General features: G+C 46.3%; 54 protein-coding genes, 1 pseudogene and 1 riboswitch (1 of these 56 cut by a window edge). Of the genes and pseudogenes, 19 read left to right on the top strand and 36 right to left on the bottom strand.

Annotated elements, in window-relative coordinates; translation table 11 throughout:
* The 3 genes in view from C7460_RS10050 to C7460_RS10040 are tightly spaced (at most 54 nt apart) and all read right to left on the bottom strand, a layout consistent with a single transcriptional unit that may run on beyond the window.
* Nucleotides 1–260, bottom strand: partial view of an SCP2 sterol-binding domain-containing protein gene (locus C7460_RS10050; protein ID WP_115867975.1) — the 5' portion only. 37 nt of this gene lie to the left of the window's left edge; only the first 260 of its 297 coding nucleotides appear in the window; its start codon is at nt 258–260; the stop codon falls past the left edge of the window.
* A 12-nt stretch (nt 261–272) separates the two neighbouring features.
* The gene (locus C7460_RS10045) at nt 273–1,337 is read right to left on the bottom strand and encodes a glutaminyl-peptide cyclotransferase (RefSeq protein WP_115867974.1); all 1,065 of its coding nucleotides are present in this window, start codon (nt 1,335–1,337) and stop codon (nt 273–275) included.
* Between the two features lie 54 nt (nt 1,338–1,391).
* On the bottom strand, nt 1,392–2,639 hold the full coding sequence (locus C7460_RS10040) for a cation:proton antiporter (protein ID WP_115867973.1): 1,248 nt from the start codon (nt 2,637–2,639) through the stop codon (nt 1,392–1,394).
* Between the two features lie 249 nt (nt 2,640–2,888).
* Here C7460_RS10040 and C7460_RS10035 point away from each other — a divergent pair, with 249 nt between their 5' ends.
* From C7460_RS10035 to C7460_RS10015, 5 genes are all read left to right on the top strand, one after another.
* Entirely contained in the window at nt 2,889–3,428 is a 540-nt protein-coding gene (locus C7460_RS10035; RefSeq protein WP_115867972.1) for a DinB family protein, read from the top strand.
* Between the two features lie 175 nt (nt 3,429–3,603).
* A complete protein-coding gene (locus C7460_RS10030; protein WP_115867971.1) occupies nt 3,604–4,224 on the top strand; it encodes an ABC transporter ATP-binding protein in 621 nt (206 codons plus the stop codon).
* Nucleotides 4,221–5,456, top strand: a complete 1,236-nt coding sequence (locus tag C7460_RS10025) for an ABC transporter permease (RefSeq protein ID WP_115867970.1) — start codon at nt 4,221–4,223, stop codon at nt 5,454–5,456. The genes C7460_RS10030 and C7460_RS10025 overlap by 4 nt, the downstream gene beginning before the upstream one ends.
* A 1-nt stretch (nt 5,457) precedes the next feature.
* Nucleotides 5,458–5,895 carry a hypothetical protein gene (locus C7460_RS10020; RefSeq protein ID WP_115867969.1) on the top strand — a complete coding sequence of 146 codons (438 nt, stop codon included), beginning with the start codon at nt 5,458–5,460 and terminating at the stop codon, nt 5,893–5,895.
* Nucleotides 5,896–5,899: 4 nt separating this feature from the next.
* On the top strand, nt 5,900–6,310 hold the full coding sequence (locus C7460_RS10015) for a hypothetical protein (protein ID WP_115867968.1): 411 nt from the start codon (nt 5,900–5,902) through the stop codon (nt 6,308–6,310).
* Nucleotides 6,311–6,374: 64 nt separating this feature from the next.
* On the opposite strand, the gene C7460_RS10010 is transcribed toward C7460_RS10015, so the two are convergent.
* From C7460_RS10010 to C7460_RS10000, 3 genes are read right to left on the bottom strand one after another with little or no spacing between them, the layout of a single operon-like run.
* The gene (locus C7460_RS10010; protein WP_115867967.1) at nt 6,375–6,824 is read right to left on the bottom strand and encodes a c-type cytochrome; all 450 of its coding nucleotides are present in this window, start codon (nt 6,822–6,824) and stop codon (nt 6,375–6,377) included.
* Entirely contained in the window at nt 6,811–7,470 is a 660-nt protein-coding gene (locus tag C7460_RS10005) for an SCO family protein (RefSeq protein ID WP_115867966.1), read from the bottom strand. Before C7460_RS10005 ends, C7460_RS10010 begins: the two co-directional genes overlap by 14 nt.
* Nucleotides 7,467–8,009 (bottom strand): CopD family protein, encoded by a 543-nt coding sequence (locus C7460_RS10000; RefSeq protein WP_115867965.1) that lies wholly within the window; start codon nt 8,007–8,009, stop codon nt 7,467–7,469. Before C7460_RS10000 ends, C7460_RS10005 begins: the two co-directional genes overlap by 4 nt.
* A gap of 128 nt (nt 8,010–8,137) precedes the next feature.
* Here C7460_RS10000 and C7460_RS09995 point away from each other — a divergent pair, with 128 nt between their 5' ends.
* Both C7460_RS09995 and C7460_RS09990 read left to right on the top strand, forming a co-directional pair.
* A complete protein-coding gene (locus C7460_RS09995) occupies nt 8,138–8,818 on the top strand; it encodes a Crp/Fnr family transcriptional regulator (protein ID WP_115867964.1) in 681 nt (226 codons plus the stop codon).
* A gap of 55 nt (nt 8,819–8,873) precedes the next feature.
* Entirely contained in the window at nt 8,874–9,695 is an 822-nt protein-coding gene (locus tag C7460_RS09990; RefSeq protein WP_115867963.1) for a hypothetical protein, read from the top strand.
* 55 nt (nt 9,696–9,750) lie between these two features.
* Here the strand turns inward: C7460_RS09990 and C7460_RS09985 are convergent, their stop codons facing one another.
* From C7460_RS09985 to C7460_RS09960, 6 genes are read right to left on the bottom strand one after another with little or no spacing between them, the layout of a single operon-like run.
* The gene (locus C7460_RS09985; protein ID WP_115867962.1) at nt 9,751–10,614 is read right to left on the bottom strand and encodes a hypothetical protein; all 864 of its coding nucleotides are present in this window, start codon (nt 10,612–10,614) and stop codon (nt 9,751–9,753) included.
* Complete coding sequence (locus tag C7460_RS09980) at nt 10,601–11,236, bottom strand: TIGR04282 family arsenosugar biosynthesis glycosyltransferase (protein ID WP_115867961.1); 636 nt, start codon at nt 11,234–11,236, stop codon at nt 10,601–10,603. The genes C7460_RS09985 and C7460_RS09980 overlap by 14 nt, the downstream gene beginning before the upstream one ends.
* The gene (locus C7460_RS09975; protein ID WP_115868114.1) at nt 11,229–11,723 is read right to left on the bottom strand and encodes a rhodanese-like domain-containing protein; all 495 of its coding nucleotides are present in this window, start codon (nt 11,721–11,723) and stop codon (nt 11,229–11,231) included. Before C7460_RS09975 ends, C7460_RS09980 begins: the two co-directional genes overlap by 8 nt.
* Nucleotides 11,716–13,023 carry a glycosyltransferase family 87 protein gene (locus C7460_RS09970; RefSeq protein WP_115867960.1) on the bottom strand — a complete coding sequence of 436 codons (1,308 nt, stop codon included), beginning with the start codon at nt 13,021–13,023 and terminating at the stop codon, nt 11,716–11,718. The genes C7460_RS09975 and C7460_RS09970 overlap by 8 nt, the downstream gene beginning before the upstream one ends.
* 1 nt (nt 13,024) lies before the next feature.
* Nucleotides 13,025–14,479: a cellulose synthase family protein gene (locus tag C7460_RS09965; RefSeq protein ID WP_115867959.1), complete on the bottom strand. Its 1,455-nt coding sequence runs from the start codon at nt 14,477–14,479 to the stop codon at nt 13,025–13,027.
* Between the two features lie 3 nt (nt 14,480–14,482).
* Nucleotides 14,483–15,217: a glycosyltransferase family 2 protein gene (locus C7460_RS09960; protein ID WP_245986293.1), complete on the bottom strand. Its 735-nt coding sequence runs from the start codon at nt 15,215–15,217 to the stop codon at nt 14,483–14,485.
* A 113-nt stretch (nt 15,218–15,330) separates the two neighbouring features.
* Here C7460_RS09960 and C7460_RS09955 point away from each other — a divergent pair, with 113 nt between their 5' ends.
* On the top strand, nt 15,331–16,419 hold the full coding sequence (locus C7460_RS09955) for a PQQ-dependent sugar dehydrogenase (protein WP_115867958.1): 1,089 nt from the start codon (nt 15,331–15,333) through the stop codon (nt 16,417–16,419).
* Between the two features lie 33 nt (nt 16,420–16,452).
* Nucleotides 16,453–16,806 (top strand): arsenate reductase family protein, encoded by a 354-nt coding sequence (locus C7460_RS09950; RefSeq protein ID WP_115867957.1) that lies wholly within the window; start codon nt 16,453–16,455, stop codon nt 16,804–16,806.
* On the opposite strand, the gene C7460_RS09945 is transcribed toward C7460_RS09950, so the two are convergent.
* The 3 genes from C7460_RS09945 to C7460_RS09935 form a co-directional block, all read right to left on the bottom strand.
* A complete protein-coding gene (locus tag C7460_RS09945; RefSeq protein ID WP_170147957.1) occupies nt 16,803–19,478 on the bottom strand; it encodes a sensor histidine kinase in 2,676 nt (891 codons plus the stop codon). The two genes, C7460_RS09950 and C7460_RS09945, sit on opposite strands and share 4 nt — an antisense overlap.
* A gap of 194 nt (nt 19,479–19,672) precedes the next feature.
* Nucleotides 19,673–20,419, bottom strand: a complete 747-nt coding sequence (locus C7460_RS09940; RefSeq protein ID WP_170147956.1) for a VOC family protein — start codon at nt 20,417–20,419, stop codon at nt 19,673–19,675.
* 30 nt (nt 20,420–20,449) lie between these two features.
* On the bottom strand, nt 20,450–20,959 hold the full coding sequence (locus C7460_RS09935) for an SRPBCC family protein (protein WP_115867954.1): 510 nt from the start codon (nt 20,957–20,959) through the stop codon (nt 20,450–20,452).
* 118 nt (nt 20,960–21,077) lie between these two features.
* Here C7460_RS09935 and mltB point away from each other — a divergent pair, with 118 nt between their 5' ends.
* Nucleotides 21,078–22,049, top strand: a complete 972-nt coding sequence (gene mltB, locus C7460_RS09930) for a lytic murein transglycosylase B (RefSeq protein ID WP_115867953.1) — start codon at nt 21,078–21,080, stop codon at nt 22,047–22,049.
* A 3-nt stretch (nt 22,050–22,052) separates the two neighbouring features.
* Here mltB and C7460_RS09925 read toward each other — a convergent pair whose 3' ends face one another.
* The 6 genes from C7460_RS09925 to C7460_RS09900 form a co-directional block, all read right to left on the bottom strand.
* Complete coding sequence (locus C7460_RS09925) at nt 22,053–22,436, bottom strand: lipocalin family protein (RefSeq protein WP_115867952.1); 384 nt, start codon at nt 22,434–22,436, stop codon at nt 22,053–22,055.
* Between the two features lie 13 nt (nt 22,437–22,449).
* Nucleotides 22,450–25,011 carry an ABC transporter permease gene (locus tag C7460_RS09920; RefSeq protein ID WP_115867951.1) on the bottom strand — a complete coding sequence of 854 codons (2,562 nt, stop codon included), beginning with the start codon at nt 25,009–25,011 and terminating at the stop codon, nt 22,450–22,452.
* Complete coding sequence (locus C7460_RS09915) at nt 25,001–25,336, bottom strand: PadR family transcriptional regulator (RefSeq protein ID WP_115867950.1); 336 nt, start codon at nt 25,334–25,336, stop codon at nt 25,001–25,003. The genes C7460_RS09920 and C7460_RS09915 overlap by 11 nt, the downstream gene beginning before the upstream one ends.
* A gap of 101 nt (nt 25,337–25,437) precedes the next feature.
* Nucleotides 25,438–27,906 (bottom strand): tetratricopeptide repeat-containing serine/threonine-protein kinase, encoded by a 2,469-nt coding sequence (locus tag C7460_RS09910; RefSeq protein ID WP_115867949.1) that lies wholly within the window; start codon nt 27,904–27,906, stop codon nt 25,438–25,440.
* Nucleotides 27,907–27,909: 3 nt separating this feature from the next.
* Complete coding sequence (locus C7460_RS09905) at nt 27,910–28,491, bottom strand: ECF-type sigma factor (protein WP_115867948.1); 582 nt, start codon at nt 28,489–28,491, stop codon at nt 27,910–27,912.
* 153 nt (nt 28,492–28,644) lie between these two features.
* On the bottom strand, nt 28,645–31,278 hold the full coding sequence (locus C7460_RS09900; protein ID WP_147302907.1) for a PKD domain-containing protein: 2,634 nt from the start codon (nt 31,276–31,278) through the stop codon (nt 28,645–28,647).
* A gap of 121 nt (nt 31,279–31,399) precedes the next feature.
* Between C7460_RS09900 and C7460_RS09895 the strand changes: the two genes are divergently transcribed.
* The gene (locus C7460_RS09895) at nt 31,400–32,713 is read left to right on the top strand and encodes an MFS transporter (protein WP_115867946.1); all 1,314 of its coding nucleotides are present in this window, start codon (nt 31,400–31,402) and stop codon (nt 32,711–32,713) included.
* Here C7460_RS09895 and C7460_RS09890 read toward each other — a convergent pair.
* Nucleotides 32,710–33,105: a TerB family tellurite resistance protein gene (locus C7460_RS09890; protein WP_115867945.1), complete on the bottom strand. Its 396-nt coding sequence runs from the start codon at nt 33,103–33,105 to the stop codon at nt 32,710–32,712. The genes C7460_RS09895 and C7460_RS09890 overlap by 4 nt on opposite strands.
* Before the next feature lie 157 nt (nt 33,106–33,262).
* On the opposite strand from C7460_RS09890, the gene C7460_RS09885 reads away from it, so the two are divergent.
* Nucleotides 33,263–33,769, top strand: coding sequence for a D-glycero-alpha-D-manno-heptose-1,7-bisphosphate 7-phosphatase (locus C7460_RS09885; RefSeq protein ID WP_115867944.1), 507 nt, complete (start codon nt 33,263–33,265; stop codon nt 33,767–33,769).
* 46 nt (nt 33,770–33,815) lie between these two features.
* Here C7460_RS09885 and C7460_RS09880 read toward each other — a convergent pair whose 3' ends face one another.
* Genes C7460_RS09880 through C7460_RS09860 form a run of 5 tightly spaced genes read right to left on the bottom strand, consistent with a single transcriptional unit; the run spans nt 33,816 to nt 38,210 of the window.
* On the bottom strand, nt 33,816–34,376 hold the full coding sequence (locus C7460_RS09880) for a tetratricopeptide repeat protein (RefSeq protein WP_170147955.1): 561 nt from the start codon (nt 34,374–34,376) through the stop codon (nt 33,816–33,818).
* Between the two features lie 43 nt (nt 34,377–34,419).
* A complete protein-coding gene (locus C7460_RS09875; RefSeq protein WP_115867942.1) occupies nt 34,420–34,899 on the bottom strand; it encodes a hypothetical protein in 480 nt (159 codons plus the stop codon).
* A gap of 49 nt (nt 34,900–34,948) precedes the next feature.
* On the bottom strand, nt 34,949–35,269 hold the full coding sequence (locus C7460_RS09870; protein WP_115867941.1) for a TfoX/Sxy family protein: 321 nt from the start codon (nt 35,267–35,269) through the stop codon (nt 34,949–34,951).
* A gap of 6 nt (nt 35,270–35,275) precedes the next feature.
* Complete coding sequence (locus C7460_RS09865; RefSeq protein WP_115867940.1) at nt 35,276–36,829, bottom strand: 4Fe-4S binding protein; 1,554 nt, start codon at nt 36,827–36,829, stop codon at nt 35,276–35,278.
* A gap of 13 nt (nt 36,830–36,842) precedes the next feature.
* The gene (locus tag C7460_RS09860; RefSeq protein ID WP_245986291.1) at nt 36,843–38,210 is read right to left on the bottom strand and encodes an NAD(P)/FAD-dependent oxidoreductase; all 1,368 of its coding nucleotides are present in this window, start codon (nt 38,208–38,210) and stop codon (nt 36,843–36,845) included.
* Nucleotides 38,211–38,728: 518 nt separating this feature from the next.
* Between C7460_RS09860 and C7460_RS09855 the strand changes: the two genes are divergently transcribed.
* Nucleotides 38,729–38,962: a hypothetical protein gene (locus C7460_RS09855; protein WP_115867938.1), complete on the top strand. Its 234-nt coding sequence runs from the start codon at nt 38,729–38,731 to the stop codon at nt 38,960–38,962.
* Between the two features lie 14 nt (nt 38,963–38,976).
* On the opposite strand, the gene ttcA is transcribed toward C7460_RS09855, so the two are convergent.
* Entirely contained in the window at nt 38,977–39,768 is a 792-nt protein-coding gene (gene ttcA / locus C7460_RS09850; RefSeq protein ID WP_115867937.1) for a tRNA 2-thiocytidine(32) synthetase TtcA, read from the bottom strand.
* 150 nt (nt 39,769–39,918) lie between these two features.
* Here ttcA and C7460_RS09845 point away from each other — a divergent pair, with 150 nt between their 5' ends.
* Entirely contained in the window at nt 39,919–40,569 is a 651-nt protein-coding gene (locus tag C7460_RS09845; RefSeq protein WP_147302906.1) for a hypothetical protein, read from the top strand.
* On the opposite strand, the gene C7460_RS09840 is transcribed toward C7460_RS09845, so the two are convergent.
* From C7460_RS09840 to C7460_RS23730, 5 genes are all read right to left on the bottom strand, one after another.
* Complete coding sequence (locus C7460_RS09840; RefSeq protein ID WP_115867935.1) at nt 40,566–41,288, bottom strand: DUF547 domain-containing protein; 723 nt, start codon at nt 41,286–41,288, stop codon at nt 40,566–40,568. The genes C7460_RS09845 and C7460_RS09840 overlap by 4 nt on opposite strands.
* An 89-nt stretch (nt 41,289–41,377) precedes the next feature.
* Nucleotides 41,378–42,361, bottom strand: coding sequence for an ABC transporter ATP-binding protein (locus C7460_RS09835; protein ID WP_115867934.1), 984 nt, complete (start codon nt 42,359–42,361; stop codon nt 41,378–41,380).
* Nucleotides 42,358–43,416, bottom strand: coding sequence for an iron ABC transporter permease (locus C7460_RS09830; protein WP_115867933.1), 1,059 nt, complete (start codon nt 43,414–43,416; stop codon nt 42,358–42,360). The genes C7460_RS09835 and C7460_RS09830 overlap by 4 nt, the downstream gene beginning before the upstream one ends.
* On the bottom strand, nt 43,413–44,486 hold the full coding sequence (locus C7460_RS09825) for an ABC transporter substrate-binding protein (protein WP_115867932.1): 1,074 nt from the start codon (nt 44,484–44,486) through the stop codon (nt 43,413–43,415). Before C7460_RS09825 ends, C7460_RS09830 begins: the two co-directional genes overlap by 4 nt.
* Nucleotides 44,487–44,555: 69 nt before the next feature.
* Nucleotides 44,556–44,784, top strand: a riboswitch (cobalamin riboswitch).
* Nucleotides 44,743–44,892, bottom strand: coding sequence for a hypothetical protein (locus C7460_RS23730; RefSeq protein WP_170147954.1), 150 nt, complete (start codon nt 44,890–44,892; stop codon nt 44,743–44,745). (Overlaps the previous riboswitch by 42 nt.)
* Between C7460_RS23730 and C7460_RS09820 the strand changes: the two genes are divergently transcribed.
* Nucleotides 44,891–46,762 carry a TonB-dependent receptor gene (locus tag C7460_RS09820; RefSeq protein ID WP_115867931.1) on the top strand — a complete coding sequence of 624 codons (1,872 nt, stop codon included), beginning with the start codon at nt 44,891–44,893 and terminating at the stop codon, nt 46,760–46,762. The genes C7460_RS23730 and C7460_RS09820 overlap by 2 nt on opposite strands.
* 5 nt (nt 46,763–46,767) lie before the next feature.
* On the top strand, nt 46,768–48,132 hold the full coding sequence (locus C7460_RS09815) for a YncE family protein (RefSeq protein ID WP_115867930.1): 1,365 nt from the start codon (nt 46,768–46,770) through the stop codon (nt 48,130–48,132).
* Here the strand turns inward: C7460_RS09815 and meaB are convergent.
* Nucleotides 48,119–49,108, bottom strand: a complete 990-nt coding sequence (meaB, locus tag C7460_RS09810; protein ID WP_115867929.1) for a methylmalonyl Co-A mutase-associated GTPase MeaB — start codon at nt 49,106–49,108, stop codon at nt 48,119–48,121. The genes C7460_RS09815 and meaB overlap by 14 nt on opposite strands.
* 140 nt (nt 49,109–49,248) lie before the next feature.
* On the opposite strand from meaB, the gene C7460_RS09805 reads away from it, so the two are divergent.
* Together C7460_RS09805 and C7460_RS09800 are read left to right on the top strand one after the other, a co-directional pair.
* Nucleotides 49,249–50,496: a CHASE2 domain-containing protein gene (locus C7460_RS09805; protein ID WP_115867928.1), complete on the top strand. Its 1,248-nt coding sequence runs from the start codon at nt 49,249–49,251 to the stop codon at nt 50,494–50,496.
* A gap of 34 nt (nt 50,497–50,530) precedes the next feature.
* Nucleotides 50,531–51,457 (top strand): hypothetical protein, encoded by a 927-nt coding sequence (locus tag C7460_RS09800; RefSeq protein WP_115867927.1) that lies wholly within the window; start codon nt 50,531–50,533, stop codon nt 51,455–51,457.
* A 64-nt stretch (nt 51,458–51,521) separates the two neighbouring features.
* Here C7460_RS09800 and scpA read toward each other — a convergent pair whose 3' ends face one another.
* Nucleotides 51,522–53,618, bottom strand: a complete 2,097-nt coding sequence (scpA, locus tag C7460_RS09795) for a methylmalonyl-CoA mutase (protein ID WP_262511850.1) — start codon at nt 53,616–53,618, stop codon at nt 51,522–51,524.
* Nucleotides 53,601–54,290 (bottom strand): annotated as a pseudogene (locus tag C7460_RS24585) (methylmalonyl-CoA mutase family protein); the annotation flags it as partial. The pseudogene C7460_RS24585 and the gene scpA, both read right to left, overlap by 18 nt.
* A 533-nt stretch (nt 54,291–54,823) precedes the next feature.
* On the opposite strand from C7460_RS24585, the gene dnaA reads away from it, so the two are divergent.
* Entirely contained in the window at nt 54,824–56,230 is a 1,407-nt protein-coding gene (gene dnaA, locus C7460_RS09790; RefSeq protein WP_115867926.1) for a chromosomal replication initiator protein DnaA, read from the top strand.
* Nucleotides 56,231–56,461 lie beyond the last annotated feature (231 nt).

The following is a 56,461-nucleotide window of genomic DNA, read 5'->3' as shown; positions in this document are numbered from 1 at the left end:
TCGCCTTCTATTTTCATTTTGCCTGCCATAAAGGCCATCATTGGGTTCAGCTTTCCGTCGAGCATCTTGCCATAGTTGTCCAAAGACATCTTGATGGTGCAGTCTGCTTCCTTGTTTTCATTGCTGATGGATGTCGGACTTACGGTGTCATCCAGATGTATGGTGCCTTCTGGAAACTGAAAATTGATTTTGGCATTTACCTTCCCCTCATTGCCTACGGCCATGCCCTTGATTTTCACTGTTGCGTCTGTTAATGTCATTTTAGGGTTGAATTAATTGGTGGGTATAAATTTAACTTCAAAAAGTTTAGGCCATAATTTTCCAGTAACAAAAAGTTGATCTGAGTTGGCTTTGTAAGCTATGCCGTTGAGTACATCCACGTCGCGAGTATTCAGTTTGCTAGAGATGCCACTCATGTCTATACGTTGCACCACCTTGCCAGTGGCAGGGTCTATTGCCACTATTTCCTCTTCCAGGTAGATGTTGGCATAGAGTAGGCCGTTGATCATTTCCAGTTCGTTGAGGCGGTTTACCTTCCGCTTATGGTCATAGACCTCCAGTTTGCCTATTTCAGAAAAATCACGAGGGTCTAGAAGGTGTAATACCTCAGAGCCATCACTTACTATGAGGGTGTCTCCATAGGTGGTGATTCCCCAGCCTTCATGGCTGTAGTGGAAAGTGCCTGTTTGTTTCAGCGATCTATCAAAGACAAAACCGGTGTTTCCCGTCCAGGTGAGCATGATGATTTTGTCTTCCCATTCGGTACTGCCTTCGCCAAAATATTCGGAGGGGAGGTTTACTGATTTATATTCCTTACCATCGAGTCGTTTTTTGATTAGTCGGGACTGCCCTTCTCTGCCTGTGCTTTCAAACAGCGTGTCACCACTAAAAAACAGACCCTGTGTATAGGCTGTAGGATCGTGATTCAGTTCTTTTACTATTTCATACGTGTATTTAATCGGTGCTACGTCGGAAAGAAAGGTGAGCCGGGCGTAGTGTGTTTCTTTTTGCCCTTCCCCATATACATCTAGTCTGAGTCGCTGCTTGCCAGTTCCCATGTCTTTAGACAACCACTCGAAGGCAAGTTCATCATACCGCGTGGTTTTCACTCCATCGTCCAGTAGTACAGAGTCTATGGTGAGGTCACTTTTCAGCTCGAAGCTGATGGACTCCCCCAATACAAATTTGGTGTTTGACTTAGGGGTTAGAAGTCGTGATTTTTTCTTGATTCTAGGGGTTTTGGCTTGTTCTGAACTCTCGCCTTTGTCCTTGTCACAGCCAAATAAACAGCACAGCGACAGGAGGGCGATGATTCCGTACGGTCTAAAACGATTCATAGGATGGTTTTTTGCAGAGCCAAAAGTAACTACTCTAGGCAATACGGCGATAGGTCATTCTTTGTTGGAAAAGCTGCGCATGAGAATGGGTACAGACAGCCCCTGATATAGTACCGAGCAAACGACTACTATATAGGTCATGGTCACGATGATGTCTTTGCCGTGAAACTCTGTAAGTGATAACGAAAGCGCAATGGGCAAGCCACCTCTGAGTGCTCCCCAGGTAAGTACAGGTATCGTGTTGCTGTCAAAGCTTCTTTTGACCGACATCAGCTTTATAGGGATAAAGACACTCAGCCAGCGGCCAAAGAGTACGATGTTAACAGCAAAAAAGCCAGCGGCAAAGTAGTCAAACCTCCAGGGGATTACGAGCATTTCCAGGCCTATGAGAACAAAAAGCATGGCAGAGAGGGATTCCTCCAGAAGGTTCCAAAATTTGAAGACATAATCTCCTGCAGCACTCGTCACGTGTTCGCCTCGGCCTTCATTGCCAATCACCAGTCCCATCACCACAGCGGCCTGTTTGGAGGATACGTGAACAAAATCTGCCAAAAAGGACCCAACCATGACTACAGCCAGCGTAATAAGTATCTCTACTTCCACGGCATCATTGTCTACATATTTGAGCAATCGGTAGCCCAGATAGCCTAGAAACAGCCCGATGAATATGCCCCCGCCAATATCTGCACCTACAATATATGCGGTCTCAAATACCGATAGCGGGTGGTCTTCACCTGCATGAGCTATGTCTAGTAGCGTGAGAGCGAGCACTACAGCCACTCCATCGTTAAAAAGTGATTCTCCGGCAATTTTGATTTCAAGGTCTCTCGCCAGGTTAAACCGCTTGATAGTTTTAGTGACAGCAATGGGATCTGTAGGAGATATTAGTGCGCCAAACACCAGGCAGTACAGATAGTCTAGCTCTATGCCCACGAAGTGAAGCATGTAGTAGATCAATGTACCAATCACAAAAGTGGAGATCAGTACCCCCGTGGTAGCCAGCACTAGAACAGGAGTGCGTTGTTTGCTGAGTTTTTTGAAATCTATGTTTAATGCTCCTGAGAAGAGCATAAATGACAGCACTACGTGGTAGAGGACTTCAGCATAGTCGTATTCTTCCAGTTCTGCGGCACCTATTTTCAATCCCGGAAAAATCTGTCCAACACCTAATAGCACTACAGAGAGCACAATAGCCATGATCATCAACCCAATAGATGAGGGAAGTTTTAGAAAGTAGGTGTTGACGAAGATAAATAGCCCTGCTAAAAATATGAACAGCGCAATAATGTCAAATACGTGCATAAGTTCTTTTGCCGATTATGGTTTAGGCGAATGCCGCAAAATTATTTTAATATTTCATAAAATTAGTAGAATTAGTCAGCTAAGACTAATCCTGCCTGCATCTGTTCAACGTAGGCAACGGCTATGGGTGGTTTATCGACATTTCGCACGAAAGTCTGCCCGAATATACTTGTTTTTGAAATGTAAAGCAAGGTGGATTACACAGCGTCAGAATCACTTTATTGGCATCCTTTCACTATTTTGCGCAGCATGAGCCCCACACTACAAAAGCCTTTTTTACGTCTGAAGTCGCGGAAAGAAGCGCTGTATAAACAGCTACATGACCTATCTACTGAGCAGCTACAGTGGCAGCCAGCGAGTAATCAGTGGTCCATAGCCCAGGTACTTCATCATCTCAACTTTTCTGAACGCACGTCACTGGCTTATTGCAAGAAGAAGATCCTTGCTGGAGAGGACCTGCCTGACCGAAGTTTTGTGCGTACCATGCGTATACATGCATACTACCTGATCCTGAAGTCTAAATATAAAATCAAGGCTCCGGCTGTAGTGGAAGCGCCAGGCAATGAGTTTGATCTGGCCGCTCTTCATGCTGAGGCACAGCAAAACAGCGCTGACCTGGAGGATTTTATCAATTCGTATCCTGATCGCTTTTTGAAAAAGGCCATTTACAGGCATCCTTTGGCTGGAAGGATAACACTCCCGCAAATGATTCGTTTTTTAGATACACATGTGATTCATCATCGGCATCAAATCAATGACCGTTTGAGTCGATTGCCTTCGAGTTTTTAAGTCGGGTACGGTAGGCATAATACAAAGCACTGACGATGATAATTGGAAAAACAATTAATGACATAATACTGCTGGTATAGTGAGTAACTTTAGTAGCTAAGGTCCGGTTCTTACATGGACGTATTGAAGTAATATACTGAATAAATTCATTTAAATATAATAATACCAAGAATAATTGATACGAATTAAAGAATTAAGCTATCGATTTGACGAGCAGAAGGAGTTGAGTTTTCCGGATTGGTCTCTAACCCCGAAGGAGCACGCACTGATTTTGGGGCCTTCTGGAGGTGGCAAAACTACTCTGTTGCATTTGATGTCTGGCTTGCTAAAACCTACTACAGGTGAAGTGATGATTGGTGATACGTGTATTTCCGATCTGAGCAATTCCAGGCTTGACAGGTTTCGTGGTGATCATATAGGTTTTGTTTTTCAAAAGCCTCATTTGATTCCTTCACTCACGGTAAAAGCAAACATTCGGCTGGCTACCTTTTTGGGTAAAACTTCTGCGGATAAAGTGGCTGACGTAATGGAAGATCTGGGCATAGCCGATTTAGCGCACAGGGCTCCTCATCAGATCAGTCAGGGGCAGGCTCAGCGGGTGGCTATAGCGAGAGCTGTGGTCAATAAGCCTGTGGTTATTTTTGGCGATGAGCCTACTGCTAGTTTGGATGACCAAAGCTGCGAAGCTGTAGTGGACTTGCTCAAAGCACAGGCCAGGGCTTGTGGGGCTTCGCTGGTGTTGGCCACTCATGATTACCGTGTCAAATCTCAGATTAAGAACCATTTGAACCTATGAATATCCCTTATCTCAGCTTGAAAAGTTTGGTGAAAAAGCCACTGACTACTTTTTTGAGTTGGTTGCTGTTGGCTTTTGGTGTGACCATCGTAGTGATTATTTTGTTGGCTTCTAGTCAGTTAAAATCAGAGATCTCCAAAAATGCTCAGGGGATAGACCTGGTGGTAGGAGCTAAGGGAAGCCCACTGCAACTGATACTTGCGAATATCTTTCATGTGGATTTTCCTACTGGGAATATTGGACTGAAAGAGGCTGCTCGTGTAAGTAAGAGTAGATATATTGGTTCTGCGATACCACTTTCGCTAGGAGATAGCTATCGCGGTTTCAGGATAGTAGGTTCTACCCAGGATTACCCCCGGTTGTATAAGGCTGAGCTGGCAAAAGGTGAATGGTTTGAAGATCACATGGAAGTGGTAGTAGGAGCTGAAGTGGCTCAGAAAGAGGGGCTGTCGGTTGGTGATACCTTCGAAAGCCAGCATGGGCTAAGCGAAGATGCAGAAGCCCATGGAGGGCATGCCTTCCAGGTAGTAGGTGTGATGAAGCCTACATATACCGTGATGGATAAGCTGATCGTGACGGGCATTCATAGTGTATGGGAGGTGCATGAGCATGAAGGAGAGCATCACCACCATGAGGAGGATTCATTGATTGAAATCAGCCATTTAGGTATATCGGTCACGTCTGAAGAGTTTGATGAAAAAGAAATTACTTCCCTGCTCATTAGCTATCGCTCTCCCATGGGGGCAGTGATGCTCCCCCGGTCTATCAACAGTGAGAGCAGCTTTCAGGCAGCCTCCCCGGCGTTCGAAACAGCCAGACTTTTTAATATTATCGGCGTAGGAGTGAAGGTGCTAAATGGCCTGGGCCTTTTGATTATTATCATTTCTGCCATTAGCGTATTTGTGGCACTGCTCAATTCACTAAAAGAGCGAAAGTTTGATATAGCCATCATGCGATCTATGGGTGCTACCAGAAGGCAGATATTTGCACATATTCTTATTGAGGGTTTGCTCATTACCTTTGCGGGAGCTATTTCTGGCCTGGTGATTGCTCATGTAGCTATGCAGGTGGTGGCCAATACTATAGGGGGCATAGCCCCCGAGCCATGGGTCATATTGCAGGAGGAGTGGCTGGTACTGGCGGGCTGCCTGGCCATAGGCGTGGTGGCATCCCTGATCCCGGCCGTAATGGCCTACAAGACGGATATTTCTAAGACTTTAGCAAAAGGATAAAATGAAAAAAACAACATTGACAATAGCATTACTCATTTCAGCACTCTTTGGTGCCTTAGCCCAGACTTCTTCAGAAAACTGGAATACGCTGAGTAAGCTGGAGTACTCCAAATCTACAGATGAGTATGGGGAGATCTATGTGCCCAAGTTTGGGCCATCGATACAAGCTCTGGAAGGCACCGAAATAGAGCTGTCTGGATACATCATTCCTTTCGAGGGGATGTTTGAGCCAGACCATTTGATCATTTCTTCTGTGCCGGTAGCTTCGTGCTTTTTTTGTGGGGGTGCCGGGCCAGAGTCTGTTGCCGAGGTGTACCTCAAAGAACCCGTGAAGTATACGGCTAAAAAGGTGACCGTAAAGGGTACGCTTGCGCTGAACGATTCGGATGTAGATCAGCTCATGTACATCCTCAAAGACGCTACATTAAAAACCAATTGATACTATGAAATACCTAACTGTGATGATTGTGGCCTTAATGGCTGCAGCCTGTTCGCCTAAAAAGCAGCAAACGGAAGAAAAACCTCCTGCAGACTTAAAAACTCAGGTGATGGCTGTGCACGATGAAGTGATGCCAAAAATGGGGGAGCTTAGAACTACCCAAAAGGAATTGTTGGCTATGGCTGATTCAAGTGCTACAGATTCTGTGATGGCTGCCAAATACCAGGAGCTAGCGACCCAGATAGAGCTGGCCAATGAGTCTATGATGGATTGGATGCGTAAGTTTAACCCAAACTTTGAGGGTTCTGAGGAGGAGGTGAAAGCTTACCTCCAAGACCAGCTCAAAGGGATAAAAAAGGTGTCTGATGACATGAACAACAGTCTAAAAGCTGGAAGGGAAGCTCTGGAAGATTGAGCAACCTACTCGTACAAAAAAGCCGTCTCAGATCAAGGTATGTGAGACGGCTTTTTTGTGTGGCTTACTGGCATCTGTTGAGCCAAATACTCACATCCCGCGCATTGCTTAGGCCGGATTCATTGCCCCAGGAGTTGGAGATGTAGGTCAGTATTTCGGCTATTTCCAGCGGAGTGAGCGATTGGTTTGCCGGCATCATTTGGTTGTAGGTCACTCCGTTCACTTCTAGTTCACCTTCCATCCCATTTTTGATGATGCATGCCGCCGCGGGGAGGTTGTCGAGCAGATAGTCTGCTCCAGCCAGAGGAGGGTACAGCTTTGCAAACCCTTTCCCATCGGTTTGATGGCAATTGCTACAGTAGGTTTCGTACAGCTTCTTGCCCTGCACCATATACTGCTGGAGTTTTACTTTTTCTGCATGAGAACTTTCTCCCTGTCTGTCTGATGAAGATGTACAGGCTACTAGCCAAACTCCACATATAATTAAAGTAAAGGCCTGTTTAAGTATTCGCATCCGGTTTTTTTGTCAATCTTGCTATGTCATTAATAAGGATGTCTACCTGCTCGGGTACAGTGCCGTCATATACTCCCCGAATGCGGCCTTTTTGATCTACCAGTATAAATGCACCACTGTGAATAAACCCTCCCGGAGCATTAGGGTCTTCATTGGCTACCACCATGTAGCTCTTCTCACCTATGTCGTAGATTTCGTCTTTGTCACCAGTCACAAAATGCCAGGTGTCAGAAGTTACCCCGAGGCGCTGGGCAAAATCATTTAGTAACGCCACGGTATCATGTTCAGGATCTATGCTGTGAGAGAGTATGGCAAAGTTGGGATTGTCATTATATTTTTCATATACCCGGAGCATTTGCTTTTTCATCACGGGGCAGATGGTAGGGCATGAAGTAAAGAAAAAGTCCGCCACATATACCTTGTTGGCAAACGTGGTGTTGTTTACGATACTGCTGTCCTGATTGACAAATTCAAACTCAGCAATGGTGTGGTAAATGGTGTCTTTGACAGTTTTACCATCCACTACTTTGTCTACATACTCTTTGCGACCAAGGATCGGTAGTTCATAATCTGATTTCACCTGATCACAAGCACCCATGGCTATCAGGAGTAGGAGCAGACTGTAGATTTTTACGAGGTTTTTCATGAGTGTTTTTGTTCTCTAATTCTTTTATAGATTTTGATGGCCAGCATCAGGATGACACCAAAGGCAACAATGCCCAGGGTACCCCATATCCAATTGATTTGATTTTTGACAACTATCAGAAATACGATAGCCACTAAAAAAAGTGTAGCCAGTTCGTTCCAAATTCTTAATTGATTGGAGCTGTATTTAGTTTCTCCCTTTTGGAGTTTTTTGTAAAGGTAATGGCAGCTAAAATGGTAGCCGTACAAAAAGGCCACCAGCGTGAGTTTGATGTGCATAAATGGCTGCTGAAGCCAGGCGGGTTGGCTGATCAATAAGCTGCTGCCCATGATGAGAGTGAGTATGGCTGATGGCCATGTGATGCCCAGCCAAAGTCGCTTGGCCATCAATTTCAACTGGTTGGAGAGAATTTCTCGCTCGGGAGAGGCCTTTTGCAGTGCTTCTGTTTGATAAATAAACAGCCTCACGATGTAAAAAAGCCCGGCAAACCAGGTGACGATAAAGATGATGTGAAGGGCTTTTAAGTTTAAATAGTCCATAAATGAGACAATTTACCATCAAATGTTGTTAGACTTACATTAAATCAGCTACGAGGTGCAAAAATGCGCTTTAACTGCTGACTTATCAAGTTATTGAATTGAATAGCCATCCAATTTGTGATTACCAAATGAGTGACAAGTCTAAAATATGGTATTTCGAAGATGTAGACCTTTTTGAAATACTATGCCCTACCAAAACCTCCGATTTAGAAAATAAGCACAATCCCCATTTGTATCAGCGTGATGAATTTATCTATTTCCCTGATGAACCATCTATGAACATTTATATGATAGCAGATGGCCGGGTCAAAATCGGAAGTTATCTGGGAGATGGTACAGAGATGGTAAAAGCCATATTGGCCAAAGGGGAGATTTTTGGGGAGTTGGCCCTTGCCGGAGAAGATCGGAGGTCAGATTTTGCACAAGCCATGGACAACAACACGCGAGTGTGCCCGATGACGATCGATTCGTTGAAAGCACTCATGCAGCAAAACCAGGAGCTGAGCTTGAAGATATTTAAGATCATGGGCTTTCGTTTGCGAAAAATGGAGCGCCGAATAGAGTCTCTTGTTTTTAAAGATGCACGCTCCCGAATCGTAGATTTTCTACGCGAAATGGCCGAGGAAAAAGGACAAAAAGTGGGGTTTGAGATGATGATCAAAAATCACCTGACCCATAAAAATATTGCAAGCCTCACAGGGACCTCACGGCAGACCGTCACCACGGTGCTCAATGAACTGCGCGAAGAAAATATCATCAACTTTGATCGGAGGAGGATCTTGATCCGGGATATGGACAAGCTTGTGTAAGCATTCTGGCACAAGCTTTGAAACTTATAGTGCGAAACCAAAATAATATCGCACTATGAAACGACATGGAATAATACTAATAGGCCTTCTAGTGGCCCTTTCAGCCTTTATTTCGAGCTGTTCGGATGACTCAGAGACTAATCCGGGAGAGGCTCCAACCCTGCCTCCAGAGGCATCACTTTCTGCCAATTTGGGAAATTTTCCCCAAAATGAAGAAGGAAGAGCCGTCTATGCCAAAGACAATTTTGGATTTGCCGCAGTGAATGTTGGGTTCTGGCAGACTATTCTCGGTGTGACACTGGTGATCCCAGCAGCTGCTTTTGATGAAGCATTCAACAATAGCTTTACCTACCTGGAAGATCAGGAAAGATGGAAGTCTGAATACACGGTGTCAGTAAATGGTAAATCGCTTACGGCCGAGCTTTTTGCGGAGCGTGATGATGACGGAGAAGAAGTGGAGTGGGAAATGTACCTTTCGCTTGATGGTCAGTATGAGGATTTTCTATGGTTTTCTGGTGAGTCACGTGTGGACAACACCGGCGGGGAATGGACGCTATACGGCGGGCCTGATGAGTCTAGAGAAATTTTGGAAATCGAATGGACACGAGAAGATGGGGAGCCCGTACAGTCTAAGTATGTGCTGATCGATGAGCAGTCTGATAAGGAAGGAAGCTTCATTGCCTATGGAGAGGCTGATGAGGCTGGATTTTCGCACTACTATGAAGTGTCTGTAGATAGCGAGTCGGATCAGGACTATGACGCCACCATCTACTTCAACGAAACCACAAAAGAAGGACGAGTAAAATCTGAATCACATTTTGGTGATGCTGACTGGAGATGTTGGGACGCCAATTTTGAAAATACTACGTGTTCGTAGTTAAACGTTCGTTATGTGCAGGACGGCTCTGGGCTATTGCTCCAGGGCCGTTTTTTTATTCATGCGCCCAGTAAGCGTCCCTCGACAGATCTTTTAGCGAGAGTGAGCGTCCGTCAGTTGATTCCATTTTTAGTAGATAGTTAGGATAGTCGGTACTGTACCAATAAGACAGGTTTGGTCCATTGCTCCGTTTTACATCTACTTTCCATGCCTCTTTTACTTCCAGTACCTCCTGTTTTGGCCATTCGAAGGGCACACGGTTTACGGAAATGCTGCAGGTTGATGCTATAGGTTCTGTCGCTTTGCTATTCACCTCACTGGGGTACATTTCTATGTCAAACTGTAGGCCGTCAGCAAACTTCAGCGTGCGGAGGGTATAGCTTAGCTGGTCTTCAAACCAAGGGCCTTTGGTGACGTTCATGCTGCCATTGCCCTGCCCGTCCCAATAGCTCATGTACTGATAGTTATATTTAAACTGACCCTCTGTAAAACTCTTGGCAGTATTGCCGCACCACTCCTGGCTGGTGTTGGTTAGTTTGTGGACTGTGGATGGACTTTCTCTGCGAAAAAATACGGATGTTAAGAAATGATACGGGTAAGCCTGAGTAGGGATTCTACAAAACTTGTTGACCTTCATCACCTCATAGAGGTCGTCACGATTGTAGTCGTCTGTTTTTACCTGGTAGGCTTTGTTGAAACTTTCTTTGACCAGCACATACACATAATCGAAGGTACGGGGCTTGCCATAGATCACTCGGGTGGCATCATAAATAGCCACCTCAGCTTTGCCATCATCCCATAGTTCTGTTTTGGCCCAGTCGCCATTGATGTACTCTGGTTGGGAGATGGGCGCATTGGTGCAGGCAATAGAGCTGAGGCCTACACCTAGCAGGCACGTGAGTTGTTTAAGCGTCTTCATCTTCTGGGCTCACAAATTCAAAATCTATGTCAGAGTCTTTGAGGTCCTGAAAGGTGTCAATATCATTGAGCTCTGGTAGTAGGTGAAAATCGGCATTCATCTGGCCGATCTCTGTAAGTACATCTTTGAGTACATTTTCGTGACTGTACTTTTTGTCGTGGAAAAGCTGCGGGTACAGCTTGTTCATACCGATCATGTAGTATCCGCCATCGCTGGCAGGCCCTATCACCACATCATGCTCACTGAGCTGGTCAAAGGCTTCTTCTATATGCTCGGTTTTCAACTCAAAACAGTCCGTACCTACGATTACTACCTTTTCGTAGCCTTTATCAAAGCCATGCTTGAAGGCATTGAGCATACGGTCTCCCAGATCTGGCCCTTTTTGGATCAGTAGTTTATATTCATCCGTGTCCCAGATGTCTTCGATTTCTACGTATTCACTGTAAAAGACTGCTTTGTCAAACTCAAGCTCTTTGGTGATCTCGTAGGTGTGCTCTACTAAAAATTTGTATACATCTAGCGCTCCATCGATCCCGATATCTTTGGCCAGGCGTGTCTTTACATGGCCAGGGATCAGGTTTTTCACAAATACGATCAGAAGGTTTTTGCTATTGTTACTCATAAACTTTTGTGCCTTTGTAGAGCCATTGTGACCACTTCTTATTGTATGTGTGGACACTGTCGGTTGGCTCGTTTTGGTTGTTAATTACTCGGTTATTTTTGTTTTTCCAGTCAAAGATACCCCCGTAGAGGTTGAAGACATTTTGATAGCCGGCTTTTCTTAGTTTTTCGCCGATGCGTTCGCTTCTGTACCCTACTGAGCAGTATACTACCACCGTGTCATCTTTGGAGAGATTAGCCACACGCTGTAGCGAAAAATCCTTGAAGCCTACCCAGAGCGCATTAGGAAGATGACTTACGTCAAACTCTCGCTTTTCACGCGTGTCTAGCAAGTGTAGCTCGGGTTTTTTGAGTAGCGATTGCAGCTCGGAGTGGGTGATGAGTGGCACAGACTGACTGTACAGACTTTGCATTTTTTCATCAAAGGTCTTCTGGTCACAGGCAGGAAGCCATGCGAGCGACAGTAGGAAAATCCAAAGTCTATGCATCCTGTGCATGGTATTTTGAGTAGAGTTCGAATCCAGCGTAAAGAAAAACAACTGTATACTCGACAACAACCCAAATAGCAGATAGTTCGAATCCGCTAGTACTATAGCCGAAGTAGGTAACAAAGACCATGGCCGACCAAACGATAGGATAGTACAGCCCGGATAGTATGCCCAGTGGTATGAGGGGGAGTACATACCACGGGTGCACAGTGGTGGCCAGGAGCAGGTAGATCGTTAGACTTCCCAACAGTACTAAAGGCACAGGGCGCGTGCGGGCTTGCCAGGCCCAGGTGAAAATGCTTATTGCGGTGAGGGCTGCCAGGGCTGGCCCCAGGGTGTTGATGATGTTGTAGCCTTTTATCCAATATCCAATGCTGCGCAAGACAAAATACAGGCTCGCATTGAATTCAAACTTGCGGACGTAGAGTTCGAGGCTTGTAGACATGCTTTGGATAAATGCCCCACTCACCATTGGAGCCATGACGATGATAAATACAAGAATTGCTATGCCGCATGCCAGGATTCCGGATTTTCGACTTGTTCTAAAAAGTAGCGCCGGAAGGTAGATGAGGGGTAATAACTTGGTGCCTGCAGCCAGTCCTAGAGCCAGTCCTGTAAGTACCGGACGATGTACTTGCCAGAAGTAGATAGTAAGAAGTAAAAAGGCAATGACTATTCCTTCAAAGTGGATGTTTCCAGTGAATTCCAATATGATAAGCGGGTTGAGCCAGTACCAGTTGGCCAGGTGCCTGGAGAGCTGGAAGTTAGCGAGCAGCTTTCGCAACAAGAATAAGCTAACCAGCTCTGCGCCCACCAGGCAGCCGCGTATGACATTGGTGGCGGTGAGCCAGTCGTCTGACCAGGTGGCTAGCCAAAAAATGAGCTGGTTGGAAGGTGGGTATATGGTGAAATATCCTGGGGAATTGAGCCTGGAATATAGCTCTGTGGGAATGCTGGCCGGTAAAGCTTCGTGCGAGATCAATAGCTCAGGAGTATACAGGTAGGGGTCCAGGTCTGTGTGGAGGAGGTAGCCATCCCACAAGAAGCGGTAGATGTCGTCTGATAGGGTGGGTAGGTGGAAAAATAATAGCCCACGTGCTATTAGGCCAAGCCACAATGACTGATTTTGGGTAGGGGGGAACTTGCATAGCCAGACATATGCAAAGAAGGCCGAGCAAAATGCCATGCCCAACATCAAAGACTGGTCTCTCTCAATGCTGGTACCAATAGCACTAACGCCTGCCAGGAGAATAAAAGCAGCAGCATTAGTGCTGGATTTATGATCGGCTGTAGAGGTCATGTTAGCCGGTGGTACGGAGAGGTTTTACAGAGAGTATGAAAACCGCACCCAGTCCTATGGCCAGCATCCCATGAAACAACACCAGTCCCCAATCCTGCAGCCAAATGTCAATCGCTACTCCTGCAGCAAAATATGCAGCAAAAAAACCTTCCAAAAGGGTCAGAGGGGTGAGCTGTTGTCTCAGGTAGGTGTTGCCTTTCCAGCTGTCTTTTTTGTTTCGGATGTTAAACTTAGGGGTGCGAATAAACGGTGATTTGATGCCCAGGTACCCTTCCGCTACGGCAATGGCATTGTGCAGTGCCATGCCCATAGTGAAGGTGAGAAAAAGTGGGAAATGTTTGAGGTAATAGCGTAGGTTGAAGTTGGGGGTGGTAGCCCGGGCTGCTACCCAGTAAAATATCGACATGGCAATAAATCCGACCACAAATACGGTGGCAGCCTGAAAAACCAGCTGATATTCCGGACGGTTTTGTTTGATGAGCAGCATGGGTACAGAAAGGGTGGCTGCCAAAAACAGGAACAAAAACACAGAACTATTAAAAAGGTGCAATACGGCATGGAGTTTTACATGTAGGCTTTGGGAGGACTTCAGTATGCTGAGTGCATTTTTTCGGGCTACTTCTGCCGCACCTTTGTTCCAGCGGTATTGTTGAGATTTGATGGCAGGTACTAGTACGGGGAGTTCGGCTGGAGAGGTGATGTTTTCCAGGTAGGTGAATTTCCAGCCTTTGAGCTGTGCTCTATAGCTCAGGTCCAGGTCTTCTGTGAGCGTATCGTAGTGCCATCCCCCGGCTTCTTCTATGCACTGCTTGCGCCAGATACCCGCTGTGCCATTGAAGTTCATAAACTTTCCAGAGCTGTTGCGACCTGTTTGCTCCACGCTGAAGTGAGCATTGAGGCCAAAAGCCTGCATCCGGGTAAGTAGGCTGTAGTTTTCATTGAGGTGTCCCCAGCGTGTCTGCACCATTCCTGTCTCCGGCTTGAAGTGTGGTAAGGTGCTGAGTAGGAAATCTTTTTCGGGTAAAAAGTCAGCATCGAATATAGCTATGAGTTCACCAGAGGCGTGCTCCAGGCCATATTGCAGTGCCCCAGCTTTAAAGCCCACACGCTCGGGTCTCGAAATTTGCTCGATGTTTATACCCTTGGATTGCCAGTATGCTACGCGCTCGGCAATTAGGTGTTTGGTTTCGTCAGTAGAGTCATCCAAAACCTGGATTTCCAGTCGATCCAAAGGGTAATCAAGCGCGCAGATGCAATCTATTAACCGCTTTACCACATACTTTTCATTGTATACGGGCAGTTGAATGGTTACCTGGGGGAAATGGCTGAGTGGGGGAGTACTGGTGGTAGTCTGCTTTTTACGCATGTATAGGATGGCCAGATACAATTGCTCCAGGCTAAAAATTGTAATGACCAACAATGCAAATACATATCCTCCTACTACTATCCAGTCCATGGGTTACAAATATCTAAAAATGGTAAACAATATTTTATATCCCGCCATGATGGTGCCTTTTAGGGTGCCTGAGACTTTTGAAACCCCAATGCGTTTGCGATAGTTTACCGGTACATCGAGGGTTTTAAATTTTTGTTTGGCTGCTTTCAGTTGCATTTCCACCGTCCAGCCATAGTTGGTGTCTTGCATTTGCAAAGCTAATAAGGTGCTATACTTAATGGCTCTAAATGGCCCAAGATCGGTGTAATGATGACCATATAGCCATTTGATGAGTGAGGTTGCCAGCCAGTTTCCAAACACTTGCTGAGGCGTCATGGAGCCCTTTTCCTTTTGGCCCAATGCACGTGAGCCAATAACCATGTCTGCTTGTCCTTCGATGATCGGTTTTACCAGGTCAGGAAGTTGCTCCGGATAGTCGGAGTGGTCTCCATCAAGGAACACTACTATGTCCGGGTGACCAGGACTAGAGGCAATATGGTGCATGCCCTTGAGGCAAGCCTGGCCGTACCCTTTTTGTGGTTCTTTGATCGCTGTAGCTCCCTTGCTTTTGGCTTGCTCGTAGGTGTCGTCCTGAGAGCCATTATCCACCACTATCACCTCAGATACCCAGGACTTTGGGATTTCCTCTACTACCAGACCCACAGCATTTTGCTCATTAAAAGCAGGGATGATCACCCGTATGTCTATTTGCTGGTTTATTCGCTTTTCTTCTTCCAACCCCTTTGTTTTAGCGGTCAAAGTTAAATGAAGTGAGCACCAAAGGCTTGTCCCAGATCTGACATTTTGGTGATAGCTGGATTTGGGTGGATCGGGGGACCGGAGAGAAAGGGTTATATTTAAAATAAAAACCAATGCGGATTCTGGTATTCTTACTTGTCACTTTGGCTTGCAGTTTTGTTTTTGCTCAGAAAAAGGAGCTGAACCTGGAAGCAGAGCTGGTAGTAGATGGTATAGCTGTGGGCTGGGGAATGGACTGGCTGCCATCAGGAGACTTACTTATCACCGAGCGATCAGGCACCTTGTATTTGTGGGATGGGCAAGCTTTAAATGAAATAGAGGGTGTGCCGGCAGTAAAAAGTAAAGGTCAAGGGGGACTGTTGGACGTGAAGGTACATCCGGACTTCAATACCAATAGCTGGATATACCTCTCTTTCTCCAGGCCGATGACAGGCGGCGAGGCTACCACTGCAGTAGTGCGAGGTGAGCTACGAGGCAACAAGCTCGTGGATATTGCTGAGGTGTTTCGGGCCGAACCCGCATTGTCTACCAATCATCATTATGGTTCCAGGCTGGTATTTGATAAAGATGGATACCTCTATGTCTCAGTGGGAGACCGGGGGAAGCGCGATGAGAATCCACAGGCACTGAACAATCACTGTGGTAAAATTCATCGAATAAATGACGATGGTAGTGTGCCGCAGGACAACCCTTTTGTTGGTAATCCTATAGCCATGCAGACCATTTACTCGTACGGGCATCGCAACCCTCAGGGCTTAGCGATACATCCGGAAACAGGTGCGCTTTGGGAACACGAGCATGGCCCCAAAGGGGGCGATGAATTGAATGTCATACAACCCAGGAAAAACTATGGGTGGCCTGTGATTTCCTATGGAGTGAATTACAGCGGCACCAAGTTTACCGAACTCACAGCCAAAGAAGGGATGCTTCAGCCAGAAGTGTACTGGGTGCCCTCCATTGCTCCAAGTGGTATGGATTTCGTGACTTCAGACAAATATGGTGCACTCAAAGGCGACTTGTTGATTGGCTCGCTCAAGTTTGGCTACTTACACCGATGTGATCTGGAAGGAGGGAAGGTTGTAAAAGAAGAAAAGTTTTTAGAAGGTATCGGGAGGGTGCGAAGTGTGCGGCAAGGGCCCGATGGATTTGTTTATTTTACTGTAGAAGGCAAGGGAGTCATGCGATTGATTGTGCAAAATTAGCTTGCTTTGCAATTAGGTTTTTAGCAGATTAATATGAGAAAGAAAGTCTATCATTTATCCACTTGTAGTACCTGTAAGCGAATTATTTCTGAATTGGAAATAGGCGATGAGTTTGAGTACCAGGATATAAAAACATCGGCAATCACTCCGGAGCAGCTAGATGAAATGAAATCCCTTGCCGGGAGCTACGAAAAGCTCTTTTCACGTGTGGCGATGAAATATAAATCCCTTGGCCTCAAGGATAAGAACTTGCAGGAGGAAGACTATCGCAACTACATATTGGAAGAATATACGTTTCTAAAACGCCCGGTTTTCTTGATCGGTGATCAGATTTTTATTGGGAACAGTAAGAAGAACGTGGCTGCTGTCAAGGAGGCTTTAGCTTAAAGGTCTGGAGGGAGTTTGAGGCCTTCCAGGGCATCTAGAGTGGCAGGTGTGTGGGTGTCAATCTGAATGACCACAGTAATTTCCAGTCCTCCGGATTTTTTGTTTTTGAAAAATATATGCCCACCCATGTGGTCAGCCCGGGCTTGCATGTTTCGCATACCCGTACCACCTGTTTGGGTATTGTGATCTATGCCTTTGCCATTGTCACTGATGACGAGCTCCAGAGTTTCCGCATCTGATCTTAAGGTGATGTTTAGCTCAGTAGCATCAGCGTGTTTTAGGGTGTTGGTGGTGGCTTCTTGTGCGATTCTGTAGAGTTGCAATTCCTGGTCGGTCGTGAGCTTTGTGGATTCGGGCAGCAGGTCGTGGTAGGTGATTTGAATGCCTGCAGATTTGGCAGCCATCTTGTGCGCGATCTCTTCCAGAGCGGTCCCGAGTCCATACTTGCGTAGTGTTACAGATAGCAATCCATGCGAGATGGTACGCGCTTCTTCTATGCAGTGGTCCAGGTAGTCTATAGACTGTGTGAGGATCTTAGGTTTTGGAGCATCAGTTTTCAGAGTAGTATAGAAATGCTTTAGGTTGATTTTGGTGCCTACCAGCATCTGTACCAGCCCATCGTGGAGCTCACGGCCAAAGCGAGCGCGTTCTTTTTCCAGAGTCTGCTGCACGGCGTTGGAGAGCGCCTTTTGTTGTTCGCGAAGGAGGGTTACATCTTTTGCCACAGCATACATGAGTTTCTCCTCCATCACCACTTTTACATTCCAGGACAGCCATTTAATCGCCCCGTTTTTGGTCACAAACCTGGATTCGAAAAAAGACTCACGTGAGTGTCCGGATTTGATCCGTTTTAGCTCATCCCATAGTTTGTCAGCGTCTGCCGGGTATACAAAATTGGTGAAGGGTTGTGTGAGTAGTTCTTCATCGCTGTAGGCGGATATTTTCTGAAAGGCCGGATTTACCTTTTTGAGGTAGCCATCTAGCCCTACTACACATAGCATGTCTGGAGAAAGGTTGAAGAACTTATTTAGGTCGTCTTCTTTTTTCTTCTGCATCAGTACTGGAGCTATTTGAGCGATTACATTTTCCAGTATTTGTCGAATAGCCTTGAAGTGATCCAGGTCAAAAGGAGTCATAAACACAAAAGAACCAACGATTTTGTCACGGTAGGGGATGGGTAGCCCTACGGCAGTGACGAGTCCTTTTTGGATGGCAGCCGGGGCTTTGGGACATGTACTCATGCGGATGTCCAAAAATATCGTAGACTGGCTGTGATAGACTGCTCCGGGGATGCCGTCAGTTTGTGTTAGGCAAATAGGTTCGGTTTCTTCCAGGGGCTGATCGTCTAGTATAATCCCTTGCCTTGCTATGAGGTTTAGCTTTTCTTCGTCATAAGACTTGAGCCAGACCTCACCTAGCTGAGCACCACTAAACGTCAGGAGTTTGTTGAGGGCCAGCTCCAGGTTGGTGTGTAGGCTGCTGGGTTTGCTCAGTATGTCTGTCAGTTGTTGAGACAGGTCTTTTTGGGTTTGCTCTCGATGTTCAGTGGTGATATCACGTACGGCGCCTATCAGTCGGGTTGCTTTTCCTTTTTCATTTCGGATGATGTAGCCTCTGTCGTATACTACGGCGTAGCTACCGTCTGCTTTTTTAAACTTATAAGTGTAGTCGCAAAGCTGCTGGGTAGGGTCTTCTAATTTTGCTTTCAGTGTGGCATAGATCTGCTCCCGCTCTTCGGGGTGCACTCTTTCATACCAGAAGTTAGCGTCTTGTTCTGCTTCGATGTTGGTATAGCCAAAGAGAGTTCGCAGTGAGGTTCCTACGCGCTTGTTTGCGTTTTTGATTAGGTCCCAGTCATAAATATGATCGTGGGTGGCTTTTACCACATATCTATAGCGCTCATTGCTGAGTTGGATTTGTTTTTCCTGTTGTACCTGTACGGTTATGTCTCTTCCATTTACCACTATACCGCCAATGTACGGATCGTTTTGTAGATTGATGGCTGTGGCTTCTATCCAGTGCCATCTCCCCAAATGACCAGCAAACCTAAAGCGGGGTAGCTGTATACGTTTGACCTGTGTTACCGAAGTAAATGCCTCCTTGAGTTCTGGTAAATCATCTGGATGGATCATTTTGAATGCATTTTTACATTCAAAATGTCCCGGGGGGTATTTGAGTATTCGGTAGGAGGATTCACTCACAAACAGAAAATTTCCCTGGGTATCTAGAATAGACATAAGGTCGGCCCCTTCCTGCACCATGGCCCGATAGCGATACTCATGAAAATGTGACCTGTTGGTGGCCTCTTTCAGTACAGTTTCGATTTTTTGCTGTAGCTGATCTATGTGCGCGTTTTCCAGGTAGTCAGAAGCACCAGCTTTTATCAGATTTACCAGTTGTTGGCTGGAAAGATCACCGATGAAAATAAGTGGTGTTGGCTTAGCTTTTCGAAACGCTTTGAGTTCGCTAAGTCCTTTTGGGAGTGTGAGAAAATGACCTGAATAGATGACAAGAGCAGCATTAATGTTGAGCAGAGCTGTTGTGAGTTGACTTGCTGTACTGATCAACTTTGACTCAATCGTGTAGGCATGGCCTATCTGCTGAGTAATACATCGCATGACGTCTTCCGATTCTGCTATCAGGAGCAGTCGGGGGTTGAGCTCATCTGTCATATACCAAAACTTTGGCTTTGCTGGTTGGGCGCACATCGGAGGAAATCCTCAAATATGCTAAATAAAAATTCTCAAAGCTTGTAATACTCGGCGAAGTACACAAGGAAAGCTAATGTTCTTATCAAAAGCAAAAAATCAATATCGAATGCAGTTAAACTATCGATGAACAGCACTCAAACAACGACAAACGGGGGTTAATTTTCTACAATCAGCAAGTTTCCTTCCGCATCTTGTTGAAAAGGTTCACGTAAGCCTTTCATTTTCAGGCTATGGTACCCTACGAGCTGCGAACGATCTAGCGATTCTTGTACTTTGTGTTGGTTGAGTTGTACGAGCTCTACAGCCAGGTTTTCTCCTTCCAGTAGGCGAATGAAGATCGACTGCTCTTTCAGGTCCAGATTGTAGACTTCAGTTAGAGGAAGTTTCATTTGATACCATTTTTCTTGCAGACCTATATCCTCCACAGTAAGTGCCAAAAAGTATGGCTTTAATTTATGAGGTCCATGATCTTCAAAAAGTTGAATGCGGTTGCCGTCAGGGTCTTTTATGATAAGTGTCCGGCGTTTGAGGCTATTGTCATGGACTACATTACCTACCATCTCTACTTCACTAGTTTCGAGGGTGGTTACCAGCTCGTCAAATTGATTGGTGATGAAGCCAAATTTGTATAGCCCTGGAAGCCTTGTTATGTTATAGGCACGCTTTAGTGTGTCAGGGTGTTTGGCTTTTTTGCGTTCTTCCAGCGTGATGGTGAGGTTGTCATGATAGAGTAGGTCATAATCATTGGATGCCTGAAAGTTCAGGTGTTGTTCATACCATTTGGCCATTTTCTCAGGCTGTGTAGTGATGAGGTTGAGTTCGCGAATTTCAAATTCGTTTCTTGACTCACAGCTGCAGATGGCTGCCAGCATGCCGATTAGCAATACTCGTGTGTAATTCATTTTAGCCCACATTGGTTAAACGATAGTTGATTACATGTTTACGAATTCAAAACCATCATGTTTGCCCATCATATCAGGGTTTTTATGATGTAGCGTGATCTTGTGTTCAAGGTATGCTTTTAAGTTGGTAAGCCAAAAGGTCCATCCGGTGCCACAGCCATAATAGATGTTCATTTTACTTTTATCATCTGTAGGGATGAGCTCCTGAGTGAGCGTGACAAGGGTGCTTTCTTCCCTGGCTTCCAGGTGTAGTGTAACCTGTGAGCCGGCAAAAGTCCACGTAAGTTCTGTGGGGTGATTGGCCGTAAGTATTTTACCTTTTTCCTCGTCAGGCCAGTTGTGCCATTTCCAGCTAAACTGATCGCTGGCCTGTACCAGTTCATCTGGTTTGCGTGTGGTGCCTGATGCGGAAATATAAGTACACGACCGCAAAAACCACTTTTCTATACCAGCACTTGTAGCCCATTGAGGGTAAATGTGCTCAGGTGTGGCATGGATGATAATCTTCCTTGTAAAGCTGCTCCAAGTTTTGTTTGCCATGGTTTAATTTACAAAAAAAGTACATTGGCCAGGGGCATTGATGCGATTTAATGTCTTTTTGGACTGTTTTTTGTTTAGAAGCTTCATCTTTGATGTCACCTGAATAGAAATAAGAATTATGAGGAGAAATTTGATGTGGTTAGGGTTGTGTTTGCTGGTAACTGTAAGTAGTGCTCAGGTAAATCAAAGTAAAGTGTCGGAGTTTGCCAGGAGCTATGCCGAACGGCATGATATGACAATAGCTGAGCTTACTGTAATACTTAATAATGCGGAGTATCAGCAGTCGACAGTAGATAAAATTAGCAGGCCGGCAGAAGGAACCATGACCTGGGGGCGGTACCGCAATATCTTTCTGCAAGATAATCGCATTCAGGCAGGAGTGGAGTTTTGGAAAACACATGAAGAAGTACTGGTAAATGTGAGTGAAGACAGTGGAGTGCCAGAGGAGATCATTCTGGGGATACTTGGAGTGGAAACATTTTTCGGGCAACGAATAGGGGATTATCGGGTGCTAGATGCACTGTACACATTGGCTTTCGGCTATCCTAAACGGAGTTCATTTTTTACGGCAGAGCTCGAAAAATTCTTAGAGCTTACTGAAAAAGAAGGGCTGGACTTATACAGCATCAAAGGGTCTTACGCCGGGGCGATTGGATACTGTCAGTTTATGCCCAGTAGCTATTTGGCCTATGCCAAAAGCTACGGAGAAGGCGATGGCTGTAACCTGATGGAGCCAGAAGATGCTATAGCCAGCGCTGCCAACTACTTGCGAGAGCACCGATGGGAAACTGGTGGCCCGATAGCGGCACGTGTAGCACAGCGCATCAACCCTAAAGATGTGGTGTCTTCCTCTTCCAGGCCCCGCAATACGCTGCGCTACTATGCAGATAATGGCTATATGCCCTCAGGTAACATCGCTCCCGCTAGAAAAGCTGCGCTCCTAGAGCTTGAAGGAGAAGAGGGTATGGAGTATTGGTTTGGTTTTCACAACTTCTATGTGATCACCAGATACAACCACAGCGCACTGTACGCTATGGCTGTTTTTCAGCTGGCAGAGGCGATCAAAGAAGCTCGCGAAAGAGATCTGTAGCAGCTACTCTGCGGTGCGTCTGTGAATGATGGTGAACTGTTCGGCGCGTGGAGAACCCACGCCGGTCCAGGTCATTTCACTGCCTGAAATTTCCCAGGTCCAATAGCTGTCATCTTCGCTACCGGCATCACTATCCAGATAGAGGGTGTTGTTTTCCTGAAAAGTGAACTTACCTGTGTTTTTCCCGTAAGGGGTGCCGCCACTTTCAAAGGTGCCGTTTGGCTTAAAAATAATGAAGCGATCAGCTTCAGGGTTATGAGTGGAGGTTACATCTTCACCACCTTCGAGTACTTTGTACATGATCCATTTGCCATATAGGGTCGAGTCATTCTGAGGTGTGAAAAGACTGACAATGAACAGTAGCGTAAATGTTGTAAGCTGTGTCATATTCTGATTGGGTTTATTCGTTTCGCAATATTTTGGCAGGATTGATCCAGACGACCTGAAAGCACTTAACACTCAATACGCTCACCACCAGGAGCATGAGCAGGCTGACGGGCACTAGCAGCATCCACCATTGGAGCGTAATGGCATAAGCAAAATTTTGAAGCCACCGAGTGAGCAGCCAGTAGGCTGCAGGGGTTGCTAAAACAGCGGCCAGTAGAGAGAGCCTGAAAAATGGTCCAGTCATTAGTTGGATGATATGCCACTGATTGGCTCCATGTACTTTTCGGATGCTCATTTCTTTGAGGCGTCTTTGTGCGGCGTAGGTACTCAGTCCGAAAAGTCCACTTAGGGATATGAAAATGATCAGCAGCGATGTGCCTGCGAAAAAATCGGCACGTTTTTCATCCTTGTTATACTGTTGCTGAAAGTTTTGGTCCAGAAAAGCAAAATTCACTTCGGGAGTCTGGGCGATTTCTTGCCAGGTGTCTGTCATTTGGTTGATGGTAGCCGAAAGGTCCTGAGTAGCTAACCGAACGAGCATGTATTGGCTGCCAGAAGCATGCCTGATCACGAGCGGTTCTATAGCCGTATGGAGCGAGTTGAAATGAAAGTTGCGGATTACGCCGATGATCTTGTCTTCGAAACGTGTGCCGGACTTCAACGTTTTGCCGATAGCCTCTTGTGGAGACCAGCCCGTGCTTCTAAGAAACTGCTCATTCACGATCAAGCCTATGGACTCTTCACCACGGTAGGGTTTGAAGTTGGAGCCGGCCAGTAGCTCGATTTGCAAGGCATCCAAAAAACCATGATCTACGTAGATGTGTGGGCATACCAGCTTTTGTTCGCCATCTGCGGTGTGAAATTGAAAGTTGTTCACTGGAGGGATGTCACCGGGAAGTTGATAAGTAGCTGCCACGTGAGTGACTGCAGGCAGCTGCTGTAGGGCATTTGATAGTTCGTGAAAATGCTCCCGATCGCTTTGATCCAAATTCACATACATGACCTGCTCCTTGTTGAATCCCAGATCTTGCTGGTTCATAAAGTTGATCTGCAGATAGATGACAGTGGTAGCAGAGATCACCAGCGTGCACAAGGTCAGTTGGATCAGGACCAGGGAGGATCGGAATCCTTTGGTTTTTGGGTTTCGGGAAGCGGCCAGTTTGGCAACATACTTTGCCGGATATAGTCCGGTGGCATACGTCAGCACCAAAAAGCCCCCAATGACCAATCCCCCGGTTGGCCAGTCTATGGAGAGTGGTGACGAGACTTCCGCAAAGTGCTCAAAAGCAGGCTGTAGTAGGCCTACAAGTAGTATGCTGATAAGAAGCGCAAACAGCACGTAGCATGCGGTTTCGAAGAGAAACTGGCCGCGAATATTCCCCTGGAAGGCTCCAAAAGTTTTGCGGACTTGAATTTCCTTCAATCGCTGGGATGCCTGGGCGGTACTTAGGTTGATGAAGTTGACGATGCTCATGAGCAGGATGAGCAAAAACAAGATGCAAAATCCTTTGAGGTAGAGTAGGTTGCCATCATTAGGCTCCAGTTCAAACTTACGCCGCGAGGTGAAATGTATGTCTGTGAGCGGCTGCATTTTTACCCAGATTTTTCCCCGGCCATTGTGCCCGGTTGCCGTAAAAATTTCATTGGCCAGTTGGTCCAGCTCCTGCTGAAAGGCCGCGGCCTGTACGCCTTCTTTGAGTTGGATGTAAGCGGCCCATCGCCAGGCATCCATGCTGAGCTGCTCGGTAGGATCTGTCATGGAGACAAATGCTTCCGGGTGAAAATGGCTCGTGGCAGGTGGGTCTGTGATAATGCCCGTTACGGTGTAAATCGATCCATCGTCGGCAGTGATCGTTTGTCCCAAAGCGTAGGAGTCACCGAATAGGCGCTGGGCAGTCGTGGTGGTCACTACCAGGCTATGCGGGTTTTTGAGAGCTTGTAGCGGATCGCCTGCCACCCATTGATAGTCGAAGATTTCGTGGAGGTTTTGGTCGGTACGGTACATGCGTTTGATGGAGACGAGCTCTTCACCTTTGTGGAAGTGAAAGTGGCTATACCTCCGGAGGATGGTGTGACTGGTAACTTGCGATAGCTCGCTGTGTACCTTGTGAGCCAGACCTGTAGGGGTGATGGCCAGTTCCACCAGTTCATTGCCGTATTCCATGTCTATCACCAGACGATAGGTGCGTTCATGGTTGGTGAAATGCCGTTCGTAGCTCCATTCATGATGGATATACAGTGCAAGAAAGATACATGCAGTGATGCCGAGAATGAGGCCGGATAGGTTTACCGTAGTAGAGGTTTTGTTGCGCAATCCTACTCGCCATGTAGTCGTGAAATAGGATCGAAGCAGCGCGACTTTTTGCCAAAGCATAGAACGGCTTTTGTTGAGAAAAACGATTCGAAAAAAGCCAATTACTCGAAGCAGGTGTCGCCATTTGGCCTTTTGGGTACTACCAGTCTCCAAATCATAGGCGTATAGCTCCAGCAGGTCCCCTTTGATGCCCTCAAAAAGGTGAGGATCGCAAAACCGCTCGAGAAGTCTGTCTAGCCAGGTATTTAGTTTACTTCCCATGCTCAAATGCGATTTTTGGGATGCGGTCCCAAAGGGAGTTGCGGATAGCACGGGAGTTTTCCAGTGCCTGCTGACCAGCTGCTGTTACACGAAACAAGTGTTTGCGCCGACCACCACGTTCGGGAGTGGCTCCATCGTAGCGTGAAGTACAGAATCCTTTTTCTTCAAGGCGTTTGAGTGCGGCGTGCACCGTGCTAATGGTGATTTTTCGATTGGTGCGCTCTGCTATTTCCTTCATGATCGCCACTCCATAAGCATCGTCATACAGGCTGGCCACGGTCAGCAGTATCAATTCTTCGAGTTCTCCAAGTTGGGTTCCCTTCATGTTTGAAGCTGTTTTTTGCCAAATGTATGATATTAGTTTCGTATTTGTAGAATATGAGGCGAATATTTATTTCGTATTTGTAGAAATTGACCAATTAATAGCTAAATAGACTGTTTCTTGAGGAGGGAACTAAGGCCTTCGTGATATTTGATGAGCTCGGGGTGCTTGTCGTCCAGCACATTTTGGCCTATTTCAATTGCGGTTTTGTAGTGTTTTTCGGCGGATGGTAGATTTCCCGTTACGCCGTGGAGTTCAGCGAGCAGGTAGTGTGTGTAGCTGACTTTTTGATGGTTTTTTCCAAACTTGTTTTGGTAGATGCTGAGCGCCTGATGGTAATACTTTTCAGCCTGAGCGTAATTTTTTTCTCCTTCTGTAGCCAGTCCGAGGCTGATATAGTCTCCGGCTACATACGGGTGGTCAGCGCCAAATTGTCGAATGTCTACTTTTAGCACCTGCTCAAAATAACCAATCGCTTCACCGAATTGTCCCTGGCTGTATTTGCTATTTCCCAGGTTGTACAATGAGCTGATGGAATGATGGTGTTCTTTTCCGTATAGGTTTTTGTACTTATGATATGCGATCAGGTTGAGAGAGTCGGATCGGTGATAATTCCCTGTTTTGTAGTAGGCGGCTCCCAGGTTGGCGATGGTGTTGATTAGTTGGGGGTTGTCCTCCGCAAAGTATTCTTTTTCTTCTATTAATTTTTGATGCAAAATCTTGATTTGATGCTCATAGTTGCCCATTCGGTTGTAGATGATGGCCAGATTGCCGAGCGGTATAAACCGCACGGTGTTGTCATGTTCAAAAAAATGCTCTCCAGTGGAAAGGGCTTTTTGGCACGCCTTGAGTGCATCATCGTATAGGGAAAGCTCACGCAGGTTTAAGCTAAGGTTGTTATAAGCAAAAGCCAGAGCTATTTCGATTGGCGGTTCGGATGAGGGCGTAGTGGGTGCGTTTTCTAGCAGTGCTATGGCCCGATGTGCTGAGGAAATGCCGTCTTCATAGGCTGCGCGTTTGTAGCAGAGGTAGCTTTTGTCTTTTAGCGCGTAAGCGAGAGGTAGCGCTGTTTCGGGTAAGTTTTTGGTTAATAGGTCGATGGCGTGTGATAGGGTGGAGTCCGCCTTGTCAAATTGAGAGAGGTTTCGGTAATTGGCAGACAGCTCGGTAAGTGTACGTCCCAGCGAGGTTGCATGTTCACTGGGCGACTGCTGATAAAATGATACTGCGTTGATGAGTAAGGGGCTAGCTTCCGTCCAAAGCCCCAATTTGTGATACAGCCTGGCGAGCTCCGTGGACACATAGGCCCGTACAGAGGGCTCCTTGATTTTTGCTATGTCATCGGCTCTTTTTTTGAGCAGGTCGGCAGGAGTTAGGTCTTTGGATGCTGGCAGGTTCGGATCTCCTCCATCAAAGACTTTTCGAAGAAAGGTAAGGGTGGCTTGCGCTTTTTGATGCTCTTCAAAAATCCTGTCGGCTTGTTTTTTGTAGATCAGAAAAGCAATAAGTATCGTGCTGAATAGCACCAGCGAAAGGCAAAGTACCATCCAGTTTCTACGCACGTAGAGTGCAGTTTTGGTTTGCCAGCTGATGGGGGCCGCCACCGGTTGGTGGTTGATGCATCGTATAAGGTCTTCTTTGAGGGCACTGGCCGTAGGGTACCTGTTTTCTTTCTTGCCTTTCAGGCATTTGCCTACCACAGCACTTAGTGATTTACTTACTTGAGCGTTGATCTCGTGAGCGGGTGTAGGTGAGGGATTTTGTAAGTTCTTCGTGATTTGTTCCCGGGTTTTGCCAAAGGGTTTTTGGGAGGTGCAAAGCTCATACAAGCATATGCCTAGCTGAAAAATATCTGAAGCGGTATCGATGGTTTCACCATGGAGCTGCTCAGGAGAGCTATAGGCAAGTGTACCGGCACCGGTGTTGTTTTTTGCTGTGAGTGCATGACCGATCCCAAAATCGAGTAATTTGATTTCTCCGTTAGACTTTACCAGAATGTTTGTTGGTTTTAAGTCACGGTGAAGAATAAGCTTGGCGTGTGCATGGGCCAGAGCATCAGCTATTTGCATAAATAAGTGTGCAATGTGCCGGAGCGAAGGCTGATGCTGGTGGCAGTGCTGATCTAGTGTAAGTCCATCTACATACTCCATGATGAAGTATGGAGCGCCTTCTTGAGTGACTCCTCCATCCAGTATTCGAGCGATTGCCGGATGATTTAGTCGGGCCAGTATTTGGCGTTCTTTTTGAAAGTACTCGAGGTGTTTGTCGGTATGTAGTATAGGGGAGAGTACTTTGATGGCTACTTTTTGGTCGTACATTCCATCGCTTCTACTGGCCAGGTAAACAGTAGCCATGCCTCCTGTGGCCAGGGTATGATCTATGGTGTAATTGCCAATGGTATAAGCTGGTGGCAGCTCACTATTGAGGCATTGTGAGAGCTCTGCGGAGAGTTTCTTTTCCAGTTGTTGGAAATAGTCGTTTACTTCTGGTGGTGGTGCTGGGAAATCGGCTTCTTCCACCCCCATCTCATTAAGAAACGCTTTCCATTCCTCATGCGAAAACCCCTCTTCCATAAATCAATAGGCCATGTTGGGTGTGAGCTGCATGTGTAGCCAGGTTTTGGCCATGCTCCATTTACGCTTTACAGTACTGGGACTGGTGCCCAGTACCTGAGCAGTTTCGTCTATGGAGAGTCCCGCAAAAAAACGACACTCTACTATTTTTCCGTAGTGTGGCTGCTGCTTTTCTAATACTTGAAGAGCATCATGTATTTGTAAAATGGCATCTCTCGTGTCTTCACTGAAATTTAATTGCTCTTCGAGATCTTCTATGGGAAGGTGCGGCTGATTCTTTTTTCGCTTTTGGGTACGTTGCTTCTGACAGGCATTTACGAGTATTTGGCGTATGGCTTTGCTTGCCAAATTAAAAAAATGCTCTTTGTTCTGCAGTTGGCTGAGGTCAGCTTTGGCGAGCTTAAAATACGCTTCATGTACCAGAGCGGTGGTGTTAAGGGTTTCTTGCTTTTGAAACCTCCTACGTAGTAAGTGAGCACTTTTGCGAAGCTCTTCGTAGACCAAAGGGAAAAGATGGTCCAGGGCTTTGGTGTCTCCCTGATTTATTCTTTGAATGAGCTTGTCCAGTTCTTTTTCAGCAAGCATTCTTAGAGCGGTTTGTTTAGCGGAAAGTTACTAAAAAATATGGATTTAATCCTATTTGAGCGGGAGATTTGCACTTCATGGTGGATGAGTAAAAAACGAATGGCCACCCAACAGGGTGGCCCTCGCGCCTTAACCTACCTTATATGAAGAAGACTACTGACTGTTGCCCAGAGGATTGTTCATAAAGGTATTGTTGGCGCTTGCTCCTGAAAAAGCATTGGTAGTACCGATGGAGTAGACACCATATCCTCCGCTATTGGAGATGGTGGAGTTTGTGATTGTTAGATTTCCAGACCTGTTTACGCCCACGTTGGCAGAAAAATTCTCACCAAAGAACTCATGGTCTGATTTGCCGCCATATGAAATCAATGTATGATTTAGGCTATTGCGGCTATCTGAAGACTGGATAAAGATGCCCTTCCACAGTAGGCCTCCCTGGATGTTGGAGGAGGTAAAGGTGATGATTTCAGCACTGGATCCTTCTGCTATCAAAGCACCATAAACCTCGAGCTGTACATCTTCGTCCATTGTGAGTGTGGTGCCCGGGGCTATGGTAAGCACTCCGTCTATTTCCACATTGCCGCGTATTCTGTAGGCTGCGTTTTGTGAGAGTTTGTTCCAGGTGACCGTTTTGGTGTCTGCCAAATCAGAAGCGAAAACTGCTACAGCAGACTGGCTATTGTTGCTAAATGTAGTAGCACCATCTATGGCATCCACTTCGTTAGCCGGTAAGCCAATGGCATGTTCGTTGTTTTCAAAGTGATTGGTGGTAAAGGTTTCTATTTGACCTCCGTCATTGTCTATATAAAGTCCAAACTCTGTGTGGTCTGTTACCGTGCAATTAGTGAGCGAAATTTTCCCATAGCGATCTACTCCTATTCCCGCTGCGTGATTGGTGCCACTAAAGTCTATTGGGCTATTTCCTGCATGAGCTACCTCAGTGTAGGTGAGGTGGTTGAGGCTGGAGCTGGAGGTGAAATACAGGCCTTTCCATCTAAGTCCGCCACTTAGGTTAGATGAGGTAAAAACTACGTGATTTGCCGCTGTGCCATTGGCAGTGAGCGAGCCGCTTACAGTTATGAGTTTGTCTTCATCTACTTCAAAAAGCGCCCCAGCATCTACAGTAAGTGCTCCTTCTATGTAAAGGTTGCCAGATACCCGGTAGGAGGCATCGTTACCCAATGACGGCCATGTGCTGGTATTGGAGGCGCCATAGGTAGAGCTAAATATTTCTACATCGGCGTTTGCATTATTGGTAAAAGTGCTTTCACTATCCAGGTCTTCAGCTTCATTTGCAGGAAGGCCCACAGCTCTGTCGTTATTGATAAACGTGTTTTTGGCAAACGTGCCAAGCTGTCCTCCGTCATCGTCTAAATAAAGGCCATACCCGAGGTTGTTTTCAAATCGACTGTTTGTTACGGATATTTTGCCGTCTGACTCTACCCCGCAGGCTGCAGCATGGTTGTAGCCTGTAAAGTCAAAGTCGGAGCTGCCAGCATAGGAGATGGTAACATATTCCAGTGCGTTTCTACCATCTGCCGAGCCAATGTATATCCCTTGCCAATGCAGGTTTTCCTCTGGGCTTTTGCTGGTAAACACGATCCCATCGGTAGCATCACCTTTTGCTATGAGTGCTCCATATACGCTGATGTCTACGTTTTCGACTATATGAAATTGCACACCAGGGGATAGGGTGAGGGTTCCGTTGATTTTGAGGTCGCCGGCTAGGGTATAAGCTGCCGATCCATTGAGTTTGCTCCAGGTAGTTTCGTTGCCTTCAGCATGAGTGGACGCAAAAATGGTTACATCGCTTTGTGAGTTGGACTCAAAAGTGGTGCTTTCATCTATAGCATCTACGGTGCCAGCCCATACGCCTACAGCGTGCTCATTGCTTGCAAAGTGGTTTGCTGTAAAGTTTGCGAGCAGGCCTCCATCATCATCAGCGTAAACGGCATAGCCTTCATTATTTGCAAATGTGGAGTTGTCTATGTTTGCTTTTCCGCTAGCGCCTACCCCAACTGCAGCTTTGTAATTAGCTCCAGTAAAGTCTATTTCAGAGTTTCCTGCATAGGCAATGTTTGTATAGGAAAGCTTATTTTGTGAAGTGCCAGATTGGATAAATATGCCTTTCCATAAAGTAGCACCTTCGATGTTTGCGGAGGTGAAAGTGATGCTGTCTTGTGCGGTGCCTTCAGCGCTTATGGTGCCAGACTCCAATATGGTGATGGCCTTGTTTTCCTGTACATGGATTACGACTCCAGGAGCTACGCTCATCTTTGCTCCGATATACAGGTTGTCGACCACCAGATAGTCTGCCTGGTCAGGGTCCTCATGGATGTCTTCGAGGATCAGGTCTTCGGAATATGACCCGCTTAGCTCAGTGGTGCCTTTTGCCACCACCATAATGCTTTTAGTAGCCGTGTCGGAAATTTCATTTTCGTCATTGGTGATGGTAAGGCTTACTTCATAGGTACCTTCCAAATCTGGAGTGAAAGAGCTCTCAAGGCTGGTGTTGGTAGCCATGGAGGCTTTGCTGCCGTCAGGGGTGGTCACCAGTGCCCAGGTAGCCTCATAGCCGATCATGTCTGGGTCTATAGAAGCATATGCGTTTACAGAAACCTCTTCATCTACTTCGGGAGTTTCCGGGGAGTAGTCAATCACAGCAGTCAGTTCGTAATTTTCGTCGGGTGTGGGGGTGTTGTCTTCTATACAGCTTACGAGCATGAGTAAACTCAATAAAGTAAGCATTAATAAAGTGGTTTTGAATAAATCAAGTTTGGTCTTCATAGTCTTAATGATTTAAAAATTCTAGGACAGTCTTTTTATGCATTACAAGAACTAAATGGAAACTGGGTCACGAATAAGAAAAAAATAAACATCAAGGTCTCGTGCAGGGTTGAAAGGCAGTATGAAACGAAAACCTGAGGAGATTGCAGAGCAACTTTATGAGTTTTTGGCAGATGAATCTGGTGAGGAGCGAGCGTGTGATGCTATATCGGAGGACTCGTGTCATGAGGTCCCGGGAAACTTCTTTTTGAACGCCATCAATGGGTTTAGTAGCAAGCTGGCAGAGCAAATAGCCAGTCCGGAGCTGGTGATTCCCTGGGTGTTTGCCCTGGCGGGAGTACCTACGATTTTTAGTGGGTTGCTCGTTCCTGTAAAAAATGCAGGATCCTTATTGCCACAGCTCATAGTCTCTGCCAAAATCAGGGCTTTTGCGCGCAGGAAATATTTCTGGTCTGGAGCGGCTGTGGTGCAGGCTGTGATGCTGCTACTCATGGCCTGGGCCATGAGCTTCGAAGGAGTCACTACCGGAATAATGGTAGTAGCAGCGCTACTGCTTTTTAGCATGGCTAGTGGTGTGGCATCTATTGCTTTTAAAGATGTGATGGGTAAAACCATACCCAAAGGCAAGCGAGGGAAACTCCTGGCTTTGCGCGCTACTGGAGGAGGACTTCTCACTATCGTGGCGGGGCTTATCTTCTATTTCTTCATCGGTAGCAATGAAGATTACTGGGTTTATCAGCTACTCTTTGTCAGTGCGGCGGTTTTGTGGGGTGTGGCAGCATTGCTTTTCGCGCTTATTCAAGAGGCGCCCGGAGCTACATCCGGTGGTCGTAAGCCTATAGAGGAGTTTAAAAATGGGATAAACATCCTCAGGGAGGATGCTAATTTTCGAAGGTTTTTGGTGGCTCGGGGCTTGATGCTCAGCATTCCCCTTGTTCAGCCCTTCCTCATCTTATATGCCCAAAAAGAATTGGAGGTCTCGCTATCAGGGTTGGGATTGTTTGTGATCGTCACGGGCATATCCAATAGCATTAGTAGCCCTTTTTGGGGACGGTTTGCAGACCGAAGTAGCAAAAATGTGATGGCTGTAGGCGCAATATTTGCTGCGATAGTTTGTGGATATGTGCTCATGTACAGCTGGGTATTGCCGGCAGACTATCAGTCTATATACACGTTTAGCCCAGTGTTTTTTCTCATCATTATTGCATACGGTGGAGTACGCATGGGGCGCAAAACTTATTTGGTAGACTATGCGCCTGATGAGGATCGGCCCTTGTACGTCTCTGTAGCCAATACCTCAATAGGTATATTGGTTTTGCTTTCGGGTGTACTGAGTGTCGTTGCCTCTGTTTTTGGCGTGCAGGTGATGATAGGTGTACTCAGTGTTATGATGCTAGTCAGCGCTGCAGTAGCGTACAAACTCAAAAATGCTTAATGGCCTGGTATCAGGTATGGAATCATGAGCTCTCTCATCTGGTCCCGCTCTACCTCTTTGTTTTCGATCAAAAAGGCAATTACCTCCTGACGGAATCCAAGCTTTCCGGCAATCTGTCTGGCGAAATACTCTTCAGAGCTTGTGACCATATTGTCTGCAAGAATGACCAACATACAGTCCATCATAAAATTCATTTTTTCCACCATGGTCATCGGTGCCAGGCTCTCATTGATCGTCGGTGAGTTAATAATCTCCTCCAGTTCCTGGGGTGTAGCTCCGTATCGACTGCTGATTTTTGCTATCGTTGCGCGCTCTTCGTCGGCAAATTCATCATCCACCATGGCAATTTTCACCAGTATACCGAGCTGTTTTTTCTTCTGGAAATCTAACATAGATGTATTTTAAGAAAAAATGTTCTATTCACCATTACGTAATAATCCCTAAATCAGAGGATAGGTTTAAAAAATCTGCAATATGGTTTCGAGTCTGGTGATAGCGTCGGCTTTTTCGGTGCTAAGGTTATAGCATTCGAATCAGTAGATTTGATATATGAACAAGTGCATTTTTTTGGATCGTGATGGCGTCATCAACAAAGATTACGTTGACTATGCCTATACATTGGATCGCTTTCAGATTTTACCGGGAGTGAAAGAAGCGGTCACCCAACTCAAAAAAGCAGGCTACCTCTGCGTGGTAATCACTAATCAGTCTGGGATAGCTAAAGGAATCTATACGCGTGCTCAGATGGAGGAGTGTCATCAATACATGCAGCAGGAATTAAACCATCAGATCGATCGGATCTACTATGCTCCGTGGCATCCGGACCACTCAGAGTCGCTCAGCCGAAAACCGGGGACTTTAATGTTTGAGCGGGCCATCGCACGTTTTGATATCGATGTAAACAAGTCCTGGATGATAGGGGATAAAAAACGCGATTTGATTCCTGCCCTAAAGGTCGGATTGCATACGGCTCAGGTGGGAGGTCTGGATGATGGCCTGGCTGAAATTGTAGAGGCAGATCTGCATGCAGCTGTTCAATTGATTTTACGAAGCTAATTTAATAGGTCCGAGGCTCCTTACAAATTTCACTATTGGTTCCAGACTACTCACACACCATGTATTCAGAGTATCCTATGCCCAAATCTTTGGCTTTATTCCAGTCCTTTTTTGCCAGTCCGGGGATTTCCATCATGCAGTAGGCAGTACCGCGGCTCACATACGCTTCCGCAAAATCAGAGTTGATCTTGATGGCTTTGTTGAATGCCTCTATGGCTAGTTCAGCGTTTTGATCGGTGAGGTAGAGGTAGCCCATTTCATAATAGGCTTCTGCATAGTTGGAATCAAGGTGGGTGGCCTGCTCCAGATCGGTCATGGCGGCACGCTTTTGCCCGTTGTGAGACTTGGCTACACCCCTTAGGTAATACACCTCGGCATTCGTAGAGTCCAGCCTGGCCGCCTGATCATAGAGCTTTACCGCCTGATCATAGTCCTCGTTGAGGTATTTTTCGTAGCCCTGGTCCAGGTAGGATTCGTTGGACTGAGATACACCCGGTAGGGATAGCGCCATCAAACCACAGAGCATCAGTAGATATTTTGCTGTGTTATTTATGGAAATGGTATGGGTGTTGTTTCTCATTGCCTGAAAGTGAGTAGCGTTTTTCATTGCCATGACTTAAAAGTACGCAATCCTACTCACTAGGTTGGTGTTATTGTTCTTGCCCAAATTCTTCTTGAGCTTCTTTTAGTAGCGTCACCAGTTTTTTACTAAATATTCGCACACTTCTAGTTTTGACCTCTTTTGGGTTTCCAAAGCGTATTTCATGTGAAAACTCACCATCCGATACTATCACCCAGTAGTCACAGCCATCGGCACATACATTGCATGTAGCTATGGTTTCTTTGGCGAAATCTTGTTTGTGGTAATGCCTGGTGAGCTCGTGCCAATCTTGATCAGGGGTATCAAAAAACTGCTCGGGAACGTCTAGCTCATCATCACAAGCATGGTCATAAGTATAGGAGTAGGTTTCAGCGCTGAGCGCAAGCTCATGTTCTCCAGCACACCACCCACAGATCTGGCCGATACGTACCTGAAAGCCGTCAGATAGCTGTCGGTTATTGGTTTCCTGGCATGCAGCCAGGAGAGAAAATAAAGCAAAAGACCGAAGAGTAAGCTTTAGCGTATGCATACTCCAAAGACTATCTCAACCTAAAAAGTGTTGGAAGGAGCACTTATTTTTAGCTCCGTTGAGCAGCCTCTATTGCTTTATGTGCCCATTCGGTAAGCTTTTCTTTGTCATCGATCACCACTTTGGGGACTTCCCAGTAGGGCATGCCTTTTTTCTTTTTCTCCGAATGGTATGGCTTCATGCCGTGAGCTTCATAGTCTGCTTGATTGTGTTCGCCTACTTTGAGCCGAAAGGTCTCCCCACCGATCATCCCAAACATCTGGCCTGCATGAAAAAAGCCTATTCCGCCGAACATTCTCTTGGTGGTTACATCTTGTATGCCCGAAAGCTGCTCGCTGATGTAATCTAAGTACGCTTGATCTACTGCCATTTGGTTTTATTTTTGGAGTGTGCTACTGTTGTTGCCTATGAGGATTGGCTTTCCAAAGCGCCCGTCTTCATCGCGGTTTTCTAAATTTAACACACCTCGAGGACAAACGGAAGAGCATACACCACAGCCAACACAGCTGGCTCTTACGATGTTTTGTCCGCGTTGTGCGTACCATCGCACGTCTATTCCCATCTCGCAGTAGGTGCTGCAGTTGCCACAGGAAATGCACTGCCCCCCGTTTGTAGTGATTCGAAAACGTGATTTGAAACGCTGAACTATGCCTAGATAAGCAGCCAATGGGCAGCCAAACCTGCACCACACACGATTACCCATCAGCGGGTAGAACCCTGTACCTACTACTCCCGAGAAAATGGCCCCAATGAAAAACCCGTAGGGTTGGCGGAGCCACGTGTACGTACTAAGGCCGGCGATGGTGTCTGAGCCTGTGAAAAAGCTGTAAAGCACACCGGCGGTCATGATCACCGCGAAGACCAGTACTCCATGCACGAGCCAGCGTTCTATTTTCCAGGCTTTTAGCGATTTGTCGCTTAGCTGTCTGAACGGGTCTCCGGCAGTCTCGGCCAAACCTCCACATCCACAAACCCATGAGCAGTACCAGCGCTTGCCGAAGAAATAAACGAAAACAGGAACTCCTACCGCAAAGAGGGTGATGCCCCATACAAGCATAAAGAGCCCCAGCCCGCCGGAGGAGGTAAGGGTATTGAGGTGCCACGCATCAAAAAAGTCATAATCCAGTGGCCACATGTTTTTGAAATCAAAATAAGGCTGGTTTAGTCGGACTAATATTTCCGGGATCAGAAAGGCAAAGCTGAGCTGGAAAAACATCACAGAGATCGTGCGGAAGACCTGGTATTTACTATGCCGGTATTTGATGAGCATGCGCACGCCCATTACGAGCACGGCAAACGTGTAGAGGAACCCGTATAGAAACCACTGGCTCGACTGCCCTGAAGGGTTGATGAGCTTTTGCACAGGGTCTACCAGAATGATCCAGTTGGTTATGTAGGCATCGAAGAAGTACAAGGCTATATAAAAGAGGATCAATAAAGTGCCTACCAGTATTCCCATCCAGCCCCGGTTATTGAGCGAGTTATGAAAGATGCCATTGTTTTTGATGCCGGGAGGCCCAGCGAGTTGGGCCTGCGGTAGTAAATACATCAGCGCGCCAATGGAACCCACCACAAACACCAGGATAAACAGCAGCGTGGTGTGGGTTTTGATCACTCCAGAAGTAGCAGCACGTGTGATGCTTCCGGCATAGTCGTCATAGATCACCTGATCCCACGCCTGCTCTGCCCGCTTTTTATCGTTAACACGCTCTATGGCACTATTTAGTGAGTTTACAAAAGAGATGCTTAATCCATAGGTCTTCCCAAACATTGATGCTACCTCAGGCCTTAGCAGCTCTTGATGTTCTTTTTTTACCTGGGTGTTGAATAGTTGCTCTGTAAGGGTGTAGCTAGAGGCAAAAAATAGCGCTAGCAATAATCCCAGTGAAAACAAGAAAAGAGCAAGACCTGTGTATCTGATAGCTTTCATGGTGTTGGTGGGTTTAGGCAAAAAGTCTTTTTAAGATTCCTGGTTTACGAATGGAAATTGGGTGGTTTGGAAATTCTTCGTTGTACTTTTTCTGGATTTCCCCTTCCCATTGTTTGAAAAATTCCGGGTCAAAATTGGCTTTGGGGAGGTCTGCGATGATCTCCTGAAGGGTTTTTTCCTGGCTCAGCCAGTTGTCCCACACTTCGTGTCTGCTTCTAATACCAAAAAGGTTTACACCTCGCACCTTGAAGGAATCTTTCTCATAGATGATCTTCAAGCATTTTTTGCCATCTATGCACTGCCAGTAAAAATCGTCGCAATCTTCCGGACATTCGGCAGGTACTTGTCCGTAGTTTTGATATTCGATATCAAAAAACTTGGCGGAATTGAACCAGATACCCGGACGATACGCTGTTGGTTTGCCTGCGAGGGTAGAGGCTACCGTTTCGCCCATCATACGTCCAGCATACCATACGGCCTCTATGGCACGTCGGTGGCTTTGTGGAGTGCGGAGCTGAGCACAGTCTCCAATGGCGAAGATATCTTCTATATTGGTTTGGAGATAATCATCTACCAGTATCCCTTTGTCTGTTTCTACGGGCGAATCTTTTACCAGAGCTATGTTCGGGTGTACACCTACAGTAAGGCCTACAAACTCACAGTCGATTGTTTCTCCATCTTTGGTTTCTATTCCCTTAACCTGCCCATTGCCATCATCGAGAATGGCTTTGAGTTCGGTCTGGCTTCTCAGGTCTATGCCATGTTCTCGGAGGTGGTTGTCTATCAGCGTGGCTTCTTCTTTTGGGAGCATGTTGCCCCAAAAATGCTCTTCTCGGATCAGGTAAGTCACTGGGATATTTCGTGAGTGGAGCATTTCTGCCATTTCCACGCCTATTAAGCCTCCCCCTACGATTACTGCCCGACGTATATTTCGGGTGTTTTGCTCCATCAGTTCCAGGTCCTGGAGGTGATACAGGCTTTGTACACCTTGCAGGTCCTGGCCGGGCCACCCAAACTTGTTGGGTTGGCTTCCTGTGGCCAGGATGAGTGCATCATAGGAAATTCGCTCCTCGCCAGCATGCAGTACCTTCTGGTCAAAATCAATCCGATCGATCCAGGCACGCTTCAGGTTGATTTTGTTTTTCTCCCAAAACCAGTCTTCATAAGGTTTCGTGTGCTCGTATTTCATATGCCCCATGTAAATGTACATAAGCGCTGTACGGCTAAAAAAATGGTCAGACTCACCGCTGATCACCGTGATGTGATGGTCAGCGTTTTTGCGAATATGACGTGCTGCAGTGATGCCTGCTATGCCATTGCCCAGGATGACGATTTTCTTCATAGTGAATTTAGGGTGTCCATTTACTAAAATACTATTCATTGCACGGTTGGGCGGGTAAAAGGGTGTTGGAATGACTCGCTATGTCAAAGCCTCGACATATCCCAACTATGAGTGTAACATTACGTTGGTATATCAAAGGGGTACGTTCGTAGGTGCTTGTTTCAATAGATAAAGTTGTTAACTGGCAGATAATGAGTGCCTTTTGAACCATTCCGACCTTGAGCTGGTTTAATGGATAACGATATCTCAAAGAAAATTAAAAGCGTTGATGGGTTACTGATAATAAGGTTAGGTTAGGTTTGAAAGTCCCATCAATAGGAGCCCCGCCCTGGATCAGCGGGGCTTCGATTTTTAAGAAAACCAGCCAATTTTTAGAGATAGGCCTGTTTTGCCCGAAATGGGAATTGAGTTCTAAGTACTATTTCGGTATAAGTATGTGGTTATTTGTGTTAATTTTCATTATTACTTCCCGTTTATTAAAAATAATGTAAACAAAATGGTGTTGTATTGATTGTAATCTCAAAAACCTCTTCATTTGTTTAAAAATTGACTTAGAAATGACTCGACGCAAATTAAAACTTTATTCCATCTTCGACCTGACCATAGCGGTAGTCGGAGTAGCATTATGTGTACTGGCACTTTCACTTCTCAATTCAGCACTTCCTTTTGAGCTGTTGGTATTGTTGGGGCTAATGGGAGTAATCATGGCGGTACTAGGAACTTCATTGTTTATAGACCTGATCCAGTTTAGGTCCGAACTCCGCAAAATGTTTGGCAGCGGCCAATACTAGATGCTATATAGGTGCTAGTGCGAGCTCGAAGCAACCTCACCAACCCACAGCTTCGGGTCAAGTAAAAACTCCGGTTCCGGATTTCGCATGGCATTCATGATGCTCGATTTTATCATCGGGTTTTCTTTCTGTAAATTATTCAGCAGGGATTTAATATACTGACGTTTCATGCCCTCTTGTGATCCGCATAGATTACAAGGCACTATCGGCCATTGCTGCAAAGAAGCGTATTCGGCCAGGAGGCTTTCTTCTATAGAGTAGAGTGGGCGGATGATGCTTATCCCTTTCTTTTCGGTCTGGTAGTGTGGAGCCATAGAGGCTAGTTGGCCAGAGTAGAAAGCATTCATCAGAAAAGTTTCTATCAGGTCATCCATGTGGTGTCCCAAGGCCACTTTGTTGCACTCCATGCGTGCTGCCAGGTTGTACAGTACGCCCCGCCGCAGACGGCTACATAGTGAGCAGTACGTTTTGCTGCCTTTGATTTTTTCTACCACTATGGAGTAGGTATCCCGGTATTCGATGTGGTGTGGTACCTGCCATTCGGCAAAAAGCTCAGGAAGTATGTGATCAGGAAATCCAGGTTGACCCTGATCCAGATTGACAGCAAGAAGCTCAAATTTTACAGGTGCCTTTTTTTGCAGCTTGGTGAGGAAGTGTAGCAAGCACAGGCTGTCTTTGCCACCGCTGACCGCTACCATGATTTTGTCTCCTTCTTCGATCATACCAAAATCGGCGATGGCCTTGCCCATTTCTGAATTGATCTTCTTTTCTAACTTTCGAGTAGTGCCCTGCTGTACTGCATCCATCGTGCAAATATCGGATGCATTTTTATATAGGACTCTATCTAGTCTGGGTATTCTATGGCGAATGGTCCCTGATAGCTGGTGCATTTTGAACTCCAACCCAACGTTAATTATGATGGTTTTGTGTATATTAGTTGGCTGATTATCAGGGCTATGAGATACTCATTTCTGATTGTTGTATGTTTTCTAATGACTACACCGCTGGTTGGTCAGGATCTGGTGGTGCGTACCAATGGAGACTCTATAAAATGTCAAATCCTCTCTGAAAGTGAACATCGGGTTGCTTTCAAGACATACCATCACGGCAAAAAAATAACAACTGGTCTTGATCAAGCAGAAATAAGCTCGATCGTATACGGTTTCTATGATCATAGACCCAACCATGCGGTTTATGGGTTTCTGGGAGGTGGGTTTATTCTAGGAGGGCGGTATGACTACACGGCGCACGGTTCGGGCTTTGCACAGATGTCCGTATCTGTTGGGGTAGGCGGTACTGAAGACTTAAGTGTTCTTTGCCTTTTTGGAGGTTGTGATGAGCCTGAAAGGTATGCGGTGTTTGTACACCAATTCACTGTAGTCATGGGGAGAGGACAGCACCTGTTAGAACTAGGAGCTGGTGGTACCTATTATCATGGAATGCAGTCCCACAAAGAGTATCATCTTGCTCCTGTAGTAGGCTATCGGTTTTACCCAAAACTCAATTCGGGACTAGCCGTACGCCTCATTCTCATGCCTCCTATTTTCAATACGGATACAGAAATTATTCCTGGTCCACTCGGTTTGGGTGTAGGCTTTGCTTTTTAGAACCGAACACTACTTTTGGTGTCGTTGAGAGACCAGTCATACGGGTAGATTTCTAGAGGATGATTCTTTGGAATGGCTATCTTTCTGAAGGCGTTGATATAGGCCTTTACATCGGTGGAGTCAGTCACAAAGTCTTCACGGTACCAATCAAAAACTTTTGAAATGTAAGTTTTGTCCTTGTGGACACGCACATACCAGTTGGTGTTGAGCACACTTTCTGTTTTTCGTTGGATCTGCTGCTCCAGTGAATCGGGACTATAGGCAAAATCCGATATGGGTGGGCATCCTACTGCTGCACATACCAGTACAAAATGGAGCCTCGGATCCGGAAAGGCTTCAAAAAGGATTTCTTTTTCCAGCTCGTCCAGCGTCATAGACCTATTGGTCACCGTTACTTTTTTTTGATTGAAAAAACCTGGGATACTCATTGGGCCCTCAGTGGGATAATTGTCAATGATTAGCTTGATAACCAGTAGGTTGTAGGCGTTGATGTAAAAAGCTTTCTGTTCTTCAGGCGTAGTGCCAGCTAGCTGAAACGCCGCGATGGACTCAATAAGTTGATTCAGGGCTTGTGGTTTTTTAGAAATGCTGTCATAGTGAATAAGGCCAGAGTGGACATGGGTAGCCAAAAAACGATCGGTTTCCTGGAAGAACGACTGTCCTGAAGCGAGATAGGTAGTGGCGAGGAAGAGGCCGAGTGTTAGGAAAAGTGATTTCATAGATTAGGAAGTTTACCTCTACATACTTCCAAAACATGCACTTTGGTTTTCAATATGTGCCTAAATGCCGCGTGGCAGACGTTTTCATGCTATTTGTTAGACTGCAAATGCTGAAGTAATTGCTCTATGGAGTCAAAGGCAGCTTTATCCTTCGGTGATTCGAGTATCCAATTGGTGTCTGTTACTTTCAGGCTAAGGCTTGCATCCTCAGAAATTTGGAAGCCATTCCTTTTCAATGCTTGTGTGGTCCAAAACGAGCGGGTAGGATCTCCCGAAAGGTTGATTTTAGGGCCTGAAGCTTCCATGGCTACTGCGCCATGGATCATGTCATAGCCAAAGTTGGATAAGTAGAGAGCCTTCTCGAGAGAGCCATCGAGTATCAGGTCCTCAGGAGTGCCCTGCTGTACCGGGGAGTTGAAGTTAAACAGCCAAAGCCTGTCAGAAAGCTGAGTGCTGATCTGCATGTCGTGCGTGGAGATAAGGATTCCTTTGCCTTGTCGGGCAATTTTGCGGAGCAGCATCATCACTTCTATCTTATTATGAAGATCCAGATGGGCTGCTGGTTCGTCCAGCAAGATAATATCTGTCTCCTGTGCCAGAGCTCTGGCGATCATTACTTTTTGAAGCTGGCCATCGCTGAGTTCATAGAGCTTTCGGTTTGCTATATAGTTGATATGCGTCTCGCTGATGGCCCAGTCGATTACTTCACGGTCTTTTTTGCTCAGTGTACCCAGCCAACTGGAGTAGGGGTGCCTGCCTATAGCTATTAGTTCTATTACTGATAGGTCAAAGGCATGAGGGCGCTCTGTGAGCACCAGGCTCAGTTTAGAGGCAAGTTGTACCGCAGAGAGCTTCCGGATATTTTGGGATCCATACTTGATTTCACCACCCAGAGGCGGTAGCAAGCCCGATATGGTTTTGATGAAAGTAGTTTTGCCTACACCATTTTGCCCCATAAGTGACACGATGTTTCCCGCCTCCAGCGACACAGAAATGTCCTGTTGAAGCACCTTGGGTGCTCCTTTGGCTTGAGTATATCCTATTTGGAGTTGGTGAGTGTGGAGCAGGCTCATGATCGGTAGTTGAGGGTTTTCTTTTTCAACAAAATATAGATCACAAAGGGAGCACCAAACAGGGCCGTTACTGCATTGATGGGGAGTGTGATTTCTGTACCCGGCAGTTGGGCTATGCCGTCAAAAATGAGCATTAGGATAGATCCAAAAAGTATAACCAGCGGGGTGAGCATCAGGTGGTTGGTGGTGTTGAACAGCATCCGCGTAAGATGTGGTAGCGCGATCCCAAAGAAAGCAATAGGCCCGCAAAAAGCAGTGACTGTACCTGCAAGCACGGCGGTGTTCAGTATGATGAACAGTCGATTTCTCTTTAGGTTGAGCCCCAGACTCACGGCATAGTTTTCACCTAGAAGCAGGGTGTTGAGTGGTTTGGAAAGGAGAATGGATGCTGAAAGCCCTAAAACCAAAATGGGGATAAAAACAGACAACTCTGTCCAGCTAAGACTACCCAGACTGCCAAACGACCAGATGACGTATGCCTGTATGTTTTCTGCCTGGCTAAAAAACTGGAGAATGCTTACGATAGCTCCGGACGTAGCGCCAAACATCAGACCTATGATCAGCAGCGTTACACTGTCTTTGAGCCGCTGTGCTGCCAATGAAATGATGCCTAATACCGTGAGTGAACCAAATGCTGCTGCGATAACTAGTAGCCAGCTACGGCCGATGCCTGAGAGCTCCAAAAAACCTCCGGCGGAAAAACCTAAAAATATGGCCAGCGCTACCCCCAAACCAGCACCAGAACTGATGCCCAGTACATAAGGGCCAGCCAATGGGTTTCGAAAGAGAGTTTGCATTTGTAAGCCACTTACTCCCAGTGCACTCCCTACCAGTAGGGCAGTTAAAGCTTTGGGAATCCGAAAGTTGGAAAGTATCAGGTTCCAGGAGTTATTGCCGGTGCTACGAAAGGTCAGGTAATTCAGTAGAGCTTCCAGTGTGATGTGGACAGACCCCAGACTCACATTGAGGAGGAAACAAACCACCAAAGCCAGGAGCAGTAACAGGAGCACCCTGCTCCACTTGGCATAGGAAGCATCTAAGTGATCTTGAATCATGGCAGCTTTTCGAAATAGTAGGTTTCGTAATCTGGCAGCAGCTCAGGATGTAGGATGGCGATCAGATCAGCAAGTACTCGATCAGGTCTGGCATACCCTGATTCGAAAAAATCATAGCCTCCCGAAGGACTTCTCCTTTTGCTGTAGTTATATACTCGATCATTTTGAAAGGCCGCAAAGTCCCCATACCGTGCATCCTGACTCAGGAGCTCTTCGCGCGTGTTGAAGGTGCTGGTGCCTATCCAGTAGTCGGCATGTCGGGCTTTGTTAAAGACTGACTCAAAGCTGATTTCTAACCATCCACTGGTGGAGTCGTCTGCCCACAGGTATTCTCCCCCGGCATCCCTGTAAAATTCTGCTGCCCAGTTTTGCCCACCAGGCATAAACCAAACATCTCCATAGAGTACGCCACTGAGTAAAGTCGGGTGGATGGCTGCCTGGCTGGCAAGGTGCTGAAGCGAGTCATACCGATTGGTGATATGGTTGAAAATGCTGTCTGCTGCTTTTTCCTTGTCAAAATAAGCTCCAAAAAACTTGATCCATTCGGCCCGCCCTAGTGCAGAGGATTCCAGATAGTCTGCATTATAGACTACAGGTATGCCAGATTCGGTGATCTTGTCCAGTGTAGTAGATTCGCTTCCCATATCAAAAGCAAATACCACGTCAGGGTTTAAAGAGATGAGCAGTTCAAGGTTGATATTGCCATCAGGGCCTAGCTCGGTGATAGCTCCTGAAGCTACCTGCTGCCGAAACGCAGGAGAGCTGATGTACTGCGTACCCGGGAAGCCTACGAGCCGGTCTGTGAGCCCCAACAACTCCAGATACGGCAGGTGCGTAGTGGAAGTGACTACCACTCGCTGTGGAGATTTGCCCAGCGAATAAGAAATCGGTGACTGAGCTCCAGGCCAGGGTTCTCGTACGGTGAGCTTCTCCCCACTGATGTCAAACCGTGTGGCATACGATGCCTGTAGTGTAGACACACGGTCAGCGTCCTGCTGCTGCGTGGATGGTGATGTGCAGCCAAGCAGTGCGCATAGCAAAAGGGTAAACAGGTTCTTGAGAGTAGTCATTTAAATAGAAAACGTTGGGTGCTTCAAAATTGGCTAAAAAAAATTAGATCAGGAGTGCTGAAGCCTTACTACCTTTGCTACGCACAATGGTTACTGCTCAGTCGCTGCTGAGTGGTATTAAAAGGGAATCCCGTGATTTTGCCAATGGCAGAAAAATCGGGAGCTGTCCCCGCAACTGTGATTCCCACTTAAGGGAGTTTGTTCTGATCTAAGTCACTGTCTAGGATCCGCAAGGTAGATGGGAAGGCTGACAAACTCAGGGAAAAGCCAGGAGACCTGCCAGGTGTGTGTTCGCGTTCCAGGCTTCGGAGGAAAGCATTGGAGAGTATGATAGCCCTGCTTCGGGAGGATTCTCTGCTTTCTGTATGGTTACATCCGTGGCTTTGTTCACTATAAGCTGAATCATGGTCACACATAGATTATTTGTTTGCATACTGTTACTTCCTGCTTTGGCCTATGCCCAGGAGGCAGATACGCTATACCTTCAGGCAGTGGAAGTAGCTGATGTAGAGCGCTATGCTCAGGAGCGTATCGCCGGGCAGTTGGATTCGCTAACATTGGAGCCATTTCGCTCATCTTCCATTGGTGATGCCTTGCAGCAGAGCACAGGGGTCTACATCAAGCAGTATGGGGCTGAAGGTCAGCTGAGCTCAATCACCCTGCGTGGGACCACCTCTAGCCAGACCCGCCTGAGCTGGCATGGTATCGACATCAATAGTCAGACACTAGGGCAGAGCGATTTTTCCAGTACGCCTACTTTCCTGTTTTCAGACATTACCGTACATCAGGGGGCCAGCAGTGCCTTGTTTGGAAGTGGCAGCATTGGGGGAACTGTACAGCTAAAATCCGGTAGCCCAAATCAGGGTGCGTTATTCAATGTTCGTCAGGAGGTGGGTAGCTTCGGTAAAGTGTTTTCAGGGATGAAGGCTAGTTTAGGAAATGCGAAACGAGGGCTATCTCTGGCAGCGGTAAATAGCATAGTGCAAAATGACTTTGAAGTAGCTTTTCGGAATGAAACCTATAAACAAAACAATGCTGCAAGTGACCTGAAGGCCATAAAGTTGAATGGGTTTTACCGTATGGCTGGGGGAGGAAGGCTTACTGCAGATGTTTGGTATAATTACCACTTTCGTGAAATTCAACCCATAATAGGTGACCAGTCTGGAGAGGATCAACTGCGCAATGTTAACTGGAGGACTTACCTAAGCTACGACCAATCTGTAAACTCGGGGTATATAAAATCTGGCCTGGCAGTGGTGATCGATCATCAACAGTACAATGAGAGCTCACCTACCAACCTCAAAAGGTTCATCTGGGATGGCTACTACGAATACCTGGGCTCTGAGCTCATTACCTACAGGCTGGGCGCTGATATAGAGCTCGCGCTTCCGGATGTGGGAGCTTATGAGAACAATACCCGGCAGTGGCGCTATGCACCTCATGCTTTTGCCAAATTCACACCGTTAAATGAGTTTTCGGCTACAGCCAATCTGCGCGTACCCTATCAGAGCAACCAGAAAGCTGTGCCGGTAATTCCATCCTTAGACCTTACATATGCGGTGGTCACGAATCAAAAAATAACCACTAAGGTAGGTGCTCAGGTGGCGCGGGCTTTCCGTTTCCCTACTCTAAATGACCTCTATTGGCAGCCAGGCGGTAATCTAAACCTAAAGCCTGAAGATGGAGTGGCTGCTGAGTTAGGGCTTGATTTTGCCTGGGTTAAGGGCAATTTGGATGTTAGATATCAGATTGATCATTACCGTTCATGGCTCAGTGAGATGATTGTGTGGCTTCCCGCTGATGGATATTGGAGTCCAGACAATGCGCAGGATGTTCATCTCACTGGAGTGGAAAATGCTCTCAAAGTCAACTGGACATTCTCGGAGTGGCAATTTGGGTTAAGTAGCGGCCATACGTTCAATCGATCCGTCAATGAGGCGGGTTTCATGGGGAATGAATCATCCAATGGAAAACAACTTCCCTATGTGCCTAAGCACAAATGGAATGCTCGCGTGCAGCTGGCAAGAGGAGGGTGGAGCGTGGACCTACGAGCAGCACATACGGGTAAAAGGTATACTGAAGCATCAAATACAAGCGAGATCGATGCTTATTCATTGTACGATGCACATTTTTCTAAGCAACTCAGCTGGAATAGCCATGAGCTGGTGGTGGGTGCATCGGTAAAAAACATTTGGGATACTGCCTATCAAAACTATGAGCTAAGGGCTACTCCCGGGCGCAACTATTTATTTAAACTCAATTACATTTTTAACTAAGGACTATGAAAAAAAACCTACACATCTTATGGATGATCGCACTCACACTTTTTGCAGCTGCTTGTGAAGATAGCGCGGAAGAAATTGTGCTGGACGGTATCTCTGTAGACGGTGCTGCCACCCAAATCAAAGTTTCTGAACTCACATTGGTAGAGGCGTCTGCCTCAAAGCTTTCTTTGAAATCCTCTCTCGTAGCTATGGATGATGATTTTTCTGTTACAGAAGTGGGGGTGGCTATATCCTCAGTCCCTGGTGAGCCCACGCTTTCAGATCTGACAGTTTCTGCAGAAAGCTTTGATTTGGATACAGAGTTTACGGTGGAGTTTGAGGGCCTTACTCCAGGTACTGTGTACTACGGCAGAGTATATGTGACTACTGACAAGGGCACTGGTTATGGTGATGTCAGACTGTTTAGTACTGAATATTTTGGTGCGGATGTAGTGGTGATCAATGAAGGCAACTTCCAAAGTGGTGATGGTTCCTTTTCCACTTACAACACCCAAAGTCAGGAGACCAACCTGAGTGTTTTCGCTGCAGCCAATGGATACCCACTTGCTGCTACTATTCAAAATGCGGTGGAATTTGACGGAATGATTTATGCAGTGACCAACGCCTCTGATAAGCTGGAAATCCTGGATGCAGGGTCGTTTGAGTCGGAAGCGTACATCTCTGGTGAGTTTAGCAACCCATACGCATTTGCGGCTATTGGTACCAAAGGGTATGTGACGAACTGGGGACCTTTCAATGCCAACTGGCAATTGGAAGAAAGCACAATTTCTGTGGTGGACTTGAATGAGCACAAGGTGGTAAAAACCATCAATGTGGAAGAGCAAGCCCAACACGTGCTCGCGGTAAATGGAAGCTTTTACGTGTCCCACGTGGGAGGATCGTCAATCTCAGTATACAATGCTACAGATGACAGCAAAACGGCAACGATTGCTACAGGATCTGGGCCTGATAAGATGGTGATGGATGCAGAAGGAGACCTTTGGGTGATCTGCCGCAGTGGAGAGCTTGCTGAAATCAACCTGACGACAAACGAAGTGTCCAAGACAATCACTGGCATCCAGGGGCTGGCCTGGAATGAAAAGATGGTAATTGATGAATCGGGAAGCACCCTGTATTACCTGGGAACGTCAGGTGAGGATAAGGCAGTTTATTCACTTGCTACGTCCGCAGAGGTAGCTCCTGATGCACCGTTGATCACTGGATCTAATTTTTACGGAATCGGTGTGAAGGGAGACGTTATTTATGTGGCTGACAACAATGGCTATCAAGGCAACGGTCAGGTGCTGATGTACTCGCTTGCTGGAGAGGAAAAAGGGTCTTTCCCTGCCGGAAGGGGGCCAAATGGCTTCATTTTTCGCTAAATAATTGAGCTACTGCGTGGCGGACACTGAGTTCGCCCGCAGCTACGCTTTCTGACAATTCTTCGATCTTACCACGGATGTTGTTTTGAAGAAAAAAGGATTCTTCCAGACGCTCACGAATGAGCGCATGCATCCATTTTAAGTTTTGTTCTTTGCGCTGATGGGCAAAATAGCCCGCTTCTATGGCTTTTTCCTGATAGGCAGCGATCGTTTCCCAGCAAGCTGCTATACCTTCATTTTGCAACGCCGAACACAGCTGCACCGGAACCTGCCATCCAGCAGGATGTGGGGGGAATAAGTGGAGCGCGTTGAGATAAGCTTTTCTGGCTTGCTTTGCTGCGGCCAGGTTTTTGCCATCTGCTTTGTTGATCACCAGGCCATCTGCCATTTCCATGATGCCACGTTTGATGCCCTGAAGCTCGTCACCACCCCCGGCCAGCATGAGTAATAAGAAAAAATCGACCATGTCTTTGACAGCAGTCTCCGACTGACCTACACCTACCGTCTCTACCAAAATAACATCAAATCCTGCAGCTTCGCAGATCAGGATGCTTTCTCGCGTTTTTTGAGCTACTCCACCCAGACTTTTGCCCGACGGTGAAGGCCGAATGTAGGCATTAGGGTTTCTGGAAAGCTGAGCCATGCGTGTCTTATCTCCCAGGATGCTCCCTCCCGTGCGAGTACTGCTTGGGTCTATGGAGAGTACCGCTACTTTTTTGCCAATATCAGTGAGAAAGGTGCCCAGAGCCTCAATAAACGTACTTTTACCAACACCCGGCACTCCAGTGATTCCTATCCGAATGCTACGTCCGGTTTTGGGAAGTACCATGTCCAATAGGTTTCCTGCCAATCGCTGGTCTTCGGGGCGTTTACTTTCGATCAGTGTGATGGCTCTCGCGACCAGTGTACGGTCGCATTGATCGATCCCCGACTTTAGTTGGTCTAAATCTGGACGTTTTCGTGAACGTTCTCGCATAAACCTCGTTTCTTTGCTCAAGAATTGTTAAATTTCAATAAAAAATTATATTTTATTAAGTTTGCATTTGATCTGTGGGTGAATGCTTATTAATTGCGAGTAAAGTAAAACTTTTTCGCACACCTGCTAACTAGAAAAACATGTTTAGAAAATTTTGGCTGGACACGATCCTCGCGACCATTTTCATCTTTGGTCTTATGGGGATGTTTCGCAGCGTAACCGCCTTTAATATTTTTGACGTTTTCGATCCTATCGGAGCGGCATTTGACGACATGGAGTTCACAGACATTGTATTCTCTCAGTTGAGAGACGATCCTGTGGGCGACGATCGAATTGTATTGGTGAACCTGAGCAACCTTCAGCGTGCCGAGATAGGCATGATGCTACAGATCATTAGCCAGTACAATCCTGCTTGTATCGGTATTGATTCCTTTTTCTATACACCTAAAGAAGATACACTTGGCGACATGATGCTCATGGAGGGACTTGCGAGTGTGGAGCACCTCGTGTTGGCATCTAAACTAATCCCACATCCAGAAGATCCGGCAAAAGATACGATTGCTTATTCATGGGAAGGCTTTAATGCATTCGCTGAAAAAAATGCATTTGTAAACCTAATTACAGATGCAAATGTGCAGGAAGAGCTCAAAATGTGTAGAACCTTCGTGCCTAAGTTTGATATCGCTGGAGAGCAACGTGTGGCTTTCGCTGTACAGCTGGCGAGCTATTTGGACTCAGCAGCTGCTGCGGAATTTCTGGAGCGTGATTATGAAGAGGAAGTAATCAACTACAAAGGCAACGTACTCGATTATGGCGCTACCAAGTTTGGGACCAAATATTTTGCCCTGGATGTGCCGGATGTTTTTGAGGAAAACTTTGTGCCGGAAATGATTGAGGGAAAGATCGTGATGTTCTGCTACCTGGGTAAATATCTGGGTGACAGAGAGTCGCTAGAAGATAAATTTTATACTCCACTCAACGAGAAATATATAGGGAGAGCATTTCCGGATATGTACGGAGGAGTGGTGCATGCCAACATCATTTCGATGATTTTGGATCGAGAATATATCAATCATATGAGTGAAACCGCAGGCTATATTTTAGCTGTTTTATTATGCTTTCTAAATGTGGCATTGTTTTCGCTTATTTACCGACGTATTCCCAAATGGTATGATGGTATCACCAAGCTTTTCCAGCTATTGGAAATAGGAGTTTTGGTATTTGGTATCATATACGTCTTAGATTTCTTTAACTTCAAAGCAGAGATCGGTGTGGCATTGGCTGCAGTGGCTCTGGTTGGAGATTCCCTTGAAGTATACTACGGAGTTGTTAAAAACGCATTTACTAAAGAAGGACGAAAGTCCCTATTTAAGGTGGATAAATTATAACTTTACAAAACTTATCAATAAACGCTGAATGATTATGAGAAAGTTAGTTTCTTATGCTTTTGTAGCCAGCTTGTTATTTGCTGCTTCAGTAGCAAATGCTCAGGATTACGCTTTTAGAGTTCTGGCCAACAAAGGCAGCAACCAGGTAAAAAAGGCCGGTAGCAGTGCTGCTGAGTCACTTAAGACAGGAGCAAAATTGAGTTCCGGAGATGAAATCATCGCTTCGGAAGGTGCATATATTGGCTTGATGCACAAGTCTGGAAAGACTACAGAAGTGCGTGGAGCAGGTACAAAGAAGGTGTCTGACCTGGAGCAGACCATCAACACAAGCAACTCGAGTATCGCTAGCCGATATGCGAGCTTTGTGATGAACAAGATGAATGAGTCTGAGAATACCAACTACCGTTCGCGACTCAACGCGACAGGGGCGGTATCTCGTGCTACAGGATCTGCAGCTATCAATGTAATGGCACCGAGCCAGGCAGACCTTATGGGTGACAAAGCTATCCTAAGATGGGATGCACCCGAAGGGATGGAAGAAGGTGATAGCTATGTGGTGAAAGTAGAAAACATCTTCAACGAAGAGATTTACGCTGAAGAAACAGAGAAAACATCAATAGAGCTAGATTTTGCTGACGATGCTATCGCTTATGAAATGGGCCTATACCTTGTGAAGGTTTACAAGAAGGGTGACGATGAGATCGCTTCAAGTGAGATAGGCATCAAGAAAGTTAAGGCTGGAGATCGTGTAGAAGTTCAAGAAAATCTGGCGAACCTGAAAAGCGAAGTTTCAGAAGACTCTCCACTAAACAAAATCATCTATGCTTCATTCTATGAAGAGAATGGCTTGATACTGGATGCACTGACCAAGTATGAGGAGGCGATTAAGATGTCTCCTGAGGTGGAAGACTTCCAGGAGCTGTACCAAAACTTCCTGATCAAAAACGGATTGGCTGAGTAAGCATTAGAAGGAAATAGACATAAAAAAGGCGGCATTGACCGCCTTTTTTTATGTCTATACCTTTTTATTCATTGAGTAATTCGTTCAGAATATTGATCGCTGCTCGGGCGATTACCGTGCCGGGCCCGAAGATGAAGGAGACCCCCGCTGCTTTCAGGTACTCATGGTCATTTTCGGGTATGATTCCTCCGGCTATCACCATGATGTCTTCACGTCCCAGTTTTTTGAGCTCCTGTACCAGTTCTGGTACCAGGGTTTTGTGCCCTCCTGCCAGAGACGAAGCTCCTAGTATGTGTACATCGTTTTCTGTAGCCTGCCGGGCTGCTTCTTCAGGAGTTTGAAACAAAGGCCCAACATCCACGTCAAAGCCCAGGTCTGCAAATGCAGTTGCAATTACCTTGGCACCACGATCGTGCCCATCTTGTCCCATTTTGGCAACAAGTATGCGTGGCCTTCGGCCATCTACGGACTCAAACTCATCCGCCAATGCTCTGGCCGTTTGAAAGTCCTCATTGTCTTTGATTTCTGATGAGTACACTCCTGAAATGGTTTGGTTGTTTGCCTGATACCTGCCGAATACTTCTTCCAAAGCATCTGAAATTTCGCCAAGTGTAGCCCTGGCACGTGCCGCTTCCACGGCAAGTTCCAGCAAGTTGCCTTCGTTGGTTTTAGCACACGTTGTGAGTGTGCTTAGTGCGTCGGTTACCCGAGTAGCATCCCGGTTTGCTTTGAGGTGCTGTAGTCGGGCGATTTGCTTTTTGCGAACTTCATTGTTGTCTACTTCCAGTAGCTCGATCTCCGTTTTTTCATCCGTCACATAGCGATTTACACCTACGATTACCTCCTTGCCAGCATCTATTTTCGCTTGCTTTCGTGCGGCAGCCTCTTCTATTTTTTGTTTTGGATAGCCTTGTTCTATTGCTTTTGCCATGCCGCCCATCTCTTCTACTTCCAGGATGATTTCCCATGCTTCATTGATGAGCTCTTCAGTAAGAGCCTCCACCTTTTGTGAGCCTCCCCAGGGGTCTACCACTTCGGTGATATGCAGGTCGTTTTGCAGATAGATCTGTGTGCTCCGAGCAATGGCTGCAGAATAGTCCGTGGGTAGTGCGATGGCTTCATCCAGTGCATTGGTGTGAAGGGATTGGGTATGTCCAAAAGCGGCCGCCAGCGCTTCTATGGCTGTGCGCGCCACATTGTTGTAGGGCTCCTGAGCGGTGAGGCTGTACCCAGAGGTCTGGCTGTGCGTGCGCAGAGCCATTGACTTATCATTTTCTGGAGAGAACGTTTTGATCAGCTTGGCCCACAAAACCCTGCCTGCACGCATTTTGGCTATTTCGCGAAAAAAGTCCATGCCTATGCCCCAGAAAAACGAAAGCCTGGGCGCAAAAGCGTCGATAGGGATGCCCGCTTTGATGCCGGTGCGTACATATTCCAGCCCATCGGCCAGGGTAAAAGCAAGTTCCAATGCTGCGGTAGCTCCTGCTTCATGCATGTGATAGCCACTGATGCTAATGCTATTGAAGCGCGGCATGTTTTGAGAGGTATACCGAAAAATGTCCGCAATAATGCGCATAGATGGTGCAGGTGGGTAGATATAGGTGTTGCGCACCATAAATTCTTTTAAGATGTCATTCTGAATCGTTCCAGTAAGCTGGTCTGGAGAGATACCCTGCTCTTCGGCCGCCACAATGTAAAATGCCATAATAGGAATTACGGCTCCGTTCATAGTCATGGAAACCGACATCTGGTCTAGTGGAATCTGATCGAAAAGGATCTTCATGTCCTCCACTGAATCTATAGCTACTCCTGCCTTTCCTACATCACCTGATACACGAGGGTGATCACTGTCGTATCCGCGGTGAGTAGCCAGGTCAAAAGCCACTGAGAGCCCTTTTTGGCCTGCAGCCAAATTTCTACGGTAGAAAGCATTGGATTCTTCTGCTGTAGAAAAACCCGCATACTGCCGGATGGTCCAGGGACGTACCGCATACATGGTGGCGTATGGGCCTCTAAGAAAAGGAGGGATGCCGGCACTGAAACGGGAATGCTCGTAGGTATTGGGTTTGATGGAATTCTCGGTTTCGAAAAATTCGTCAAACGAAGACTCAAAAATCTTCAGGCCATTATCAGCAAGTAGCTGGTAGATCTTACGGGCCATGGCATCTGTGAGTGTGTCCACAAAATAAGACCCCACGCAGGCATCCTGTAGGTTCCCCATTTTAGATTCATGACGAATGAGGTTGCCTACGTGCCTGCTCACCCGATGGGCGCTGTTGGCGGCCCAGTGCGATTCTCCCGGATGAAAACTCAGACTGCTGGCACCCGCAATTACAGCGGCCAGTCCTGCAGTAGTTTGCCTCAGTAGATGGTCTCCTTCGTCTTTTCCCGGTAAGGGTTCGCAGTGTATATGTGGAATGTAATTAGTGATTTGCTGTTTTTGAGCAATCGCGGATAAAATAAGGCGAACTGCTCGGATCCTGGCGATCTCATGGAAAAAATCACTGCCCGGGCTAAGAACAAAGGTCAGCGTGTCTAGCGGTAAATGGGAACCGTTTGAGTATTGCTCAAAAGCTCGATGCAGTAGTGCGGCACTTCGCTCCGCAAAAGAACCGTGCTGAGTTTCGCGTAGTGCATGAGATCGGAACTGGTCGTTCGAAGACTCAATATTTATTCCAAACCCATTTGCAATATTTGGAGGAAGGTTCACAGGCGCTGCACCTGTATTTTCAAATGCCAGAGCGCAGTGTTCGGAAGCTATTCCATCCAGCAGTTTCTCGATAGACCTTTTGGAGAGGTCTCCAACGAAAAGCGCTCCCGTGCAGCCATTCATGAGGCCAGTTTTCGCGTGCTCATTGGCTTCTTTCTCGTCGTTGACCAGCACTCGCTCATACTGTGTCCACTCCGAATGATGCTGTGATAAATCAAGGAACCTGCCAAGATAAGCTGTGTTTTTTTGATGCGAGGCATCGTAAAAGGCCTGTAGGTTGATGTCTGGTTCCTGAGACCAGGAAAGGGCTTCATCTGGATCCTGGCCTTTGAGCAGTTTGGTTGCAGCTGCCTTCCATGCAGCGTAGTTCGTCTGCTCAAACTCTGTGAATTTTGGGTGTTGTTGTTTCATGGGTGCCTCAAAATTACCTTTATTAGATGGAAAACAAGAGGTCAAAAAAAAGTGAAATTTTGCCTTTGTATTTTTTTAAGATTTTAACTCGTAAAGTGTCCAATTCATTGAGAATAAAAGGATTATAAAAAGTCAAGTTTGAAGACCATTTTTTTCTTAAATAATTTATCCACAATTTTGATGTCCCCCTAAACTTTAGGGGTGCTTTTTTTGGTATTACTTCCGAATAAAAATATAATTCGCTGATGCATGTAGAAACATGGGAAAAATGCCTCTTGTTTATCAAGGAGCGTATTCCTGCCCAAAGTTTTTCCACCTGGTTTGAGCCGATTGTGCCGCTAAAACTGGATAGCAGTGTACTTACGATACAGGTGCCTAGCCAGTTCTTTTACGAATGGCTGGAGGAAAACTATGTGCACTTGTTGAAACAGGCGATAAAGTCTCAGATCGGCGAACAGGGGAGATTGGAATATTCTGTTGTGGTAGACAGAGGGGATGAAAAAGTGCAGCCTACTACTGTAAATGTGTCAGGCTCCAGTCATTCTCAGCACAAGTCTCGCGTCAACGGATTCGATGCTTATAAAAACCCTGATTTTTATCAGGAGCTCAAGAGCAATTCCAACCTCAATCCAAGCTATCGGTTTGAAAACTTCATAGAAGGTGACTGCAACCGTCTGGCAAGATCTGCAGGATTTGCTGTGGCTCAAAAGCCGGGCATTACGTCCTTCAACCCGCTGATGTTTTATGGTGGGGTAGGTCTTGGTAAAACGCACCTCGTACAGGCCATCGGAAACGAAATCATCTCCACAGATAGCTCTAAGAAAATCATCTACGTAGCGTCAGAGAAATTTACCAATCAGTTTATTGACGCTCTTAAAAACAACAACCTTCAAGATTTTATCAACTACTATAAAGAAGTAGATCTGCTGATTCTGGACGATGTGCAGTTCCTGAGGGAAAAAGAAAAAACACAGGAGATATTCTTCCATATCTTCAACCACCTGCATCAGGGAGGTAAGCAGATCATTATGACATCTGACTGTGCGCCCAAGGATCTGAAAGGACTACAAGAGCGGCTGGTTTCTCGCTTTAAATGGGGATTGACTGCTGACTTGCAGGCACCAGATTTTGAAACCCGAATGGCGATCATCCAAACCAAAATGCACGCCGACGGCATCAGTATACCCGATGAAGTAGTGGAGTACATCGCTTACACAGTAGATACCAATATTCGTGAGCTGGAAGGGGTAGTGATTTCACTAATAGCACATGCTTCATTGACGAAGCGCGAAATGGACCTGGAACTAGCCAAGCAGATCTTGAAAAACATCGTTACGGATATCGACTCAGAAGTTGGGATCGATTACATTCAAAAGACGGTTTCGGATTATTTCAAAGTGTCTCAAGACGACCTGAAAGCGAAGACTAGAAAGAAAGAAATCGTGATAGCCCGTCAGGTAGCGATGTATTTCTCTAAAGACTATACCAACCATTCACTCAAATCGATCGGCTACCATTTTGGTGGGCGAGATCACTCCACGGTGATCCATGCGGTTCAGTCAGTAAATGACATGATTGATACCAACTCCAAGTTTCGGTTTGCGATCGATGAACTCAAGAAGAAATTAAAAATTCGAACTGCAGTCGCATGAACTGCAGTTTGATTCCAGGAATTGAAAAAGGGGCCGTCTCAAAAGTAATGAGATGGCCTTTTTACTTTCCAATCATTTATACACCAATTTCTGTAAGTCAGTTAATTTTGAGTTGCCGAGATAATGTATAAACGATGAAGAGTCACCTCAGTTAAGCTAATTGGCCTTTTTGGCCAGGTTGTGTGCTAGAGCTAGTAATCCAGCCTCTATTTCAACCTTGTCTAGTCCCTT

Source organism: Marinoscillum furvescens DSM 4134 (genome assembly GCF_003386095.1).
Classification (GTDB): domain Bacteria; phylum Bacteroidota; class Bacteroidia; order Cytophagales; family Cyclobacteriaceae; genus Marinoscillum; species Marinoscillum furvescens.
The sequence above is the reverse complement of the archived record's forward strand: the minus strand, read 5'-3'. Positions and strand labels throughout refer to the sequence as shown.

Excerpts from the sequence above, each read along its gene's own strand:
- C7460_RS09910 (WP_115867949.1), bottom strand. The coding sequence starts at position 27,906 with ATGGAAGAGGGGTTTTCGCATGAGGAATGGAAAGCGTTTCTTAATGAG.
- C7460_RS09940 (WP_170147956.1), bottom strand. The coding sequence starts at position 20,419 with ATGAATTACACACGAGTATTGCTAATCGGCATGCTGGCAGCCATCTGC.
- C7460_RS10025 (WP_115867970.1), top strand. The coding sequence starts at position 4,221 with ATGAATATCCCTTATCTCAGCTTGAAAAGTTTGGTGAAAAAGCCACTG.
- C7460_RS09935 (WP_115867954.1), bottom strand. The coding sequence starts at position 20,959 with ATGGCAAACAAAACTTGGAGCAGCTTTACAAGGAAGATTATCATCCAT.
- C7460_RS09845 (WP_147302906.1), top strand. The coding sequence starts at position 39,919 with ATGAGATACTCATTTCTGATTGTTGTATGTTTTCTAATGACTACACCG.
- C7460_RS09995 (WP_115867964.1), top strand. The coding sequence starts at position 8,138 with ATGAGTGACAAGTCTAAAATATGGTATTTCGAAGATGTAGACCTTTTT.
- C7460_RS09975 (WP_115868114.1), bottom strand. The coding sequence starts at position 11,723 with ATGCATAGACTTTGGATTTTCCTACTGTCGCTCGCATGGCTTCCTGCC.
- C7460_RS09840 (WP_115867935.1), bottom strand. The coding sequence starts at position 41,288 with ATGAAATCACTTTTCCTAACACTCGGCCTCTTCCTCGCCACTACCTAT.
- C7460_RS09895 (WP_115867946.1), top strand. The coding sequence starts at position 31,400 with ATGAAACGAAAACCTGAGGAGATTGCAGAGCAACTTTATGAGTTTTTG.
- C7460_RS09805 (WP_115867928.1), top strand. The coding sequence starts at position 49,249 with ATGTTTAGAAAATTTTGGCTGGACACGATCCTCGCGACCATTTTCATC.
- C7460_RS09915 (WP_115867950.1), bottom strand. The coding sequence starts at position 25,336 with ATGAAGGGAACCCAACTTGGAGAACTCGAAGAATTGATACTGCTGACC.
- C7460_RS10015 (WP_115867968.1), top strand. The coding sequence starts at position 5,900 with ATGAAATACCTAACTGTGATGATTGTGGCCTTAATGGCTGCAGCCTGT.
- C7460_RS09945 (WP_170147957.1), bottom strand. The coding sequence starts at position 19,478 with ATGACAGATGAGCTCAACCCCCGACTGCTCCTGATAGCAGAATCGGAA.
- C7460_RS10020 (WP_115867969.1), top strand. The coding sequence starts at position 5,458 with ATGAAAAAAACAACATTGACAATAGCATTACTCATTTCAGCACTCTTT.
- C7460_RS23730 (WP_170147954.1), bottom strand. The coding sequence starts at position 44,892 with ATGATTCAGCTTATAGTGAACAAAGCCACGGATGTAACCATACAGAAA.
- C7460_RS09965 (WP_115867959.1), bottom strand. The coding sequence starts at position 14,479 with ATGGACTGGATAGTAGTAGGAGGATATGTATTTGCATTGTTGGTCATT.
- C7460_RS09815 (WP_115867930.1), top strand. The coding sequence starts at position 46,768 with ATGAAAAAAAACCTACACATCTTATGGATGATCGCACTCACACTTTTT.
- mltB (WP_115867953.1), top strand. The coding sequence starts at position 21,078 with ATGAGGAGAAATTTGATGTGGTTAGGGTTGTGTTTGCTGGTAACTGTA.
- C7460_RS10000 (WP_115867965.1), bottom strand. The coding sequence starts at position 8,009 with ATGGACTATTTAAACTTAAAAGCCCTTCACATCATCTTTATCGTCACC.
- C7460_RS09830 (WP_115867933.1), bottom strand. The coding sequence starts at position 43,416 with ATGATTCAAGATCACTTAGATGCTTCCTATGCCAAGTGGAGCAGGGTG.
- C7460_RS10040 (WP_115867973.1), bottom strand. The coding sequence starts at position 2,639 with ATGCACGTATTTGACATTATTGCGCTGTTCATATTTTTAGCAGGGCTA.
- C7460_RS09925 (WP_115867952.1), bottom strand. The coding sequence starts at position 22,436 with ATGACACAGCTTACAACATTTACGCTACTGTTCATTGTCAGTCTTTTC.
- C7460_RS09800 (WP_115867927.1), top strand. The coding sequence starts at position 50,531 with ATGAGAAAGTTAGTTTCTTATGCTTTTGTAGCCAGCTTGTTATTTGCT.
- C7460_RS09950 (WP_115867957.1), top strand. The coding sequence starts at position 16,453 with ATGAGAAAGAAAGTCTATCATTTATCCACTTGTAGTACCTGTAAGCGA.
- C7460_RS09920 (WP_115867951.1), bottom strand. The coding sequence starts at position 25,011 with ATGGGAAGTAAACTAAATACCTGGCTAGACAGACTTCTCGAGCGGTTT.
- C7460_RS09970 (WP_115867960.1), bottom strand. The coding sequence starts at position 13,023 with ATGACCTCTACAGCCGATCATAAATCCAGCACTAATGCTGCTGCTTTT.
- C7460_RS09900 (WP_147302907.1), bottom strand. The coding sequence starts at position 31,278 with ATGAAGACCAAACTTGATTTATTCAAAACCACTTTATTAATGCTTACT.
- C7460_RS09905 (WP_115867948.1), bottom strand. The coding sequence starts at position 28,491 with ATGCTTGCTGAAAAAGAACTGGACAAGCTCATTCAAAGAATAAATCAG.
- C7460_RS09870 (WP_115867941.1), bottom strand. The coding sequence starts at position 35,269 with ATGGCAGTAGATCAAGCGTACTTAGATTACATCAGCGAGCAGCTTTCG.
- ttcA (WP_115867937.1), bottom strand. The coding sequence starts at position 39,768 with ATGGATGCAGTACAGCAGGGCACTACTCGAAAGTTAGAAAAGAAGATC.
- scpA (WP_262511850.1), bottom strand. The coding sequence starts at position 53,618 with ATGGCCCGTAAGATCTACCAGCTACTTGCTGATAATGGCCTGAAGATT.
- C7460_RS10005 (WP_115867966.1), bottom strand. The coding sequence starts at position 7,470 with ATGAAAAACCTCGTAAAAATCTACAGTCTGCTCCTACTCCTGATAGCC.
- C7460_RS10045 (WP_115867974.1), bottom strand. The coding sequence starts at position 1,337 with ATGAATCGTTTTAGACCGTACGGAATCATCGCCCTCCTGTCGCTGTGC.
- dnaA (WP_115867926.1), top strand. The coding sequence starts at position 54,824 with ATGCATGTAGAAACATGGGAAAAATGCCTCTTGTTTATCAAGGAGCGT.
- C7460_RS09875 (WP_115867942.1), bottom strand. The coding sequence starts at position 34,899 with ATGCATACGCTAAAGCTTACTCTTCGGTCTTTTGCTTTATTTTCTCTC.
- C7460_RS09890 (WP_115867945.1), bottom strand. The coding sequence starts at position 33,105 with ATGTTAGATTTCCAGAAGAAAAAACAGCTCGGTATACTGGTGAAAATT.
- C7460_RS09880 (WP_170147955.1), bottom strand. The coding sequence starts at position 34,376 with ATGAAAAACGCTACTCACTTTCAGGCAATGAGAAACAACACCCATACC.
- C7460_RS10035 (WP_115867972.1), top strand. The coding sequence starts at position 2,889 with ATGAGCCCCACACTACAAAAGCCTTTTTTACGTCTGAAGTCGCGGAAA.
- C7460_RS09865 (WP_115867940.1), bottom strand. The coding sequence starts at position 36,829 with ATGAAAGCTATCAGATACACAGGTCTTGCTCTTTTCTTGTTTTCACTG.
- C7460_RS10010 (WP_115867967.1), bottom strand. The coding sequence starts at position 6,824 with ATGCGAATACTTAAACAGGCCTTTACTTTAATTATATGTGGAGTTTGG.
- C7460_RS09985 (WP_115867962.1), bottom strand. The coding sequence starts at position 10,614 with ATGAAGACGCTTAAACAACTCACGTGCCTGCTAGGTGTAGGCCTCAGC.
- C7460_RS09990 (WP_115867963.1), top strand. The coding sequence starts at position 8,874 with ATGAAACGACATGGAATAATACTAATAGGCCTTCTAGTGGCCCTTTCA.
- C7460_RS09980 (WP_115867961.1), bottom strand. The coding sequence starts at position 11,236 with ATGAGTAACAATAGCAAAAACCTTCTGATCGTATTTGTGAAAAACCTG.
- C7460_RS09855 (WP_115867938.1), top strand. The coding sequence starts at position 38,729 with ATGACTCGACGCAAATTAAAACTTTATTCCATCTTCGACCTGACCATA.
- C7460_RS09835 (WP_115867934.1), bottom strand. The coding sequence starts at position 42,361 with ATGAGCCTGCTCCACACTCACCAACTCCAAATAGGATATACTCAAGCC.
- C7460_RS09825 (WP_115867932.1), bottom strand. The coding sequence starts at position 44,486 with ATGACTACTCTCAAGAACCTGTTTACCCTTTTGCTATGCGCACTGCTT.
- C7460_RS09820 (WP_115867931.1), top strand. The coding sequence starts at position 44,891 with ATGGTCACACATAGATTATTTGTTTGCATACTGTTACTTCCTGCTTTG.
- C7460_RS09860 (WP_245986291.1), bottom strand. The coding sequence starts at position 38,210 with ATGAATAGTATTTTAGTAAATGGACACCCTAAATTCACTATGAAGAAA.
- meaB (WP_115867929.1), bottom strand. The coding sequence starts at position 49,108 with ATGCGAGAACGTTCACGAAAACGTCCAGATTTAGACCAACTAAAGTCG.
- C7460_RS09955 (WP_115867958.1), top strand. The coding sequence starts at position 15,331 with ATGCGGATTCTGGTATTCTTACTTGTCACTTTGGCTTGCAGTTTTGTT.
- C7460_RS09885 (WP_115867944.1), top strand. The coding sequence starts at position 33,263 with ATGAACAAGTGCATTTTTTTGGATCGTGATGGCGTCATCAACAAAGAT.